This window comes from Aureimonas sp. Leaf454, assembly GCF_001424685.1.
Lineage (GTDB): Bacteria > Pseudomonadota > Alphaproteobacteria > Rhizobiales > Rhizobiaceae > Plantimonas.
Window position 1 is genome coordinate 1 of sequence record NZ_LMQT01000025.1, and the last position, 56310, is coordinate 56310.

Below are 56310 nucleotides of genomic sequence, written 5' to 3' on the forward strand. Positions count from 1 at the left end.
TCTTAGGCTCCAGGTTCGAGTTCGCATGCGAACCCTAACCGAAGATCGGTGATGGCCACCTCCTTAGGGGCCGCTTCCTACACCACGTCCCGGGACACGACCTCACGTGCCGTCGGCTCTGTCGCGCGCATGCACGGCAAGAGGCCGTTCCCCTGTCGCACGCCCTTCTTGCGGCGCAAGCCCGCACCGCCCGTGCATCCAGGAACCACGTCCCCCGGCAACGTGTTGACTTTGCGAGGACGAAGACCGGGAGCAAGCCATGACGTCAGCGATGGGGGATGACGCGCAGACCGTCGTCGATCCCCGCGATGCCGCCGAGTCCGCCGGGCTGGTCTATGTTTCCGACGAGGACAAAGGCATCCGGCGGCGCAAGGCCGGCAAGGGCTTTTCCTATGTCGGACCGGACGGCGACAAGGTGAGCGACAAGGCCACGCTCGCACGCATCCGATCGCTGGCCATTCCACCGGCCTACACGGATGTCTGGATCTCGACCTTGCCGGAAGGGCACATCCAGGCGACCGGCCGCGACGCCAAGGGCCGTAAGCAATACCGCTATCATCCAAAGTTCCGGGAGGTCCGGGACGGGGTGAAGTTCGAGCATGTCATGGCGTTCGCGCACGCCCTTCCGAAGATCCGGGAGACCGTTTCCGGTCACATGTCGCTGAAGGGCCTGCCGCGGGAAAAGGTCCTCGCCACGACCGTCCATCTCCTCGAGACGACCCTCATCCGCGTCGGCAACGACGATTATGCCAAACACAACCAGAGCTATGGTCTGACGACGCTGCGCGACAAGCACGTCAAGGTCGACGGATCGGAGCTGCGCTTCCAGTTCAAGGGCAAGAGCGGGAAGACGTGGCGTCTCGACGTGAAGGACCGGCGGATCGCCCGGATCGTGAAGGCCTGCCAGGACCTGCCGGGACAGGAGCTTCTTCAATATGTCGACGAAGCGGGCCAGACGCGCGACGTGACCTCGGCGGACGTGAACGCCTATCTCCGCGACATCACGGGCCAGGACATCACGGCCAAGGATTTCCGCACCTGGGCCGGAACGGTGCTGGCGGCCCTCGCCTTGCGCGAGTTCGAGGCCTTCGACAGCGACGCCAGGGCCAAGAAGAACGTCCGCGCGGCGATCGAGCACGTCTCAGCCCGGCTCGGCAACACGCCGACCGTGTGCCGGAAGTGCTATGTCCATCCCGAGATCCTCAACACCTATCTCAGCGGCTCGCTGCTGCTCGAGATCAAGGAGGAGGTCGACGAGGAACTGCGCGACGATCTCATGGGACTGAAGCCGGAGGAGGTCGCCGTCCTCAGCCTTCTGCGCGCCCGGCTTTCGCAGGAGATGGCGGACGCCGCGTAGAAACGTCCGGCTCGTCGGGACCGCGCGCCCTTCGCCGGAACGGGACGTTCTGCCTCCTCACGGCCTGCGCCGGGCGACCCACCGATCCTTCAGGCGGCGGAACAGGCCCCGTTTGGAGAACGCCTCGAACATCTCGCCGGGACCTTCCGGGTCGAGCACCTCGTTGTCGGCAAGCCAGGTTTCGATGTCGCCGAGATTGGGCGTCTCGTAGGGTCGAAGGCTCCGTCCCTCGCCGCGCAGCGCCTCGATCGTGGCGATGATCGATCCGGTCTCGGCGATGGAACGGGTGACGATGGCGGTTTCCACGCCGAGATGTTCGGCGATGAGATCGTCGCGGATGGCCGTGATGGTCGCCGCGCTGGCCGCGTTGCCGGGCAGGAGGGCGTCGATCGAGAGATCGCATTCCGTGTCGAGCCGCAGCGAGCGGTTGTTCATGTTGGAGGACCCGACGCGCAGGATGCGGTCGTCCACGATCAGGATCTTGGCATGGACGTAGATCGGATCGCCGCCGTCGGTGAACGGATGGTAGATCCGGAACCGCTTGCCGCGATCCAGACGGCGGAGTGCCTCGAAGAGACGCGCCCGCGCCGTGTCCATCGCGACCGGCTCCAGCCAGCCTTGCGCCGTCAGCGGGTTGATGACGACGATTTCCGGACCATCCTCCTCCTGCAACCGCTCCGCGATCGCCTCCGCGATGCGACGGGAGGCGAAATACTGGCTTTCCGCGTAGATGAGATGCCGGGCGCTCGCGATCTGGTCGAGATAGAGCGCCTCGATCTCCGCGATGCCCGGCTTTCCCGACATGTCGGGTGCCGACCGCGCGATGGCGAGGGCGATGTCGTGGAACTGCGCCCCGAGATCGCGGGGCCAGGTGGAGGGAAGCCCCTCGATCGGTTCGATCCGCCGTCCGCCGGCATCGTGCCAGCGGTCGCGCGAAACCTGGGCCAGCGCGCGGGCCATCGGGCCTTCCACGGCCATGGTCGCATCGTGCCATGGCTTGTAGAGCGAGCCGTTCGGCCGACGGCGGCGCGTGTCCCCGTGGACATGCGCGCGCGTGTCCCAGCGGTCCTCCGTCATGTCGATGCCGCCGCAGAAGGCCATGCTGTCGTCGATGACGACGATCTTCTGATGGTGCGAGCCGGCGAAGGGATGGGCGCCGTCGAGCTTGGTGTGGATCCGCGGATGGCTCATCCATTTGAGGACCGTGAAGAGGGTCGAGCCGCGCGTCAGCGTCTTCAGCGCGCCGAGATCCCAGCGCAGCAGATAGACCTCCAGCTCGGGCCGGTTGCGCACCAGCCAATAGATGAACTCGCCGACCTTTTCCGGAGCCGGGTCCTGGTCTCGGCCGCGGCCGAGCGTGATTCGCCCGTCGAAGTCCCAGCCGATCAGGAGGATGCGGCGACGCGCCTTCAGCATGGCCGCGCGGGCGAAGCGGAAATAATCGTCGGCGTCCACGATCACCGAGGCGCGGGTCGCGGTCTCGATCGCAAGACAGTTGCGGCCGGGTTCGAGCGGTCGCGTCGCGGCATCGGTCCGGACCGCGGCGCCGTCGAGGGAGGGCTCGTCCATCAGACGCATGTCGCCATCCCGTCTCGCCGATGGAAGCCGACCTCAGGTCGGCGCTGCCGCCTGCCGGCGTGGCGGAGGGGGGAAACGGGGAGGGCGAATTGGGAGGGCGCGGGCATCGGGACACTCGGCGGTTCGGCCGTGAGGCACGGGCGGGCGGATGGGCGGGCGGCACGTCCGTACGGGCTTTCTCCTCCTCGCGGAAGATGGAGACGATCAGCGGACCGGATTCCACGCTCCAACGGGACTGCCCGGCGGGCGTTCCCGATCGATCGCTCCGGCGCTCGAAGATCGGCGGGCCGGTCCCGCCCCGGCCGCATTCCGATGTGAGGGTGCCGGGCCACCCACTCTCCCGGCCGGCTCGTCACCGGACCTTCATCTCTTTGTTCGATCAAGGATCATGGAAGCTTTTCTCAGCGAACTCGCAGAGGTGATGCGGGCCCATCAGGCCTGGGCCGGCCCGCTCGTCGCCCTGATCTCCCTCGGGGAATCCCTCGTCTTCGTCGGGCTCCTCATTCCCGCCACGGCGGTCATGCTGATCATCGGCGGCCTCGTCGGCTCCGGGGTCGTCGGCCCCGTTCCGGTTCTCGTGGGCGCGATCGCGGGTGCGGTTCTCGGCGACATCATCTCCTATGCCATCGGCCGCTGGCTGGGCCCGGGCATCGTTCATCGCAAGCCCCTGCGCCGTTATCGTCACGCGGTGGCCAAGACCCGCCTGTTCTTTCGCAGATACGGTTTCGCGGCCGTGGTGATCGGACGCTTTCTCGGGCCGATCCGTTCGACCGTGCCCCTCGTGGCGGGCATGATGTCGATGGAGCATGCGCGCTTCCAGATCGCGAACGTCCTGTCCGCCGTTCTCTGGGCCCCCCTGATGCTGGCGCCGGGATGGATCGGCGCGCGGGGCCTTGCCGAGTTCGAATGGATCGAAGGCGAACACATGCTGGCGGTCCTCGCCCTCGTCCTCGTCGCGACGGGGGTCGGCACGGCCCTTCTCGGCCGGCATTTCGCCAGACGCGCGAAGCCGAGGCGCACCCGGATCGCAGTGCAGCCGACGAACTGAGACGCCGGCGTTCCCGGCGATGCGGTCATCCCGGCGATGCGGCCTTTGCCCGGTTGCAACGCCTGTTTCGCACCGGCCGGCCCACGGGGGCATCGAAAAGGACGCATCCGGTCCGGGAACGATCGCGCTCACTGGTTCATTTGGTGTGCGGACAATCAGGAGCGTTTTCGATGGGTAGCACGAGCGACAAGATCAGCGGCATGGCCAACGAGGCCGTCGGCAACGTCAAGCAGGCCGTCGGCAAGGCGGTGGGCAACGAGCGGCTGCAGGCCGAGGGCGTCGCTCAGGAGCTGAAGGGCGAGGGCCAGCAGGCGCTCGGCGAGGCGAAATCGGCCGTGAAGGACGGCGCCGATACGCTGAGAGATGCCGCGCATCGCAAGCTCTGACGCATCCGGCGGCGGATCCCGGCGTCGGAAAGACGCCGTCCGCCGATCGGCGCTCCGGTCGCGATGGCGGGAGCGGCGCCGGACGGCTTCGGTCACATTCTGTTCAAATCTGCGAAAAGCATCCATGTCCCCGTGCCATCCGTGCGAGGGAACGATTTCGCTGGGCAATGGGTCTGTCAGATGGTCTGGACATCGAGTCGTCGAAATGGGTGAGACCGCATGATCGGCGACCGCGATCGACCGAGCGTCGATGAGGAGATCCAGATCCCGACGGGCCTGAGCCAGGACCCGTTCGCCTCCGCCGTGCGCGCGACGCGCATGCCGATGGTGATCACCGATCCCTGCCAGGACGACAATCCCATCGTCTTCTGCAACGACGCCTTCACGCGGTTGACGGGTTACGGGCGCGAGGAGATCCTCGGTCGGAACTGCCGCTTCCTGCAGGGGCCCGCGACGCGGGAGTCCGACATCGCCGCGATCCGCGCCGCCGTCGCCGGCGAGAGTTCGGTGGAAATCGACATCCTCAACTACCGCAAGGACGGCACGACCTTCTGGAACGCGCTCCTGATCTCCCCGGTCTTCGTGGAGGGGAAGCTGGCCTATTTCTTCGCCTCGCAGATGGACGTGACGGACCGCAAGCGGGCGGAGGAGCACAGCTTCCTCCTCAACCGCGAACTCGATCATCGCGTGAAGAACACGCTGGCGACCGTGCAGACGCTCGTCCTGCAGACGCTGAAGGACGCGTCGGTTCCCACCACGGTCGCCAGCGCGGTCGCCGGCCGGCTGCAGGCGCTGGCGCGAAGCCACGACGTGCTGACGCGGGAAGCCTGGGCGAGCGCTCTCATGGCGGACGTCATCGAGGGCGCCCTGGAGCCGACACGCGCCGAAGCCGGGGACCGCATCCACGTGGACGGACCCGACATTCGGCTGCGGCCGCGCATCGCCACGATGCTCTCCTTGGCGATCCACGAGCTCGGCGACAACGCGATGCGCCATGGCGCCCTGTCCAGCCCGAAGGGGACGGTCGACGTCCGCTGGTCGGTGGCGGACGGCCGTCTGCGTTTCACATGGCGGGAGGCCGGCGGACCGGCCGTTTCGCCGCCGACGCGTCCAGGCTACGGCATCCGGATCGTCGAGCGTGTCCTGGCGGCTGAATTCGGCGGCCGGGCGGAGATCGATTTCGCCGGAGAGGGCGTCGTCTTCCGCCTCGACGCCCCGGCGGAAGGGCTCGCGGTGGAGCGGACTGCCTGGGTCGCGCCCTGAACGAACCTTTTTGCCGGCACGGCGCTCCCGGCCGGTTTCGTGCGTGCCGGTCTCCGCAACCGCCGGTCCCCCGAGCGCCGTCTCATCAAATCTGGGCCCATCAGACCTAGGCCCATCAGATCTGGGCCCTTCGGCACGGGTCTCGAGGCGCGGCTGGCCTTTCAAACCCTTCATCGAAGGCGTCGTCGCACCCCTGCTGGCGGAGGCGATCGATCGACGCCGCGGCCCGCCGGACCCCTTGGGCATCGGCGCGGGCCGTCGCCGGGCCCGCGCCGATCTCGCCGATCCCGCCGTCCTCCAGGGATCGACACGGCGTCGCGCGGCTGGAGGATCAGGACGTCGCCGGCTCGTGGATGGGGCAGCGATTGAATCCGGCGCGAACGTCGGCGGAGTGCCGGTACGTGTCCTTGCGGGCGCGGTTGATGTTGCCGAGCGGGCGGTGCGCGGCCAGTCCGGTCCAGACGCTGAAGCGCATTCCATCATCCACCGCCTGGACGCGAGCGGCGTCCCAGCTGTCCTGCGGATCGACCGTGATCGTCGCGACGGGGAAGAAGGGTGCCTCCTCCGCCGTCCACTCCACCGTCGGGTCCTCGACCGGCTGCTTTTCGAGATCGTGGCAGAGCTGGACCCGCAGTTCCCAGCACCCGCTCGTCTCGCGCATGTTCGCCTGGACGGTCTCCCGGATGGCGTTCTCGCGTTCCGACGCGTCGATCTCGGTGCCGGTGAGAGCGGTGAGGGCCGGCGAGATCGGAGCGAGGCTGAACTTCGCGATATGGTCGCCGTAGCGGAAGGGCGTGACGCTGTAATAGGTCTCGCCGAGCGGATCGACGTTCGGCGCGCCGCCGAGGGACTGGAGTTTCGGGCTCTCGATGCCGACCGCTTCGAGCGCCGTGGTGACCCCGCGAAGGACGCTCGACATCACGGTCTTCGTTCCCTCCAGCCGGTCGGTCGTCTTGGCGAGCAGCTTGAGATTGCCGAGGAACTGGTCGGCCGTCTTGGTCTGGAAGACGGGCCCGTTGACCATCACGAAATCCTGCGTCGTCCCCTCCGCGCCGGGCAGCCGCTCGCCCTCGACGTCGAGCACCTTCAGCGCGAGGCCCCGCGGCAGCGAGATCGCGTCGGGCAGGATGTCGCCGGCATTGGTGGAAAGGCGCATGTAGACCTTGTGCTCGCCGGGCTTTGCGAAAAGCCCCTGCGCGAGCTCGGGCGGCAGGCCGTCGCGAACGGCGAGCCGGCCTTCGAGGATCCCGTGGGCCTTGGCGTGCACGGATCGGACGGCGTGGCCGTAATCCTTCGACGTCGTTTCGAGAATGGTGTCGAACGTCGCGTTCAGCTGCGAGATCGTTTCCGTCTCGTCGTCTGCGATCGTCTCGATATCGGGGCTGTAGCGGACGGGTCGTGCAAGCGTCATGATGGCGTTCCTTGTCAAGCGTCAGGAAAAGCATCACTCGCGAAGGATGTTCCGCGTGCGGTCTTCACGACACCGTAAGCGTGTGGAAGGAGCCGGCGACGTGCCGGATCCCCTGCCAATTTCCCGGAGACCCCCCCGCTGACGGCTTTCGGGAAAAAAATCGCGAAACGGCGGGATGGATCGCCGCGCTCGTCCGTATACGGATCATGAGCGAGGACAAACGCGACATCGACGTCATCGGACAGCTGGGGCCGCTTCGGCGCTATGCGCTTTCGCTGACGCGCGATCCCGCTGATGCCGAGGATCTCGTGCACGACGCGCTTCTCAGCGCTCTGGAGCGGCGCGACCAGTTCCGGGCGAGCGGCAACCTACGCGCCTGGCTGATGTCGATCCTTCACAACGGCTTCGTCGATCGCCTGCGCACCCGGCGCGCCGAGGCGTTGCGCAATGCCGAGATCGGCCTTCGCGTCGATCCCGCGGCCGAGGCCGCGCAGGACAGCGCGACGCGGCTCGCCGACGTGCGCCGCGCCTTCATGACCTTGCCCGACGAGCAGCGCGCCGCGCTTCATCTCGTGACGGTGGAAGGACTGTCCTACGAGGAGGCGGCGGCCGCCTTGTCCATTCCGGTGGGCACGCTCGTCTCGCGCCTGTCCCGCGCCAGGGCTCGCCTACGCGACATGGAGGACGGAACGCGAGCGCCCAATGTCGTCAGCCTCAGAGCCAAGGGAGGGTCCGATGTCCCGAATGCCTGATCCGATCACGGAGGCCGATCTCGCCGCCTATGTCGACGAACAGCTCGGCATCGCCCGCCGCATCGAGGTGGAGGCCCATCTCGCCGAAAACCCCGCCGAAGCGGCGCTCGCCATGGCGGACATGCGGGCGCGCGACGAATTGCGGCTCGCGCTCTCCTCGGCGCCGCTGCCGGTGAGCGTTCGCACCAACGCGCTCGCCGGCCAGCTGGAGCGCAGCCTGAAACGCCGAGGGGCGATGCGGCGCCTGTCGCGCGTGGCGGCCCTCGTCCTCCTTCTCGGTGCGGGCTGGATCGCCCATGCCGAATTCAACGCCCTCAGCGTTCGCCCGAGCGTCGCCTCCGCGCCGCCGCCGGCCTTCGTCGCCGATGCGGTGCGGGCGCATGGCACGAGCCTGCTGCGCGCCGGCATGGAATCGCAGCCCGAGATCGCCGGCTACGATCCCGCCGAGATCCTGTCGGCCACCGCGATCCGCGTGCCGGACCTGCCGAAGGGCTGGGACGTCACCGACGTGCAGCTCTTTCCCTCGACCTTCGGCCCGAGCCTCGAAATGTCGCTCGCGACGGAAAGCTTCGGCAAGGTCTCGCTGTTCGCGGTGCGCCCCGGCTCCTTCGACGTCCTGTCCGCGACGGCCGTCGTCGAGGGCGAGGCGACCGCCGCCTACTGGCAGGTCGGCGAGGTCGCCTATGCGCTGGTCGCGGCCGGCGCAGACCGCGCCGCGCTGGAGCGCGAGGCCGCCCGCATCGAGGCGAGCCTCCACTGACCCTTTCACCGATCGGCGGTCCGGCCTGTCCGGACCGGACCGCCGGACCCTCGCAGACCGCCTCTCGCCCTCGGGCGAGGCCGACGACCAGGACTCTCGCCCCGGAGGCGAGGCCGACAAACAGGAGAAACCACCGATGAACACGCCCTTCCGCGGCTTCGGCGTCAACGCCGCGCCCGCACAATCCCAGGTCCTCTTCGACGAGGGCCTGCGCAAGCACATGCTGCGCGTCTACAATTACATGGGCATCGGCCTCGTCATCACGGGTCTCGTCGCCTTCGCCGTCGCCAGCACGCCGGCGCTTTACGTGCCGATCTTCAACTCGCCGCTGAAATGGGTCGTGATGCTGGCGCCGCTCGCCTTCATCATGTTCCTCTCCTTCCGCATCGAGCGCGTGTCCTTCGCCACCGCCCAGACGCTGTTCTTCGCCTTCTGCGCGGTCATGGGCCTCTCCATGGCCTCGATCTTCCTGGTCTTCACCGGCGCCAGCATCGCGCAGACCTTCTTCATCACGGCGAGCGTCTTCGGCACGATGAGCCTCTACGGCTACACGACCAAGCGCGACCTCTCCGGCATGGGCTCGTTCCTGATGATGGGCCTCATCGGCGTCGTCATCGCGAGCCTCGTGAACCTCTTCCTCCAGTCGAGCGCGCTGCAGTTCGCGGTCTCGGTGGTCGGCGTCCTCGTCTTCACCGGCCTCACCGCCTACGACACGCAGCGCATCAAGGAAGAGTATTCCGAGCACTACGGCGCGGAAGCCGCCGGCAAGATCGCCGTGATGAGCGCGCTCTCGCTCTACCTGAACTTCATCAACCTCTTCCAGCTGCTGCTGAACTTCACGGGCCAGCGCGAGGAGTAAGCTAAGGGGTCCTTCCGCATCGCGGAGACCCCGAGCGCGAGATCCCGGTCCCGCCAGCCAGGGACCGGGACGCCATCGGGAAGCGACGAGCGACATCGTCGATCCCACGACACAACAAGGACAAGCGATCCCATGAACCGCGACGAACAGGGCCTGATCCAGAACCTCTTCGGCAAGCTCTCGGAAGCCGAGCGCACCGCGCCGCCGCGCGACCCCGAGGCCGAAGGCTTCATCCGCGAAAGCGTCGAGCGCCAGCCGGGCGCGCCCTACTACATGGCCCAGACGATCATCATCCAGGAGCAGGCGCTCGAGGCCGCGCAGGCCCGGATCCAGGCGCTCGAAGCCGAGGTGAGCCAGCCGAGGTCCGGCGGCGGGGGCTTCTTCGGCTCCCTCTTCGGCGGCGGCGCTTCCGCCGCGCGCCCGGCGCCCCGGCCAACTCACGCTTCGGCTGCCTATGGCCAGCCGTCTCAGCCCGGGCCCTACGGCCAGCCGGCGCGGGGCGCTGGACCCTGGAACGGCGGCGCGCAGGCGGGGCACGTTCCGCAGGGCGGTCGGATGGGCGGCGGCGGCGGCGGCTTTCTGGCCGGTGCCGCGCAGACCGCCATGGGCGTCGCCGGCGGCATGATGCTCGGCTCGATGCTCTCCAATGCCTTCAGCGATCCGGCGGCAGCCGCCGAGGGCGCGGTCGCCGATGCGGGCGATGCGGCGGAAACGGAACTGGCCAGCGCCACGGAAGACATGGGCGGCGAAGACTTCGGCGGTTTCGACGAAGTGTGATGTCGGAGCGCCGTGCGTCCATTCGGACGCACCAAGGACGCTCTGCCTCTGCGCATCCCTCTTGCTGAAAACGGCGTCCGATGCGCGGGACGATACCGTCGAGCAAACATGGAAAGCGGGCGCACGACGGCGCCCGCTTTCGCCGTTTCGGGCGTGGTCCCGCAAGGGACGAATCGGTCTCTCTGGCGGAGATCCAGGTTCGATCGACGGACAAAGCCGCCGCGACGACCTCCCTGACGGGACGGGCGTCCCGCAGGACCGAAAGGCAGCCGCAGGACGGAGCGACAATTGTCGGACGGACAGGCCCCCGTCGGACAAGCGGCTCGCCTGCTGTCGTCACGGGCAAGAGCCTCGCGGCTGCGCCCCTCGAGGGGCGTTCACCGGATCGGACATTTGGAACCAGGGGCACAAACGACAACGCCCGCCGGGGGAGGACCGGCGGGCGTCGTGTTGTTGCCCAGCGGCTGGGAGGAGGATGCCGCGGACGATCCGCTTCGGCCTTTGGGAGGAGGATGGCCGACGCGAAACTTTTGAAACTCGTGCTCGCCTCTCGGCGACGTCTTCATCAATAGCCGAACGTGACTCCCTTCGCCATTCTCATTGTTGCATAGCAGCATTGCACGAGAGGCAGGAATCAAGGCTCGCCTCGAAGCCCTGTCGCATCGGCCTTTTCTCGTGCTGCATCGCACCAATCCCGCATGCCTGGCTGCGGGTTCGCCCGAGGCGGGTCGATGAGGCGAACCGACTTTCTCCTTTTGTCCACTGAATTAGTATTTTTTGTTTTCCGGCGGAGCACCGGCGTCCCTAATCTCTTGAGCATCGAGCGAAGAAGAGGGAAGATGCCGTGATCGAGACCCTGATCGTCCCCGGCCTGAATGGCTCCCCCGCCGGGCATTGGCAGCATCATTGGGCCGCCGGCGACGCGGGTGCCGAACTCGTGGAGCAGGAGGACTGGACCAAGCCCGACCTCGACCACTGGCTTCATGCGTTGGAAGCCCGGATCGAGGCGAGCGCGCCCGGCGTCATTCTCGTCGCGCATAGTCTGGGCTGCGCCCTCGTCGCCGCCTTGGCCGGCCGGCCCGCCGTTTCGCATGTCGGCGGTGCGCTGCTCGTTGCTCCCGCCGATCTCGGGGCTCTGGCCGATCGCCATCCCGGCGTGCGCGCCTTCTCCCGTGCCGAGTCCTCGCCGCTTCCCTTCGCGTCGATCCTCGTGGCCAGCCGCAACGATCCCTTCATGAGCTTCTCCGCGGCCGAGCGGCAGGCGGCGCGCTGGGGCTCGGCGCTCTACGATCTCGGCGAAGCCGGGCACGTCAACATCGCCAGCGGCCATGGGCCCTGGGACGATGCCCCGGTGCTCGCCGACGGCCTGCGCGGACGGCGCGCCCGCAGTCCCGCCGCGACGCCGCGGCGCCACTGGGGTTCCGGGCCGTCCTGGCCGGCGGGCGCACACGATAGCGGGCTCGGCGTGAACTGAGCGAGCGGCTTTTCCGGCTTACCATCGGCGCGTGGTCCGGTTATTCTATCCCGGAGGCCTGATGAACGGGCCGTTTCGTCGAGCCTTTGTCGAGGCGTCCGATGAAGTCACGGGGAGCCAGAATGAGCCCATCGCCCGCCGCCGCCACGCAGCCCTTCACCCTGGCGGTCTGCGCCGAGACCGTCTTTGCCGGACGCCCGGTCGCCGAGCGCCTGGAACGGTTGACCGAAGCCGGGTTTCTCGTCGAAATCTGGGACTGGACGAAGCACGATGTCGATGCGCTCGCCCGGTCCGGCGCGCGGTTCTCCTCGATGACGGGCTATATCGCGGGAACGCTGGCCGACGAGGCCGGCTCCGACGAGCTCCTGCGCACCGCGCGCCAGTCGATTCCGATCGCGAAGGCCATCGATTGCCCGCGCCTCAACCTTCACGGCACCGGCCTCGACGGGAAGGGGCTGCCGGTGGTTCCTTGCGCGGTTGTGACGGGCGCGATGTGGCTGAAGGCGGTCGACACGCTGCGCCGCATCGCCGATCTCGGCGAGGAGGCCGGCGTCACCTTCGTTCTGGAAAATCTCAACGAGGCGGTCGACCATCCCGGCACGCCCTTCGCCAGGGCCGCCGACACGCTGGCGCTGGTCGCGGCCGTCGATCGACCGTCTCTCCGCCTGAACCTCGATCTCTATCACGCGCAGATCGGCGAGGGGAATCTGATCGAACTGTGCCGTAGGGCGCTGCCCTATATCGGCGAGATCCAGGTCGCCGACGTTCCCGGCCGCCATGAGCCGGGCACGGGCGAGATCGCCTATCCCGCCGTCGCGCGGGCCTTGAACGAGATGGGCTATCGCGGCGTGATCGGTCTCGAAGCCTGGCCGCAGGGCGACGACGACCTCGCGCTCCGGCGGTTTCGCGAGGCGTTCACGCTCTGATGAGGCGTCACTCAGCGCCGCGCAGGACGGCGAGGAACGCCTCGCCGTAGCGATCGAGCTTGGCCTCTCCGATGCCGGGCAGCGCGATCAGCGCGGACAGGCTCGAGGGGCGCTTCGTCGCCATGGCCTTCAGGGTCGCATCCTGGAAGACGACATAGGGCGGCACGCCCTGCTCGCGGGCGATGCGCGTGCGCTCGGCCCTCAGCGCCTGGAACAGCCCGTGCGCCTCTTCGGGCAGATCATCGAGGGCGTTGGAGGACGTGCCGCGTTGGCGCTCGGTCGCCTTGCGGGTGCGGTCCTTGCGCAACGTGATGCGCCGCTCGCCGCGGAAGACCGCGCGCGCGCCCTCGCCGAGCTTCAGGGCGCCATGCGCCTCGTGGTCGACGAGGAGGAGCCCGGCCGCCGTCAGCTGCCGGAGGACGGACTGCCAGACCTTGGCGTCGTGGTCCTGGCCCTGTCCGAACACGGCCTGCGCCTCGTGGCCGAAGCGCAGCACCTTTTCGGTCGGCTTGCCGAGGAGCACGTCGATGACATGGCCTCCGCCGAAACGCTCGCCGGTCCGGTAGACCGCGGCCATGGCCTTGATCGCGGCCTCCGTCCCGTCCCAGCTGGCGACGGGAGACCGGCAGGTGTCGCAGTTGCCGCAAGGCTCGGCCAGGTCTTCGCCGAAATAGGAGAGGATGACGCGCCGCCGGCAGTCGGTCGTCTCGCAGAGGCCGAGCAGCGCGGTCAGCTTGCCGCGTTCCACGCGCTTGATCTCGTCCGGCGCGTTGCCCTCGTCGATCATGCGCCGGCGCTGCACGACATCGCCCATGCCATAGCTCATCCAGGCCTCGGAGGGCTGGCCGTCGCGGCCCGCGCGGCCGGTCTCCTGGTAATAGGCCTCGATCGAGGAGGGGAGGTCGAGATGGGCGACGTAGCGCACGTCCGGCTTGTCGATGCCCATGCCGAAGGCGGTCGTGGCGACGAGGCAGCACCAGTCGTCCTTCAGGAACGCGTCCTGGTTGGCCGAACGCCGGGCCGCGTCCATGCCGGCATGATAGGGCAGCGCGGGCAGGCCCCGGCCGGCGAGCCATTCCGCCGTTTCCTCCACCTTGGCTCGCGACAGGCAATAGACGATGCCGCTCTCGCCCGTGTGCTGGGACAGGAAGGCGAGGAGCTGCTGGCGCGCATTGTCCCGCTCGACGATGGCGTAATGAATGTTCGGCCGATCGAAGCTCGACGTGAAGGCCCGCGCCTCGGTCAGCTCCAGCCGCTCCACGATGTCGGCGCGCGTCGTCGGGTCGGCCGTCGCGGTCAGCGCGATGCGGGGAACGCCGGGAAAGAGCGCGCCGAGGCTGGCGAGCTCGCGATAGTCCGGCCGGAAGTCGTGGCCCCACTGGCTGACGCAATGGGCTTCGTCGATCGCGATCAGCGCGACCTGCGTGTCCTGCATCATGCGGCGGAAGCCGGGCGTCGAGGCGCGTTCGGGCGCGACGTAGAGAAGGTCGAGTTCGCCGGCCGCGATCTGCCGGCGGATGTCGCCCGCCTCCTCGGGCGAGACCGAGGAGTTCAGCGCCGCGGCGGCGACGCCCGCCTGGCGCAGCGCTTCGACCTGGTCGCGCATCAGCGCGATCAGAGGCGAGACGACGATGCCGACGCCGGGCCGGCAGAGCGCCGGCACCTGGTAGCACATGGACTTGCCGGCCCCCGTCGGGAACAGCACCACCGCATCGCCGCCGCCGGTGACATGGCGCACCACGTCCTCCTGCTGCCCGCGGAAGGCGGCATGGCCGAAAACGTCCCGGAGGACCTCGGCGGGGTCGCGCGGCCGGGTGTTCGTCACGTCGCGTCTGGCCGGATGAGGCAGGGGGGATGGTGCATGGGGGAGGGGATAGGGCAGCCGTCCCGCACCCGTCAACGACGAGGCGCCGCAAAGATGCCGCAGCTTCGACGGCGGGGAGGAGAGGAACGAACGCCGCCGGCTTCGTCAGAAATCGCCGAGCGAGAGCTGGGCGGGCTCGCCCTTGGGTGGCGGCGGCCGCCGAAGGCGCGGCGCGGCGGGCTTCGGCGCCGCCTTCGCCTTGGCCATGCGGGCGAGCGCCCGGTCGCGCAGCACCGCCTCGGGCGCCAGCGGATCCTCGGTCAGCCACTTGCCGCGCTTGATCACCTCGTTCACCCGGCCCTGGTTGACGCCGAGCTTGAAGGCGATCTCCTGCTGCGTCATGCGCGTGCCGCCATGCAGTTCCAGAATACGGCGGGCGAGGTCGGAGGTCATCTTCTTGCCCGTCACGCGGCGGGCGGGCGCGGTCCGGCGCTTGGCCTTGTCGCGATCCTTCAAGGTCTGCAGGATCGCGAGCGCGGCTTCGTTGCCGTCTGCGCGGAGGGCTTCCTCGAATTCCTTCAGCGTCGTCATGCCGGACCCTCGTCTGGGGCGTCCCGGTGGAATGGGAACGCGGCTCACGAGAATCTGTGCTTTGCCGGACGTTTGATCAAGTGGCCGGCAGATGAAGGAAGCTTCATACTGCTCGACTTGCAAAAGAACGACTTTGGCGGGATAGGATGCCCGTGCGAAGACGCTCGGATCAAGCCGCCGGCGGCCGGCGGCCGGCGCGCGAGGCCAAATGCAAGGCCAACTGGATGACCTCTCGGATGACCGGCAAGCGGCTTCTCATCTACAGCCACGACTCCTACGGGCTCGGGCATCTCCGGCGCTGCCAGACGATCGCCAACCATCTGTCCTCCGCGCATGACGACCTGTCGGTCCTCATCATCTCCGGCTCGCCGGTCGTCGGCTCCTTCGATCTCCATCCCCGCGTCGATTTCATCCGCGTGCCGGGCATCGTCAAGCTCGACAACAACACCTATGCGCCGACCGCCCTCGGCGTCTCCACCGAGGAGCTGATGGAGATCCGCTCCGTCATCATCCTCGAAACCGCGCGGCGCTATCAGCCGGACGTCTTTCTCGTCGACAAGGAGCCGCTCGGCCTGCGCGGCGAGGTTCGCGACACGCTGATCCACCTCAAGGGCACCGGCACGCGAAACATTCTCGGCCTGCGCGAGATCATGGACGAGCCGGAGCGCCTGCGCGACGAATGGGAGCGCAAGGGCGCGATCGAGGCGGTCGACACGCTCTACGACGAGATCTGGGTCTACGGGCCGAAAAGCGTCTACGATCCGCTGGCCGGCGTCGGCATGTCGGAGAAGACGACCGCGCGCATCCGCTACAGCGGATATCTGCGCCGTGCGCTCGGCGAGTTCGCCGACGAGCCGGCCGGGAACGCCGAGCCCTATATCCTCGCCACCGCCGGCGGCGGCAACGACGGGGCCGTGATGATCGACTGGCTGCTCAGCGCCTACGAGGCCGATCCGACGCTGCTCTGTCCGGTGAAGATCGTGTTCGGCCCCTTCCTCGCCGCCGACGAGCGCTACGGCTTTCGCGACCGTATCGCCCGGCAGCCGCGCATCCAGGCGATCAACTTCCACACGAACATGGAAGCCATGGTCGACGGGGCCGCGGGGCTCGTCACCATGGGTGGCTACAACACGTTCTGCGAGATCCTGTCCTTCGACAAGCCGGCCCTCATCGTGCCGCGCACCCACCCGCGACTGGAGCAGCTGATCCGCGCGACGCGGGCCCAGGAACTCGGCCTCGCCCGCCTGATGCTGCCGACCGGCGAGCCGGACGACGCCGCCCGCATGGCGGCCGCGCTTCACGCGCTGCCGACCCAGCCGCGCCCCTCCGCCGCCGGCGTCGCGGATCTCCTGGGCGGTTTGGAGCGCGTGGAGCGCTTCTTCGACGAGGCGGTCGCCGTGCGCCGCCACCGGCCCGCGCTGAAAAGCGTCGGCTGACCCAAGGCCTCGCCATGCTGCAGAAGCCGAGCCGCAACCGCGTCGCCATCGTTCTCAAGGGCTATCCGCGCCTGTCCGAGACCTTCGTCGCGCAGGAGATCCTCGGCCTGAAGCGCCGCGGCGTCGCCTTCGATCTCGTGTCGCTTCGCCAGCCGACCGACGAGAAGACCCATCCGGTCCACGACGAGATCGCGGCCGAACCGCTCTACCTGCCCGAATATCTCTACACCGATCCGCTTCGCGTCCTGCGGGGATGGCGGATCGCGCGGCGCCTGCCCGGCTACGCGGCGGCGCGGGCGATGTTCTGGAAGGACTGGCGACGCGACCCGACGCCGAACCGGGGACGGCGCTGGGGGCAGGCGCTCGTCCTCGCCGCCGAGCTGCCGGAGGAGACCGGTCTCCTCTACGTCCACTTCCTCCACACGCCGGGCTCGGTCGCGCGCTATGCCGCGACGATGCGGGGCCTGCCCTTCGGCGTCTCGGCCCATGCCAAGGACATCTGGACGATTCCCGACTGGGAGAAGACCGAAAAGCTCGGCGACTGCGCGTTCCTCGTCACCTGCACGGCGGCCAATGCCGCGCATCTGAAGGGGCTGGCGCCCGATCCCGGGCGCGTCGCCCTCGTCTATCACGGTCTCGACTTCTCCCGCTTTCCGCCGCCGGCCGCACGGCGGGCCTCGGCGCGCGACGGGTCCGATCCCGAAGATGGCGTGCGCATCCTCACCGTCGGGCGTCTGGTGGACAAGAAGGGTTATCACGGGCTGATCGAGGCGCTCGGACTTCTGCCGAAGAGCCTCTCCTTCACGCTGGACATCGTCGGCGGCGGGCCCCTGAAAGCCGAGCTGAAGACGCTCGCCGCCCGTCTCGGCCTGTCCGATCGCGTGCGCTTCCTCGGCTCGATGGCGCAGGCCGAGATCCTGAACCTCTACCGCGAGGCCGACCTCTTCGCCCTGAACTGCCGCATTTCCGACGACGGCGACCGCGATGGACTGCCGAACGTCCTGATGGAGGCGCAGAGCCAGGGGCTGCTCTGCCTGTCCACCCGCGTCTCGGCCGTGCCCGAGCTTCTCGTCGACGGGAAGACGGGGCTCATCGTCGAGCCCGACGACCCGGCCGCGCTCGCCGCCGCCCTGGCGCGGGCGATCGGCGATCCCGGGCTCCGGGCACGGCTTGGCGCGGCGGGCCTTGCCCATGTGCGCGCCGCCTTCGGGGCCGAGGCCGGGATCGAGGCGGTGCATCGGCGCATCGACGCCGCCCTGTCCGCGCCTGCCCTGCGGTGAGGATCGCCTTCTACGCGCCGATGAAGGCGCCGGACGATCCCGTGCCCTCCGGCGACCGGCGGATGGCGCGTCTCCTGATGGCGGCGCTCGGACGCGGGGGAGCGCAGGTCCGTCTGGCCAGTCGTTTCCGGTCCTACGATCGCGGCGATCCCGCGCGGCAGGAAAGGCTGCGCTCCCTCGGCGGCCGGATCGCCCGACGTCTTCTCCGACGCTTCGAAGCTTTGCCGGCTGAGCTTCGGCCGGAGATCTGGTTCACCTACCATCTCTACCACAAGGCGCCCGATCATCTCGGACCCGTCATCGCGCGCGCGCTCGCCATTCCCTATGTCGTCGCCGAGGCGTCCTTCGCCCCCAAGCAGGCGCGTGGGACCTTTGCGATCGGCCATGCGAGCGCCGGCGATGCGATCGCGGCGGCGGATCGGATCTACAGCCTCAATCCGGTCGACGCGGTCTGCCTGCGCCCGCTCGTCAAGGACGAGCGCGTCCTCGCCGATCTCGCGCCCTTCATCGACACCAGCGCCTTCGCGATCGATCGGGCGCGGCGACAGGAGGCGCGCGCGCGTCTGGAACGGCGCTTCGCCGTTCCCGCCGGCGTGCCGCTGATCCTGACGGTCGCGATGATGCGCCGAGACCAGAAGCTCGCCTCCTACGCAGCCCTCGCGCAGGCGCTGGGCCGGCTCGGGGATCGTCCCTTCGCCTGGCTCGTCGCCGGAACGGGATCGGCGGAGGCCGAGGTGCGGAGGCTGGCCGCACCCCTGGCCGGGCACGTCGCCTTTGCGGGCCTCGCGGAGGGCGAGGATCTGCGCGACCTCTATGCCGGGTCCGATCTCTTCGCCTGGCCGGCGGTCAAGGAAGCCTTCGGCATGGCCTTCGTCGAGGCGGCGAGCGCCGGTCTCGCCGTCGTCGCCGGACGATCCGGCGGGATCGACGCGATCGTCGAGGACGGCGTCACCGGCCGGATCGTGCCGGCGGGAGATGCGGCGGAAATGGCCGAGGCGCTCGGCGCCTTGCTGGACGATCCCGCCCGCATCGCCCGCATGGGCGCGGCTGGGGCGGAGCGGACGCGACGGGTCAACGACATCGACGCCGCTTCACGGCTCCTCTTTGCCGATCTGCACCGTCTCGTGGCCGAACGCGGGTCGGCAGGCTCCGAATCCGGGAGAAACCCGACGGCGGAGCATGCCAAGCCCGAGCGGCGCTCGAGCCTCTTGCCGGACGCCGTCCGGCGTGACGATCCATGATCGAGATCCTTCTCCTGCGCCATGCGCCGACGCAATGGAACGCGGCGAAGCGCATCCAGGGCCGCACCGACGTTCCGCTGTCCGCCGAGGGTCTCGAACGCGCCGCCGGCTGGCGGCTGCCGGCGGCGGCGGCGGACTGGCCGGTCCTGTCGAGTCCGCTCGGCCGCGCCGTTCGAACCGCCGAGGCGATGGGACTCGGCCCGGCGCCCTTCCAGCCCCTGATCGAGATGGACTGGGGCCGGCTGGAAGGCCTGCGCCTCGACGAGATCCGCGCACGGGGCGGCACGGGTTTCGCCGCGAACGAGGCGCTCGGCCTCGATTTTCGGCCGGAGGGCGGCGAGAGCCCCCGCGAGGTCGGCGCGCGCGCGCTCGCGGGGCTCTCCGCCCTCGATCGCGATACGGTCTGCGTCACGCACAAGGGGGTCCTGCGCGCCCTCTTCGCGCGGGCGCTGGATTGGGATATGCGCGGCAAGGCACCCGTGACGCTTCGCGACGGCTGCTGCCATCGTCTGGTCCTGCGAGAGGGGGGTGTCCTCTCTCTCGAAACGCCCAACATTCCGCTCGACGCCGAAGCAGCAACCCGGGGATGATCGTGAGCTTTCCTTCGACGAACGAAGCCCGGACGGGCCGCGTCCTCTTCTACATCCAGCATCTCTACGGCATCGGGCATCTGAAACGGGCCGCCGCCATCGCCGCCGCCATGGCGCGGATCGGGCTCGACGTGACGGTCGCCCACGGCGGCATGCCCGTCGCGGGAATGGAATGGCCTGGCGTCGATCTCGTCCAGCTGCCCGCCGCCGCGATCCGGGGCGGCGATTTCTCGCAACTGGTCGACGAGGCGGGCCGCGATGTCGACGAGGCCTGGCGCGTGCGCCGCGCCTCGGCCCTCGCCGATCTGGCGGACCGGGTTCGGCCCGACGCCGTCCTCTTCGAGCTCTTTCCCTTCGGCCGGCGGCAGTTCCGCTTCGAGCTCCTCGCCCTGATCGAGCGCCTGCGCGAGCGCTCTCCACGTCCGGCGATCCTGTCCTCGGTGCGCGACATCCTCGTCGCATCGCCGAAACCCGGCCGAGAGCGCGAGGCGGCCGACCTCGTGCTCGCCGCTTTCGACGAGGTGCTCGTGCATGGCGATCCGGCCTTCGTGCCCTTCGAGACGAGCTTCGGCGAGGCCGCGCGCATCGCGGGAAAGCTCCGCTACACCGGCTACGTTTCCTCCGATCTGCGGGCGCTCGATCCTGCCTCCGGGGCGCAAGCCGACGATGACGATCCGACGGCGCCGGGCGCCGGCGAGATCGTGGTTTCGGCCGGCGGGGGCGCGGCGGGCGGCCCGCTCTGGCGCCATCTTCTGGAGGCGCGGCGTCTTGGCCGCGCCCATGCCCTGCCCTGGCGGCTGATCGCGGGGCCGCGCCTTCCCGCGCAGGCCTACGCGGATCTGGAAGCCGCCGCCGCCAAGGCCGCTTCCGTGGCGGGCAGCGGTCCGATCGCGGTCGAGCGTTTCCGGTCCGACTTTCCCGCGGTCCTGCGCCGCGCCGCGCTCTCGATCTCGCAAGGCGGCTACAACACGACGATCGACCTTCTGGCGACGGGCGTTCCCGCCATCGTCGTGCCGATCGGCGAGGCGGAGGAGACCGAGCAGACCGAACGCGCCGCCCGTCTCGCCGAACGCTTCTATATCCGCCTCTTTCCCGAGGAGCGCCTGTCCGATCCCGCCGCCTTCGCGGCCGAGATCGACGCCGCGCTCGCCGATGCCCCGCGCCGCCGGGCCATGCCCGCGGCCGAATTCGCCCTGAAGGGCGCCGAGACGAGCGCCGCGATCCTCGCCGAGCACGTTCGCCGGGTTCGCGGCGGATGAGCGCGGCCGTGCGCGCGGCCTCCGATCCCTGGACGCGGCTCGACCGGGCGCTGGAAGACCACCGCGAGCGCTTGGGCGCGCCGGCCTCGTTCTGGCTGCGCGACGACGACGCGGTTGCGCCGGGCCCCGCGCTCGACCGCCTCCTCGCGATCGCCGATGCGGCCGGCGTGCCCGTCTCGCTCGCCGTCATCCCCTCGCGGGCGGATCCGGCGCTCGTCCGCGCGCTCGAAGGCCGGCCGGATGTCGCCGTTCTCCAGCACGGCTTCGCCCATGCCGACCACGCCTTGCCCGGCAACAAGAGCCGCGAGTTCGGCCCGGACCGCCCGCTGGCCGAGATGATCGCCGAGGTCGCGGAGGGACGACGGCGCCTTGCCGGCTTCGCCGGCTTCGTTCCGATCTTCGTGCCGCCCTGGAACCGCATCGCCCCGGCGCTTGCCGCCGAGCTTCCGCGTCTCGGCTTTCCCGTTCTGTCCGGTTACACCAACCGGCGCGAACCGGCCCCGGTCGCGGGCCTCGACATCCTCGACGCCCATCTCGACCCCGTCGCCTGGCACGCCGGACGCGGCCTCGCCGACACCGCGCAGCTGCTGGACCGGCTCTCGGCGCGTCTCCAGGCGAAGGTCGACGGGCGCATCGCCGCCGACCGGCCGATCGGCCTTCTCACCCATCATCTCGTGCACGACGAGGAAACCTTTGCCTTCGTCGGGGAGCTGTTACACTTCCTTGCCAGAAGGAGCCTCGCGCACTGGCTTTCCGGCGCTATGTTGCTGGAACGATTCGGGTGCGGCGACAGAACGGGGACGACATGACGGATCTCTTGCGCGTCGAGGACCTCAGCGTCGAATTTCGCACGCCGGCTGGAACGACGCGTGCCGTCAGCGGCCTCTCCTTCCGCATCGAGCCGGGCAGGACCGTCGCCGTCGTCGGCGAATCGGGATCCGGCAAGTCCGTCACCGCCCAGGCGATCATGGGTCTCCTCCCGCCGATCGCCGAGCGGCTGTCCGGCCGCATCCTCTTTGCCGACGGCGACGGGGAAGCGGTGGATCTGGCCGGCCTCGACACGCGCTCCAAGACCTTCGCGCGCATTCGCGGCAGTCGCATCGCGATGATCTTCCAGGACCCGACGACCTCCTTCTCCGCCCTCCACACGATCGGCGACCAGATCGGCGAGGCGCTGGCGATCCACGAGGACGTCTCGCCGAAGGAAATGCGCCGGCGTGTCGTGGAGTCGCTGACGGCGGTCGGCTTTCCCAAGCCCGAGCGCGCCTTCGACGCCTATCCGTTCGAGCTGTCCGGCGGGCTCTGCCAGCGCGCGATGATCGCGATGGCGATGATCTGCAAGCCCGCGCTCCTCATCGCGGACGAGCCGACGACCGCGCTCGACGTGACCGTCCAGGCCGAGATCCTGAAGCTCATGCGCGAATTGCAGGACCGCGAGGGCACCGCCATCCTCCTCATCGCCCACGATCTCGGCGTCGTCGCCAACATGGCCGACGAGATGGTCGTGGTGCACCATGGCCGCATCATGGAAAGCGGGACGGCGGCCGAGGTCTTCGCCGAACCGCGCCATCCCTACACGAAGGCGCTGCTGGCCGCCGTGCCGCGCTTCGACATGGAGCCCGGCGAGCGACTGATGCCGATCCGCGAGATCAAGGTCGATCTCGACACCGTGCGCGGCCGGCGCAAGGCCGAGACCCATGTCGCGCAGGGCGGCGAGGTGCTGCTGAAGATCCGCGGCCTCGCCAAGGGCTATCTCAACCGATCGGAAACGAGCTGGTTCAGCCGCAACAAGGCGCCAAGCCATATGGCGGTCGCGGGCGTCGATCTCGACATCCGGCGCGGGGAATGCCTCGGCCTCGTCGGGGAAAGCGGCTGCGGCAAGACCACGCTCTCGAAGATCGTCGTGCGCTCGCAGGAGGCCGACGGCGGCACCGTCGAGATGCTGGACGGGGCGGGCTCGATCGACGTTCTCGGCCTCGAGGGCGAGGCGCTGCGCGACTGGCGTCGGCGCGTGCAATACGTGTTCCAGAACCCGTTCTCGGCGCTGAACCCGCGCATGACGGTGAAGAGCATCCTGTCCGAGCCGCTGGTGATCCACGGCATCGGCGACGAGGCCTCGCAGAAGGCCCGCGTCGCCGAACTCCTGCGGCTCGTCGGGCTCGATGCCTCGCACATGAACCGCTATCCCCATTCCTTCTCCGGCGGACAGCGCCAGCGGATCGGCATCGCGCGGGCGCTGGCGCTGGAGCCCGAACTCATCATCTTCGACGAGCCGGTCTCCGCGCTCGACGTCTCGATCCAGGCCCAGATCCTGAACCTCCTGCGCGACCTCCAGTCCGCGCTCGGCCTGACCTATCTGTTCATCTCGCACAATCTCGCGGTGGTCGACTATCTCGCCGACCGCATCGCGGTGATGGCGGCCGGGCGGATCGTCGAGATCGCGCCGCGCGAGACGCTGTTCAAGGATCCGCGCCATCCCTATACGCGCGCGCTCATCACCGCCGTTCCCCAGCCCGATCCGAACCATCGGCTCGATTTCGACGCGATCAGCCTCAACCGCCGGTCCGATCCGGCCAAGTGGGGTGCGCCCTTCTCGGCGGACGAGCGAGGCGAGCCCCATCTCGTGGAGGTCGGCGACGACCATTGGGTGCGCGCCCACGAGATCCCCCCGCAGGCCGCCGCCATCACCGATCATGCCGGGACCGATCTCGGCGGGCGCACGCTCGCGGAACATGCCGAAATCGAGCGTTCGCTGCGCACCGATCCGAAGGGCGAGCCGAGCGTGACGCTCGATTTCGAGGGAGGGACGCTGGAAGGCTGGTCGACGCGGCGTCTCGCCGGGCCGCATTCGGCGCGCGTCCAGTCCGAGGTGGTTCGCGGGGGCGGTCATTCCTGCCGCTTCGAACTGCGGCCGGGCGATCACGTCAGCCAGGGCCTCAGGGCCGAGCTCCGCGACTGGTACAATCCGCCCTTCGACACCGACGTCTGGTACGCCTTCTCGACCTATCTGCCGAAAGCCGAATTCGCGCCGCCGGAGGGCACCGGCATCGTCCTTGCGCAGTGGCACGACCAGGCGCGGCTCGGCGACCCCTCGGGCAAGCCGCCTTTCGCCCTGCGCTACCGCGACGGCCTGTTCCGCTTCACCGGAGCCTTCGGCGACGTCGCATCGCCCGAGCCGGATCGCCTCCACCTGTTCCACGAGAGGCCGGCGCTCTACGACGCCTGGCTGGACTTCACCTTTCGCCTGCGCTGGTCGCGGCGGGGCGACACGCGCCTGGAGGCCTGGCTGAACGGCGACAAGCTCTTCGCCTATGACGGACCGCTCGGCTACCGGAACGAGGACAAGGCGCCCTATTTCAAGATCGGCGTCTATGCGAGCGGTCCCATCGAGGCGCCGCTCGTCGTCTATCACGACGAATATCGACGCGGCGCGACCTCGCTCGCCGTCGTTCCGGCCCATCCCGCTCCGGCCAAGGCGGAGATGGCGTGACCGGCGGATCCCGGCCGCGCCTCGCACTGTTCGCGGGGGATGGGAGAGGGCCAAGACCAGGTCCCTTCGCCGAGATCGTCGTCTTTCCCGTCCTGCCCGGCAGGGATCGCGACGCGCGTCTTGCGGCCGTGGCCGCGGCCGAAGCGGCGGCACTGGACTGGATGCTGGCGCCGGCGCCCGGCGAAACGCTTCTGCCGGACGCGCTGGAGATCGCAGGCGCAGCGACGACGGCCTATGACGCCGTGTTCGGGGCGCTGGCGGTCGGCGAGGAGGCGGGACCGTGGCGGCCCTCGCGTCTGGCCTTCGACGACCCCTCGCGTCTGCCGCACGCGCTTCTTCACTGGTGGATCGGCGACCGGCCGCTCGTGCGCACCGCGACCGAGCGGCGGGTGCTGGAAGCGCTGCCGTCGGGGCCCGTCGATCGCGCGGCCTATCTCGTCGCGCTCTGGACAGGGGCGCGGGCGATCAAGCTCGCGGCCCCGCTCGTCCGTCGCTTCGATGCGCCGGAACCCTTGTCGATGTCGGAGCGCGACGCCGTGCTGGAGCGCCTGGCGCGCGATCCGCTCTTCCTCCGCGTTCCCTACGGCGATCAGGCCTATTTCCTGCCCTATACCGGCCGGAATGCCGGCATCGAGCGCGAGCAGACGCGCGGGCTCTTCTTCGAGGCGGACGAACTCGAGGTTTTGAAGCAACGGATCGCGCCCGGCGCTATCGTCGCCGATCTCGGGGCGAACACCGGCAATCACACCGTCTTCTTCGCCGGGCCGATGCGGGCCTCGCGCGTCGTGCCGTTCGAACCGCTGCCGGAACTCGCGCAGGTCATCCGCGGAACGGCGGAGCGGAACGGTCTCTCCGGCATCGACACGACCCAACTCGGCATCGGCCTGTCCGATCGGGCCGGTCGCATGGCGGTGCGGCGATCGGAGCGCGGCGGTTTCGGGGCGACGCGCCTCGTGCCGGACGAAAACGGCACCGTTCCCGTGAAGCGACTGGACGACGTCTTGACGGGACGTCTCGATCTCCTGAAGATCGACGTGGAATCGATGGAATTACAGGTTCTTGCGGGCGCGGAGGCGACGATTTCACGCGAGCGGCCTGTCATCTTCATCGAGATCGCCCATGATAACACCATGGCGTTCTTGCAATGGCTCGACGCGCGGTCCTACCGGATCGAGCGCATCTTCCCCGACAAGGGGCACGCCAACTACCTGATCGCACCGGACGGCGAGCGTCGGAACGGCGCGACGTGACGAGAGGGACCGCGACGATGAGGCCTTCCTTCCCCGCTCTGCGAAGCCTCCTCGGGCTCGGCGTCGCCGCCGCCGGCCTCTGGCAGCCTCGTCCGGCTGGAGCCGCGGACTATATCGAGCCGCCGGCGCTCGCCGAGCGAGTCGCATCCGGCGACCTGCCGCCGGTCGCGGACCGGGTGCCGGCCGAGCCTCTCGTCGTGGATCTCCAGGCGCTCGGCAAGACGCAAGGGGATTACGGCGGCACCTTGCGCATCATCGAGGCGCAGGCCAAGGACACCCGCCGCATGGTCGTCTACGGCTATGCGCGCCTCGCCGGCTATACGCCCGATCTCGAGATCCGGCCCGATCTCGCCCGCGCCATCGACGTCGTCGAGGACCGGATCTTCACGATCCACCTGCGCAAGGGCCACAAATGGTCCGACGGCGAGCCCTTCACCGCCGAGGACTTCCGCTATTACTGGGAGGACGTCGTGGGCGACGACGAGCTGTCTCCCCATGGCGCGCCGCGCGAACTCCTCGTCGAGGGCAAGCCGCCGACCGTCACCTTCGTCGACGCGGAAACGATCCGCTACGAATGGGACAAGCCGAACCCGTTCTTTCTGCCGGCGCTGGCCGACGCCCAGCCGCTCGAGATCTGGCGGCCCGCCCATTACCTGAAGAAGTATCACCGCCACTATGTCGAGGCGGACAAGCTGAAGGCGAAGGTCGAGGAGGCCGGCCAGCGCAACTGGGTCGCGCTCCACTTCAAGTACGACCAGTCCTACAAGAACGCCAATCCGAAGATGCCCTCGCTCCAGCCCTGGGTGCTGGCGACCAAGCCGCCTTCGGACCGCTTCATGTTCGTGCGCAATCCCTTCTTCCACCGGGTCGATCCGGCGGGCCACCAGCTGCCCTATATCGACGACGTCGCCATGACGATCGCGAGCTCCCGCCTGATCCCGGCCAAGACCGGAGCCGGCGAGACCGACCTTCAGTCGAACTATCTCTCCTTCGGCAACTACGCCTTTCTGAAGCAGGCCGCCGCCGGCCATGGCTACGAGATGCGTCGCTGGACCAGCGGAAAGGGCTCGAAGATCGCGCTCTTCCCGAACCAGAACGTCGGCGACGAGGCCTGGCGCAAGCTCTTCCAGACGTCCGATTTCCGCCGCGCGCTTTCCGTCGCGATCAACCGCGAGGACATCAACCAGGCGATCTATTACGGTCTCGGCAAGCCGCAGATCGACACCGTGTCGGAGACGTCCCCGCTCTACGATCCCGCGCTGCCGGGGCGCTGGGCCCAGTTCGATCCCGCCCTCGCCAACCGGCTTCTCGACGGGCTCGGCCTCACCGAAACGGACGGAGACGGCATTCGCCTCCTGCCGGACGGCCGTCCGATGATGCTCGTCATCGAAACGGCCGGCGAGGACACCGAGCAGGTCGACGTGCTCGAACTCATCGGCGAGGATCTGCGCAATGTCGGCATCAAGATCCTGGTGAAGCCGAGCGAGCGCGACACGCTGTCCCGACGGCTCGCCGCGGGCTCCACCATGATGTCGGTCTGGACCGGGCTCGAGAATGCCCTGCCGAAGGCGACGACGAGCCCCGACGAGCTCGCGCCGACCAATTCCGAGCAGAACGAGTGGCCGCTCTGGGGCATGAACTACGAGACCAAGGGAACGGCCGGCGAGCCGCCGACGACGCCGGTGGCCAGGACCTTGCTCGATCTCAACAATCGCTGGCGCATGACGACCGACGTCAGGGCCAAGGAGGCGATCTGGAAGGAGATGCTGGCGATCAATGCCGACGAGGCGCTGCGCATCGGCATCGTCTCCGGCATCGACCAGATCGTGGTCGTCTCCGAGCGCCTGCGGAACGTGCCGGAAACGGCGGTCTTCAACTGGAATCCCGGCAGCTTCTACGGGATCTACCGGCCGGAGACCTTCTACTTCGCCGAGCCCGACCAGCAGCAAGCCCAGGCGAAATAAAGATCGATCATGCTCGGATATCTCGCCAACCGCGTCCTCACGATGATCGGCACCCTCGCCGTCATCAGCGTCCTCGTCTTCACCATCATCCAGCTGCCGCCGGGCGACTATCTCACGACGATGGAAGCCGAGCTTCGGGCGGAAGGGGAATCGATCAACAACGAGCGCATCCAGTTCCTGCGCGAGGAATACGGCCTCGACCAACCGCTGCCCGTTCAGTACTGGAACTGGGTGACCGGCCTGATGCACGGGGATCTCGGCTATTCCTTCGAATATTCGCTTCCCGTCGCCGACGTCGTGGGCGACCGGCTGTTCCTGACGCTGGTGCTCAACTTCTTCACGGTGCTCTTCATCTACGCCGTCTCGTTTCCGATCGGCGTCTACATCGCGACGCATCAGTACAGCGTCGCCGACCACAGTCTGTCCTTCCTCGGCTATCTCGGTCTTGCCACGCCGAACTTCCTGCTCGCGCTGATCCTCCTCTACGTGTCGAACACCGCCTTCGGCCTGTCCATCGGCGGTCTGATGGACCCGATCTACGCCGATCAGCCATGGTCGGCGGACAAGGTCGGCTCGCTGCTCGCCCATCTCGTCGTGCCCGTCCTCGTGATCGGCACGGCCGGCACGGCCGGCATGATCCGACGCCTCCGGGCCAATCTCCTGGACGAGCTGCAGAAGCCCTATGTGGTGACGGCGCGCGCCAAGGGGCTGGCGGAGGGGCGAATCCTGCGCAAATACCCGTTGCGCGCGGTTCTCAATCCCTTCGTCTCCGATATCGGGACGCTCCTGCCGCAGGTCGTCTCCGGATCGGTCATCGTCTCCGCGGTGATGTCGCTGCCGACGACCGGGCCGATGCTCCTGTCCTCCCTGCGCAGCCAGGACATGTATCTCGCCGGTTCGTTCCTGATGTTCCTCGCGGTCCTCACCGTCGTCGGCATGCTCGTTTCCGACATCCTCCTCGCGCTGATCGATCCGCGCGTCCGCCTGACCGGGAAGCGCAAGGCATGACGACGCTGCCCCATGTGGTCTCGACCGAACCCTTCGACCCCGAGCGCACGATCGCGGAGGGCTCTTCCTATTCGATGAAGTACCAGAACGCCTCGCAGCGGCAGCTGATCTGGTGGCGTTTCCGGCGGCATCGCATCGCCTTCGTCGCGATGCTCGTGCTCATCCCGGCCTATCTTTCGATCTTCGTCAGCGAGATCGTCGCGCCGTACAATTTCGCGGCGCGCCACACCTCGCACATCTTCATGCCGCCGCAGGGCGTGCATCTCTTTCACGAAGGACGCTTCGTCGGTCCCTTCACCTACGACATGAAGGGCACGCTCGACCTCGACACGCTCCAGCGCAACTACCAGACGGACCGCTCGACCCCCAAGCCCATCCGCTTCTTCTGCCAGGGCGAGAGCTACAAGTTCTGGGGCATGGCGGACATGTCCTTCCATCTCGTCTGTCCGCCGGAAAACGGCACCATGTTCCTGCTCGGCACCGATCGGCTGGGCCGCGACATGCTCTCGCGGCTCGTCCTCGGCGCGCGCATCTCCCTGACGGTGGGCCTCGTCGGGGTCGCGATCTCCTTCGCGCTCGGTCTGTTCTTCGGGGGACTCGCCGGCTATTTCGGCGGTTGGACGGACTATTGGGTCCAGCGCGTCACGGAGACCCTGCGCTCGATCCCGGAACTGCCGCTCTGGCTCGCTCTGTCGGCCTCGCTGCCCGTGACCTGGAGCCCGATCGTCGTTTATTTCGGCATCACGATCATCCTGGCGCTACTCGACTGGCCGGGGCTGGCGCGCGCCGTGCGCTCCAAGCTTCTGTCGCTGCGCGAGGAGGATTTCACGGCGGCCGCCGTCGTGATGGGCGCGCGGCCCGGCCGCATCATCGCCAAGCATCTCCTGCCCAATTTCATGAGCCACCTCATCGCTTCGGCCTCGCTGTCGATTCCCTCGATGATTCTCGCCGAAACCGCCCTGTCCTTCCTCGGCCTCGGCCTGCGCCCGCCCATCACGAGCTGGGGCGTCATGCTGTCGGAGGCGCAGAACATCGAGGCCGTGGCGCTCTATCCCTGGCTGCTCCTGCCGATGGTGCCGGTGATGATGACCGTGCTCGCCTTCTCCTTCCTCGGCGACGGCCTGCGCGACGCAGTGGACCCCCATTCGAGCCACTGAATCGGACAAACCCCCGAGGCGGGAGCGAAACCCGGCCCGAGACGGCCAGCCGAGAACCCAACCCGAGAAAGCCAATCCCCGGGCCGGCCGCGGCCGGGATCCCGGGACAGACGCAGTCCGTCGTCGGGCGGACCCTTCCCTCAGGCGGCGGCCGGTTCGACCGCCGGCGCCTCGGCCTCCTGCGTCCGAAGCGCGAAGAGCGGCATCTCCTCCTGCAGGCCGACCAGAAGATGCGACCCGACGGGTGCCCAGGCCTCGGGATGCCCTTCCGCGACGGCGGCGGTGGCGAGAACCTGCGAGCCCAGCGTCTTCGTCAGCTTCTCGATGCGGGCGACCTCGTTGACGGTCGCCCCGATGACGGAGAAGGACAGGCGGCGCGGCGTGCCGATATTGCCGAAGCGTACGTCCCCGATGTTCATGGCGATGCCGAAGCGGATCGGGCCGAGCCCGTCCGCGACGCGCCGGGCGTTCAAAGCCGCCCCGCCCGCCAGAGCCTCGCGCGCGGCCAGCATCCCGGCCTCCGTCGCCTCGAGGATCGAGGCCGGATCCGGCGCGCCGGATGCCGAGGCCTTGATCGGAAAGATCGCGAGGACGGCGTCGCCGATGAAGGCGAGCACTTCGCCGCCGGCATCGATCGCAGCCGTCGCCACGACGCCGAAATACTGGTTGATCAGTTCCAGGTAGCTGCCTTCATCGAGCATTTCCGAATAGTGCAGCGCATTGCGAAGGTCGGAGAACCAGACGAGCGCATGGGTGAGGCTGCCGCTGCCGAGCTGAATCTGCCCGGCCAGAACCTCGCGCGCGACCGTCGGCCCGAGATAGGTGTTGGTGATGTTCGCGGTCATCTGCGGTTGGATCGCGGTCTTGCAGGCGACCGCGAAGGCGCGCTGGACGCGCTGCAGGGCGTCGATGTCCTCGTCGGTAAAGCCGGCGGGCCGCTCGGTCGTCCAGGTGACGTAGATCCCGAAATTCGATTGTCCGCTCTCGAGCACCGGCGGACCCTCCGCGAGGGCCGTCCGGATCGCGACGAAATCCGTGTAGCCCTCCGCGTGAAGGTCCTCGACGAGGGGAAAGTCGAGAAGCGGATCGCGCCCGGTGAGGCGTCGCCGCATCACGGTCACCTCGTGCTCGACCATCCAGGCGATCGGGCTGTTGGTCCAGGCGTCCGAGCGGTCTTCCTGGTGGTTGAACTGCTGGAACTGGGTCTCCTCGCCATGCCGCCAGAGCACGGTCTCGGCGCGGAAGAGCGGATGCAGGGTCGGCCAGGTCAGTCGGGCGCGCGCGACGGGAACACCGATCGCCTGCAGGCGGACGCAGAGGTGCTGGAACGTGTCGACGATCGGCGGCGAGGCGAGGGCCTGGTCGATGAGCCAGTCGCCGATGCGTTCGAGAAGGGTGCCTTGGCTCATCGAACCGTCCTTGTTCTTGCCAGGGCCAGCGGCGCGGCTTCGGCCCGGCGCACGGGATCGAAAGCACCCGTCGCCTCGCCGGAACCTGCTGCAGCGCCAGTCCGTGTCCAGTCCCATCCTGTGCGCAAGCCGTGCCACGACGACGCTCTCTCGAGGAGAGCGTTCCTTCGGACCCACCGTCCGTCGAACGAACCCGTTCCCTGGATGAATCGGCAAACCGCGGAGATCGGCGACCTCGTCGCGCCGCGCCCGTCCGGGGCACGCCCCCGATCAGGCTTCGACGGGCCGGGCCGAGAGCGTCAGCGACATTCCCGTGCGTCCCGCCAGAGTGCCGGGAAAGACGAGACGCGCTTGGGCCTCAAACCGGGCGATCTCGGCATCGTATCGCATATGGGCATGGTGGAAGAGGACGAGGCGCTGGGCCTCCGCGAGCCGGCACAGCCGCACGCCCTCCTCCCAGGAGGAGTGGCCGTAGCCGCGGAACCGTTCCATCTCCGCTTCCGCATAGGTCGTGTCGTAGAAGACGATGTCCGCGCCGCGGATGAGGTCGAGCACGGCTTCGTCCGTCTGGCCGGGCACGTGCTCGGTATCGGTGACGTAGGCGACCGCCCGTCCGGCATGCTCGACGCGGTACCCGACCGCACCGTTCGGATGGTCGAGCCGCGCGGTTCGCACGGTGATGTCGGGCGAGGGCGCCAAGACGTCGCCCGGCGAGAAGCTGCGGTAGTCGAGGTCGGCGGAGAAGATCTTCGGCGTGATCGGCAGGAAGGGCGCGCGCATGAAGTCCTCGACCGTCTCCTTGCAGCTGCGGCCGTCGAGCATGTGTCCGGCCGAGATCGAGATCGATGCGTTCGGCAGGTAGAGCGGCTTGAAGAAGGGCAGGCCCATGATGTGGTCGTAATGGACATGGCTGAAGAAGAGGTCGGCGTCGAGTTCGCCGAGCGTCGCCATGGATCGGCCGAGCGGAACGATGCCGGTCCCGGCGTCGAAGATGAGACGCCGCCCGCCCGCGCGCATTTCCACGCAGCAGGTCTCCGTCCCGTAGGCGACCTGTCCGTTGCCACAGCCGGGAAGGGTGCCGCGGGCGCCCCAGACGCGGATGTCGAAGGCGGGCAGGTCCTCGTCGATCAAGGTTTCAGCTCCGTCGCGGTGGCGTGGCGAATCGTGGTTGGCACACCTCGACGACCGGGAGGGGAACGACCGGGATGGGGACGACCGTATTGGGAACGGCCGGATTGCAATGGGCCGAACTGCGAACGGCCAGGATGGTCGTGTCGCTCAATGGGGGCCGTTGCGTTCCTCGGAGGCGACGAGTTCGGCCGTGGTGCGGCTGAGGCGAAAGCCGAGCTCGCGCAGCATGGCGATCCCCATGGCCGGAAACGTCGTCAGGAGCTCGGCGAAACAGTCCTTGTCCACGCGCAGCGCCGTGAGGTCGGTCGTCGCCTCCACGCTGGCGGTGCGCGGCACGTCGCACAGGATGGCGATCTCGCCGACGAAGTCGGTCTCGCCGACCTCCGCGAGGTCGATCGGCCCGCTCGGTGTCGTCACGAAGACGCGCGCCTTGCCGCTGAGGATCACGTAGGCGCTGTCGCCGGCCTGTCCCTGTTCGAACACCATCTCCTTGGCCTTGAAGCGCACGACCTGCGAGGTGAAGGCGAGGAGCTTCAGCTTCGAGGAATCGACGCCCGAGAAGAGCGGGACGCGCTTCAGGATGTCGACCTCGTTCTTCAGAAGGCTCATGGCGATGTCGAACTCCGAAACGAGAAAAACGGCCGGGCCTCAGCCTAGTCGGATTGTTCCGCCGGGATCAATCCTTGCGCGACATGAAACGATGATGACGGTTTCAGGGCGACGTGTAAAACATGGGCATCCAACGGGATGCGAACAAGTTGTGGACGTGGGAGAACCTTTCCCTGGTCTTCGCGCGCCTGGGACCGCGGAGGCGTTGCCGCGTCGCTCCTGGCGCCACGATCGCGGTCAGACCGCGAGCTGACCGGCCGGCGCCTCCGCGGCAAGGCTCGGGCCGTCCGGTGTTTCGCGGGCGATCGCGTCGGCCTCCGCCGTTCGCTGTCCGGCGGCCCGCGTCTCCGCCTCGGCCTCCTCGGGCGCCGCTTCCTCGATGTCGGGCACGGGCTTGTCGCCCGGCTTGAAGTCGGCGACGACATGGCCGTTGTCGAACTCCACGATGCGCTCGAAGAGGTCGGCGGTCTGCGGGTTGGAGAGAACCCAGAAGGTGCCGAACGGCTGGGCCTCGTCGGCGCCGCGCTCCAGCGTCTTCTCCACGATGCGGCGCTGCGTGTCGGCGTCGAGCGCGGAAAGGCCGCGATTGACGATGAGATAGTCGGGCGCCTTCAGGAGGCTGCGCGCCAGGGACAGCTTCTGCTGCTGGCCGAGCGACAGGCGTTTGGCGCCCGCGCCGATGTCGTAGGCGAGGCCCGCCTCCTGCACGATCGGCGACAGGCCGAGATCGTCGAGGCTCTTCACGAGCAGCCCTTCCACCGCGTCGGTCGCATTGGCGAGATCGTAGGCGATGCGCCCGAACAGGACGTTGTCCTGGATGCTGGCGGCCGGATTGAAGGTCTCGGCCTCGTGGAACACGATCACGGCGTCGAGCTCTTCGGGGATCTTCTCGCGGAACAGCCGCCGGGTCTCGATGACCTTCGCCATGAAGTCCTCGTCGATGAGACCGAGGCGCTGGCGCGGCTCGACATAGCCGAGCGCGAGCCGGATGAGCGCGACGCGGTCGGCCTGCCCCACCGTGTCGAAGCCCTTTCCGGCCGCGCGCAGGAGAACCTGGCGATAATCCCCGAGCTCCTCCGGCGTCATGATCGACAGGCGCTGGAGCAGGGGATTGCCGGGTTCCAGTTCCCCGAAGAGATCGACCATCGTGGCCGCGATGTCGCGTCCCATTTCGTAGAGGATCGCCGCCAGGCCCGTCGCGCGCAGCGTCGTCTTGGAGTGCTCGTGTCCGTAGAACTGCGCGAGCCCGACGCGGGGATCGCGCGGCGCGCCGAAGACGATGTTCTCCATGATCGTGGCGTTGAGGACGTATCGGTCGGGATCGAAGGCCTCGACATAGGCCTCCATGCCCGCGCCCGCGAGCCGGTCTCGGAAGGTGTGGCGGGCGGCGAGGATCGTCTCGGCCGTGTCCTCCTGCAGATCCGCCGGCACGCGGGCCCGCAGGCCGAAGAGCTGCACGTCGCGTTCCAGGAGCACGATCTGCAGGATATCCCCGATCCGGCCGCTGAGCTCGGAGACGTCCGACAGGCCGATGGCCTCGAGGTCGATCCAGTCGTCCAGCGGGTCGAGCAGCGTGTTGCCGGAGCGGATCGTCTCGTGCCGGGCGAGTTCGCTCTGGCTCTTCCGGTTCGCCCGACGCTTGCGGCTCCCCGACGTCTCCGCGTCCTTCGCGACGGGGTGGCGTTTCAGGCCATAGACCAGCGACTCCCGGAGCGATGTCCGGGGGAAGTAGGTCGCGGCGTCGACATAGCCGATGCGCCGGCCCGTCACCGCCTCGGGAAGCTCGGGCAGGGCCTTGCCCGCGAGCATCACCTGGCCGGTCGTGGGCAGGCGCAGGCGCGCCAGAACCTCCGCCACGTGCTCGCCGCCGCTGCCGACGGGCCCGATGGCGGCGACCCGCTCCCGAAGGGGCAGGTCGAGGGAGACCTGCTCGACGAGCCGCCCGTCGCTTTCGTCGAGAAGGCCGAGATTGCTGACCGCGAAAGCCCCGACGAGCGGCGCGACGCGCTCCGGGGTGGGGGCCTGGAGCGCCTCGTCGGCGACGTCGTCGATGTCGAACTGTTCGACGACCTGATCGTATTTCACCTGCACGTCGAGCCGGATCTGGTCCCAGTCGATGAGATCCTTCAGCGGCGAGGGGAGTTCCTTGTAGGCGGCGATGACGGCGACGAGCTGGCCGATGTCGAGCTGTCCCGTGATCGCAAAATAGCCGCCGAAGAGATAGAAGATGAAGGGCGTGACCTGCGACAGGAAGTTGTTCAGGAACTTCACCAGGAACTTCCACTGGTAGATGTCGAAGCGGATCAGGAAGATCTGCCCGAGCTCGGCGGCGACGCCGGCCCGCTCCCAGTTGGACGTGTCGTTGGTGTGGACGCTGGAGATGCCTTCGACGATCTCGCCGACGCGGCCGGCGAACTGGCGCGCGGTCAGCTGGCGCTGGCGTCCGAGAACCAGCAGGCGTCGGCGCATGCGCGGGATGATGATGACCTGGATGCCCATCACGCCCAGCGCGACGAGACCGAGCGTGATCGACTGGACGAAGATGAAGACGATCGCGGTGAGCACCTGGCTCATCAGATAGACCGGCGTCACGAAGGCATCGCCGATGAAGCCGCCGATCGGCTCCAGCTCGTCCTTGATCATCGAGGCGATCTCGGGCGAGCGCAGTTGGCGGAAGCGCTGGATCGGGAAGCGCAGCACGAGGTCCACGAACTCGTAGCGCATGCGCCGGAGCATGCGCTCGCCGAGCCGGCCCTTGAACGTGTTGATGTAGTACTTGAACGCGCCGTTGATGATGACGAGCGCCAGGAACAGGCCGGACAGCACGAAGAGCGCGTGGAATCGGTCGAAGTCGAACCCGCCGAACAGCGTGATCTCGCCGCTCTGCGAGATGAAGCTCGGGACGGGAATCGACAGATCGAGGAAGGTCTGCGTGGCATCGTTGCCGGATTCGTAGCCCTCGCCCTGGATCGGCCCGTTGACGATGAGCTTGGGCAGGTTCAGCGAGGCGAAGAGCGGCACGATCGAGAGGAGCACGACGAACAGCATCCAGATCTGTTCGCGCCTCGTGTGCTTCCAGGCGTAGCGGTAGAGCGTGACGGCCATGCGTGCGGTGGTGCCTGGAAGGAATCGGACGGCGCGAGCTTAAAGCAGAAACGAGCGCGGCGGTATCGCCCGCCGATGCAGGGAGCGCCGCTCGCGGGCGGTCGCGGGAACGCGGCGTCGGAGGCGTTGCCGCTTCTGTGATTTGCAGGGGAGGGGAGGCGCGCGCATCTCTAGCCTGTCAGCCCGCGCGAAGGCCGCGTCCTCGAAGGATGCGCCGGATCGGCCGGGCGCCTTCACCCGTTCGAGGATCGACGTGATGACCCGCCCCGCCGCCCGCTTTCGCTCCGTCTCCCGCTTCCGGATCGCCGCCCCGCTCGCTCTGGCCGTTCTCCTGATGGGCGGCGGTGGTCTCCTGATGTCGCGCCTGCCGGCCATGGCCGAGGAGGTGGCGGTCGTCATTCCTCCGCCGAGCCTCGACGAAGCCGCGTCCGCGGCCGGACTGAAGACGGCCCGCTTCGCCGGCGGTTGCTTCTGGGGCGTGCAGGGTGTGTTTCAGCATGTGAAGGGCGTGACGAACGCGGTCTCGGGCTATGCCGGTGGCGACAAGGCGGAGGCGACCTACGAGGCGGTGTCGCGCGGCTCGACCGGCCATGCCGAAACGGTGGAGGTGACCTACGATCCCACGGTCGTCACCTATGGCCAGCTGCTGCAGGTCTTCTTCTCCGTCGCGCACAACCCGACCCAGCTGAACCGCCAGGGACCCGATCACGGCCCGCAATACCGCTCGGCCGTCTTTCCGCTCAATGCCGAGCAGAAGGCCGTCGCCGAGGGCTACATCGCCGAGCTCGACAAGACCGGCGCCTTCGGGGACCGGATCGTGACCACGACGGATGCCGCACCCGCCTTCTATCCGGCCGAGACCTATCACCAGGACTTCCTGACGCTGAACCCGACCTATCCCTACATCGTCTACAACGACCTGCCGAAGATCGAGAACCTGAAGACGACCTTCCCCCAGCTGTATCGCGAGGCGCCGGTTCTGGTGTCGAGCGCCAAGAGCTGAAAGGCCCGGTCGGCGGACGATCCGCGGGACGGATCGAGGACGTCGATCGATGAGAGAGCAGCGGAACTGAGGGACGAGCCTCAGCCGCTGCTCGGACTCCGGTTGCGCCCCGTCCTCGCAGGATCGTAAAATCCCGGTATGGGTCCGAGAATCACCATCACCTACTGCACGCAGTGCCAGTGGCTCCTTCGCGCAGCCTGGATGGCGCAGGAACTGCTTTCGACCTTCGGTCCCGATCTCGGCGAGGTCGCGCTGATCCCGGGAACCGGCGGCGTCTTCGAGATCGCCTACGACGGCGAGCCGATCTGGGAGCGCAAGGCCGATGGCGGGTTTCCCGAGGCCAAGGTCCTGAAACAGCGCGTGCGCGACCGTCTCGATCCCGCCCGCGACCTCGGCCACAACGACCGCTGAAAAGCAGGACGCCGCCCCGAGGGACGGCGTCGGCCATGCTCTGCCTCTGCGGGGAGGGGCCGCTCAGCGCGCGATGTAGACCACGCGGCGGTCGACATTCGAGACCACGTAGGGCCGCCCCTCGCTGTAGAAGTAGGAGTAGCCGTCGTAGCCGGCGATCGGCGTCAACCGCGCTTCGACCGGCACGACATAGCCGTTCTCGATCCGGCCTTCCAGCACGAGGTCGTCCGCCCGGTTGTCGCGAACATAGCCGATGAGTTCGTCCGGCAGGTCGCCCGACGGGAGGGCCGCCGTCGTCGTTTCCACCGCGACGACCGACCGGTCCGACGCGCGGACGATGACCGGGCGGTTGTCGGCATCGTAAAAGTAGACGTAGTCGGGATCGCTCGGAACGGGCACGAGTTCGACGGTCTCGGGCACGATCGCGCCCTCCACCAAGCGACCCTCCAGAACGACGGCCGGGCGCGGATTGCCGATGACGTATTCGCGCACAGTCGTCGGCGTCTCGACCGCGACGAGCGGTCCGCCGTTCGGTCCGCCCGCGTCCACGATGACCCCTTGCGCGGCGGCCGGGCCGGACAGAAGCGCGACGGCGGCGGCGGCGAGGATGACGTTTCGCATGGTCTTCACTCCGAAATTCTCTGATCGAACCCTTCGCTCACCAAACCGTCGGTCCGACGAAGGGTTCCCGCCCAGGGTCCGGAGCCCGCGTCCCGCGTCGCCGCTCGCGCGTCAGCCGACCTCGATGCGCAGCCGGTCCGGATAGAAGGCGACATGTCCGGCGATGGCAGCCGCCTCGGCCTTTGGCGTGTCGTAGGCCCAGGCCGCGTTCTCCGAGGCGCGTCCCGCGGCCGAGATCGTCCAGTAGCGTGCCTCGCCCTTGTGCGGGCAGGTCGTGCGATGGTCCGTCGGGATGAAGAACTCGGTCGCCACATGGTCGCGCGGCACGTAGACGACGGGCGGACGCGAGCCCTCCTTCAGCACCAGCGCCTCGTTCGTCGTCGCCACGATGACGTCGCCGAAGAGGACGTTCACCGGGCGCGTCTCGCGTTCGATGGTGATGTAGGGCGTGCCGCCCTGCGATTCGGCTGCGCTCATGGATGGTCTCCTCGGTGGATTCGTGTGGGTAATCGATGGAGGTCGATGCCGGTTCCGGGTTCCCATCGACGCAGCCTTCGCCCCGACGTCGCAAATCGGGCAGCTTCCGGGACCGGCCCCGTGCTTTGGCCTCGGTTCGAGCACGAGATCGAGACGCGGACGAGGACCCCACCATGCGCGCGCAGCCCCAAGCTTCCCACTTCATCGACGGCGCTTGGGTCGAGGATGCCGCCGGCGTCCGGTTCGAGAGTCTCTATCCCGCGACCGGCGAGGCGATCGCCGCGCTTCACGCCGCCACGCCCGCCATCGTCGAGGCCGCCGTCGCCGCCGGGCGGCGCGCGCAGAAGGATTGGGCCGCCCGCACCGGGGCGGAGCGAGGCCGTGTCCTGATGCGCGCGGCCGAGATCCTGCGCGAGCGCAATCGCGAGCTTTCGGAGCTGGAGACGCTCGACACCGGCAAGCCGCTGCAGGAGACGCTGGTGGCCGACGCGGCATCCGGCGCCGACTGCCTCGACTATTTCGGCCGCCTCGCCGGCGACATCCGCGGCGACTACATCGATCTCGGCGGCCCCTTCGCCTACACGCGGCGGGAACCGCTCGGTCTGTGCGTCGGCATCGGCGCCTGGAACTATCCGATCCAGATCGCCTGCTGGAAGGCCGCGCCCGCGCTGGCCTGCGGCAATGCCATGATCTTCAAACCCTCCGAGGTGACGCCCTTGTCGGCGCTGAAGCTCGCCTCGATCCTCGTCGAGGCGGGCCTTCCCGCGGGCGTCTTCAACGTGGTGCAGGGCCGCGGCGACGTCGGCGCCGCGCTCGCCGAACATCCCGGCGTCGCCAAGGTCTCCGTCACCGGTTCGATCGCGACGGGAACCAAGGTCATGCGCTCGGCCGGCGCCGGTCCGAAGCCGGTGACGCTCGAACTCGGCGGCAAGTCGCCGATCCTCGTCTTCGCTGATGCCGATCTCGATGCGGCCGTGGCGGGGGCGATGCTCGGCAACTTCTACTCCGCCGGGCAGATCTGCTCGAACGGCACCCGCGTCTTCGTCGAGCGCTCCGTGCGCGCAGCCTTCGTCGAGAAGCTTCTGGAGAAAACCCGCGCCCTGACGCTCGGCGACCCCCTGGACGAGGCGACCGAGATGGGTCCGCTCGTCTCGCGCCCGCAATACGACCGGGTCCTCTCCTATCTCGAACTCGGCAAAGCGGAGGGCGCGACGCTCGAAATCGGCGGCAACGCCGCGCGGGTGGAGGCCTTTCCGCAGGGGCTCTTCGTCGAGCCGACCGTCTTCACCGACGTCACCGACACGATGACGATCGCCCGCGAGGAGATCTTCGGACCGGTCATGTCCATCCTCGACTTCGATGCCGAGGACGAGGCGGTGGCCCGCGCCAACGCCTCGGAGATGGGTCTGGCCGCCGGCGTCTTCACCCGCGACATCGAGCGCGGACACCGCGTGGCGGCCGCGCTCGAAGCCGGAATGGTCTGGATCAACGCCTACAACCTGACGCCGGTCGAGATGCCGTTCGGGGGTGCCAAGCGCTCCGGCTTCGGCCGCGAGAACGGGCGGGCGGCGCTGGATCATTACAGCCAGGGCAAGTCCGTCTATGTCGAGATGGCGCGCCGCGGATAGTTCGTTCGCTTGACATTCGGCTCGCTCCCCCGCTTGGCTCCCCCGGTGGGCCCCGCTTGGCTCCGCCGGTGGGATGGAGGCAGGGACGAGCTTGGAACGAGGCGATCCGACGGCCGAGGCGAGGCGTCGCCGGGAACTCGTGACGGCGCTCCAGGCGGTAGCCGGCGGCGACCGCGACGCGCTGCGCGAGATCTACGAGCGCACGGGAGCGAAACTATTCGGCGTGTGCCTGCGTATCTTGGGGAGCAGGGAAGAGGCCGAAGACGTGTTGCAGGATGTCTACCTTACGGTTTGGAACAAGGCGCACAGCTTCGATCCCGCACGCGCCAGCCCCATCACCTGGCTCGCCACCATTGCCCGCAACCGCTCGATCGACCGCCGTCGCGCCGTCGCGCCGCGCGTCGCCGATCGCCCGATGGAGGAGGCCTTCGAGGTCGCCGATCTCGGACCCGACGCGCTGGATGCTCTCGAGAGCGGCGACGACGCACGCCGCCTGAAGGACTGTCTCGGCACGCTGGAGCCGAAGGCCCGCGACGCGATCATCTCCGCCTTCTACGGCGGCCAGACCTACGAGGAACTCGCCGCGATCGGGCGCCAGCCGCTCGGCACGGTGAAGAGCACCATCCGCCGGGCCCTGATCCGTCTCAGAGGATGCCTCGAGACATGAGCGGCATCGATGACGGTTCCCCGCGCGAGGAAGCCGACCTCCGGGCGGCCGAAGCCGCGCTCGGCCTACTCTCCGGAGCCGAGCGGCGCGAGGCCGAACGGCGGCTGCGCACGGATGCCGCGTTCGCCACCTCGGTCGGTCGCTGGAACGAGCGCCTGGAGCCTCTTCTCTCCGGCATTGCGCCGGCGGAGCCGCCGCCGCATGTCTGGAGCGGCATCGAGCGCGATCTCGCCCGGATGACGCGGACGTCGCCGCCGAAGCCGGACCATGGCCGGGCCAATGTCGTTCCCGCCTTCTGGCGTTCCTTCGCGCTCGGCGCGTCGGGGCTGCTGGCGGCGAGCCTCGCCGGGCTGGTGGTTCTGTCGATCCCGCAGCCGGTGCCGCAGCCGCTGACCGCCTCGATCGTCGGCGAGGGGGCGGGCGCCATGCCGCTCTACACCGCCGTCGTCTATCCCGGCGCGACTGGCGCGACGCTGATCCCCGTCACCACAGCCGCCGCGCCCGGCCATTCGCACGAGCTCTGGGTGATCGCGCCCGGCGACGCGCCCCGCTCGCTCGGCGTCCTGCGCCCCGGAACCCTGCGCATCGAGATCGCGCCGGAGCTTCTGGCGGAGGGCGGCGTTCTCGCGATTTCGCTGGAGCCGCTCGGCGGCTCGCCGACAGGCCAGCCGACGGGGCCGGTCGTCGCCAAGGGCGAGCTTCACCGGATCTGACGGCGCCAAGGCTTCGGCAGCGGCGAAAACGACGCCTCGCCGGCTGTCCGACCCTCACGACAACGTGATGGAGGCGAGCTCGTTCGGCCGCATCCGGCGGTCTTCCGGCCCTCGTAGCTGCCGCACCTTTCCCCTCAGGGACAGGTTTTCGGGAGAACGATCGATGTCGCTCAAAGTCACGAACCTTGCCGTCCTCGTCGCCGGCTCGCTTCTCTTCGCCGCGCCCGTCGGCGCACAGGTCATGGTCGGCGGCGCGCCGATGTACGCGACCAAGACGATTGCCGAGAACGCCCCGGAGGCGCCGAACCTCACCACGCTCGTCGCCGCGGTGAAGGCCGCCGGCCTCGTTGAGACGCTCGGCAGTCCCGGCCCCTTCACGGTCTTCGCGCCGACCAACCGGGCCTTCGAGAAGCTGCCCGCCGGCACGGTGGATACGCTGGTCAAGCCCGAGAACAAGGCGATGCTGACGGAGATCCTGACCTACCACGTCGTGCCCGGCACCTATTCGGCCGAGAAGCTGATGGCCGGCGCCCGCAAGAAGGGTGGCCTGACGCTCACCACCGTCGCGGGCAAGCCGATCACGCTGAAGATGTCGAAGGGCAAGCTCGTCGTCATCGACCAGAAGGGCGGCGGCGCCGTCGTCCAGACGGCCGACGTCAACCAGTCCAACGGCGTCGTCCATGTGATCGGCAGCGTGCTCCTGCCGAAGTGACAGCCCGCGTCCGGACCTCGCCTGGTCCGGACGCGTCCCGCGATGGCGCGGCGGCCCGACCTCGGCTAGAACGGGGCGCCGATGACCAAGCTCTTCTCCACCCTCTTCATCCTGCTGATGCTGATCCAGGTCATCTGGCCGCTCAACCTGCCGGGCCTGCGCAAGCGCGGCGACGCCTGGAAGCTCGCCATGGCCGCCCTCGTGGTCTTCGGCATCACGACGCTGATCCGGCCGTGATGGGGTGGGATTGCTTGCGAGCGATGGTTCGGGTTGCCGCTCGCTGTGGCGGGTGAGAAGGTCCGCTGCAGGCGACTTTCAGCCAGTCAGCTGATGTAGCTGCTTATTGTTGCTGAGCCGCGAGCCTCGTCAGCGCGAAAGCGTTGTCCGACTCTGGCGCTTTATCGCGGCTCGATCGATGGACGTCGGGTTTCCCTGAGGATCGAACGACGCTTTGAAGTTGAACGCGACGGAGGTGGGGCCGTGGTCGTCGAGGTGCTCCAGCCGCTCTACACCTTCCCGCCAACTCGGAACGTGGCCTTCACGAACCCACCAGAGGACGTAAGGTGGCCATGTGTGCCGATCGAACCATTGCCGAGCATTCTGCATCGCTTCGATGTGAATGCCAGCGTAGGTGAACGCGAATAGCGAAGACAGATCACGCCACAAGGAAAGTGATGATGGAGCCCAACCGTCTCCGTTCTCGATATAGAAGCGCGGAAACACCTGAGGCCCCCAACTGCTCGGGCCTTCTTCCTCCCCGTGACCTGATCGGGCGACGAACCCTTCGCTGATCTCGGCCGCGCGAAAATTCAAATCGTTCCTGTCGTGGAATCCTTTGTTGATCGGGTCGTCCGAGGGAACGCGGAAGTTGTTGAAATTGTAGATGGCAAGGTGATGCATGCTTTCCGCGTTCTTTGCCGGTGGTGCGACCGTGTTCAGGATATTGAAGCCGTGCTGCGGCTGCTAGGGCTCGAAGCCCCCACTCCCGCCCATCCCCCCCCACACACTCTCCACCCCGATTTGAATGTCCGCCCTCTCTGGTGTAGAGCGGGCGATCACGGATCCCGCCGTGCCCGGGTGCTTGACGGCGCCCGTGCGGCGCGGCGGATCCGACCGGGATGACCGGGTGCCTTTCCGCCAAAACGTGCCATGTCGATGCGCGTCGCGTCGGACGGCGCCCCAGGCGCAAGGCAGGACCCATGGATCGCATTCGCATCAGAGGCGGAAACACGCTGAACGGGACGATCCCGATCTCCGGCGCCAAGAACGCCGCCCTTCCCCTGATGATCGCCTCGCTCCTGACGGACGACACGCTGACGCTGGAGAACGTGCCCCATCTGGCGGACGTGGAGCAGCTGATCCGCATTCTCGGCAATCACGGCGTCGACTACACCGTGTCCGGCAAGCGCCTGTCCTCGACGCCGGCGAGCGGGCGCACGATCCACTTCACCGCCCGCACCATCATCGACACGACCGCCCCTTACGAGCTCGTCTCGAAGATGCGCGCGAGTTTCTGGGTGATCGGCCCGCTGCTCGCCCGCATGCACAAGGCGAAGGTCTCGCTGCCCGGCGGCTGCGCGATCGGCACGCGCCCGGTCGATCTCTTCATCGACGGTCTGCGAGCCCTCGGCGCGACGATGGACATCGAGGGCGGCTACATCGTCGCGGAGGCCAAGGGCGGCCTCGTCGGCAACCGCTACGTCTTCCCCAAGGTCTCAGTCGGCGCGACCCATGTCATGATGATGGCGGCTTCCCTCGCCAAGGGCGAGACCGTCATCGAGAACGCCGCGCGCGAGCCGGAGGTCGTCGACCTCGCGACGTGCCTCAACGCGATGGGGGCGAAGATCACCGGCGCGGGCACGCCGACGATCACGATCGAGGGCGTCACGGCCCTTTCCGGCGCGCGCCACCGCGTCCTGCCCGACCGGATCGAGACCGGCACCTATGCGATGGCGGTGGCGATGACCGGCGGCGACGTGACGCTGGAGCAGACGAGCGCCGATCTCCTGTCCTCCGCCTTCAACGTGCTGCGCGAGGCCGGCGCCGAGGTCACGTCCGTGCCGAACGGCGTGCGGATCGTGCGCAACGGCGGCGGCATTCATCCCGTCGATGTCGTGACCGACCCCTTTCCGGGCTTCCCGACCGATCTCCAGGCGCAGTTCATGGCGCTGATGACCCGCGCCTCCGGCGTCTCCCACATCACCGAGACGATCTTCGAGAACCGCTTCATGCACGTGCAGGAGCTTGCGCGGCTCGGTGCGAAGATCCATCTCTCCGGCCAGATGGCCCGCATCGAGGGCGTGCCACGGCTGGCAGGCGCCCAGGTGATGGCGACGGATCTTCGCGCCTCCGTTTCGCTCGTCATCGCCGGCCTCGTCGCCGAAGGCGAGACGACCGTGAACCGCGTCTACCATCTCGATCGCGGCTTCGAGCGGCTGGAGGAGAAGCTCGTCGCCTGCGGCGCCGAGGTCGAGCGCATTTCGAGCTGACGCGGACCTGCGGCCTGTCCCGATGCTGCGAGCGTCGGGATGCACCGTTGGCCGTGCAGCGACGCGTGCCTTGCTTTTTCGGCGGATACGTCGGATGGAGAGGCGAATCTTTGATGACATGAGGGCCGCGACTTCCCGCGGCGTCGACGCCGTGCCCGCTCGATCCGAGGCTGGAGCGCGCCGTCAGAAGGACCGACGACACGCATGGCGAAAGAAGAAGTTCTCGAATTCCCGGGCCTCGTGACCGAACTGCTGCCCAATGCGACCTTCCGCATCAAGCTCGAGAACGACCACGAGATCATCGCGCACACGGCCGGACGCATGCGCAAGAACCGCATCCGCGTCCTGACGGGCGACAAGGTGCTGGTCGAGATGACCCCCTACGACCTGTCCAAGGGTCGCATCACCTACCGCTTCAAGTAGGCGTTCGACCGGGACCCCGAGCCTCATGCCGAAGACGCGCCATCTCGTGCTCGCGTCCGGGTCGCCCCGGCGGCTGGAGCTCCTTCAGCAGGCCGGCATCGAGCCGGAGCGCCTGCTTCCGGCCGATGTCGACGAGACGCCGGAGCGCTCCGAGCATCCCCGCTCGCTCGCCAAGCGCCTGTCGAAGCTGAAGGCCGAAACGGCCGCCACCGTTCTCGCCGAACGCGGGGAGTCGGAAGGCCGCCTGGTGCTCGGCGCCGACACCGTCGTGTCCGTCGGACGCCAGATCCTGCCGAAGGCCGAACTGATCGACGACGCCGTCGCGAACCTGCGCATTCTCTCCGGCCGCACGCACCGCGTCCATACGGGGCTTTGCCTGATCTCGCCCGAGGGCCGGCTCCGACAGCGCCTCGTGGAAACCCGCGTCCGCTTCAAGCGCCTCTCGCGCGAGGACATCGACAGCTACGTCGCCTCCGGCGAATGGCGGGGCAAGGCGGGCGGCTATGCCATCCAGGGTCTGGCCGGAAGCTTCGTCGTCCGGCTCGTCGGGTCCTACACCAATGTCGTCGGCCTGCCCCTCTACGAGGCGGTCGCGCTCATCGGCGGCGAGGGCTACGACATCCATCGTCCGTGGCGCGACGCCGCGCCGCGCACGTCGGAGAGCTGAAAAACCCTTTCGGATCGCGGTGGTACCCGCGTCCGGCGAACGGCATCGGCCCGAAGATCGAAGGGATCTTGGCGGGGCTCGATGCGTCTGATGATCATGACGGAGCGCGCACAGCGCGTCCGGACCGACGAAAGGGGCTCTGGCCCCGTTCGAGGAGACCGCTCTGATGCCGGGAAGCGTGACGCCTCTTCGCCCCAAGCGCCGATGTCCGGAATGCGGACGACCCTCCGACCGCGCGACCTTTCCCTTCTGCTCGCCGCGATGCAAGTCGGTCGACCTCCACCGCTGGCTGACGGGATCCTACGTCATCCCCGGCGCCCCGGACGAGGCGGGAAGCGAAGACGATCCGCAAGCGTGATCGGCGCTGAGAACGGCGGACGGACAGACCGCTTCCGATGGCAGCGACGTTACTTCAGTCCGAAGATCTCGTCGTCCGGTTGAAGGGCGGGAGCCTTGCCGGAGCCGCGATGCAGCGGCAGGATCGCGGGCTGGGGGCTGCGAAGATCCTCGACGGCGGAGCGAAGGTCCGTCTGCGCGCGAACGTCTCCGGTGCAGGCGATGCCCAGCGCCTTCAAAGCCATTTCGACTTCGAGGGCCAGCAGGCGATCGTCTGAGATCGAAAGGTGCTTCACCGGTGGGATCGCCCTGTTCGCGCCGCGATTTCAGGAGGATGCCGTATTTTCACGTTGGTTTCTATATCGAAGGTTAAAATATCTTTTCGTTTTGCGAAGGCGGCGACTGTTCAGTCGGTTCTGTCGACGGACGCCGTCTATGGTCTCGACTCGCGCGAATCCGGATTTAATCCGCCTACAATACAATCATACTACTTTTGTTTCCCGGTGACGTTCCTCTTGCCTCTGCCATCGCAAGCGAATGCGGCGGCCCGACCGCAGGGTCGAAACCTGTCGTGGCGACGGCTCGACGGCATCACTTCCTGACGGAGCCGACGACGAGATCGGCGCCATCCTCGATCGACACCCAGCGCCGCGGATTGTCGGAGCTCTGTCGCTTCACGAAGGTGTAGGGCGTCTCCCGCCAGCGTCGGACGGCAAGGCTGAGATTGTCGAGAACGTAGTCGCCCTTCGTCGTGCGCAACGTGAGGACCGCGTGCCCTTCGCCATTGCGCTTGCGGACCACGGTCATCAGGAGGTTCGCCCCTTTGATGCCGATGGCCAGGAGATCGCGCCGCTTCAGGAGCGCATAATCCTCGCAATCGCCCTTGGCTGCGTCGGGATAGGTCCAACGTTCCTCGACGCCGTAGAGATCCCGGTCGGACTTGGCGGCGATCGACGCGTTCACCGCGACGTTGATGGCGGAGACCCGGCGCAGAAGCGCCTCGTCCAAGGGGAGCGGGCCGCCCATCTGGGCCGGATCGATCCGGCAATCCGAGGGGCGCTCGCCACAGAAAAGATGATGTCCGATCGGCGACGTCGTTGCTGGACCAACAACCATGAAGTCATCGCGTGCATTTGCCACTGCCGATGACCATACGATACTCAATGCGCACAGAATACCAGCACAAGCTGCGTGGTAAATTCGCATGTCCGACCCCCGCCCACTTGGCTCTGATCTTCTCGTGGGGTCGATGTTGGTTGCAATGCGAAAAACTGTCAACGGCTCCAGGGCGTCGCTGCTTCACGGTTGCAGGCTTGACGTAAGCTCCTGGCTTGTGAGAAGGCCACAGGAGCCTCGTCGATGGCGGAAAGTCTGCCGCATGCCGGAAAAAATTCCAGCGAAAAGAGTGGCTTGAGCAAGCCATCCGCCTCGCGTGACAAAATGATCACAAGACGGCGACATTTCGATGTCGCGTCTCGCGGGATGGAACCTTCTCGATGCGAGCCGTCAGGAGGCGACGAGGCCCCGCAGGGCGGTTTCCATGCGCTTCAGGTCGTCCGGGCGGGACAGGCGATGGTCTCCGTCCCGCACCAGGGTCAGCACGACGCCGTCGGCGGGAAGGGCGGCCACCAGGTCGAGCGCATGGCGATACGGCACGTCCTCGTCCATCATGCCCTGGATGATGTGGACGGGGCAGCCGGTTTCGATGAGGTCGTCCATCACGAGATTGCGCCGTCCGTCCTCGATGAGGGCGCGCGTGTAGATCGTGGGTTCGGGACCATAGGGCGAGGGCTCGGTGCAGTATCCCGTCTCATCGAGGTCGCGGCGCTGATCCGCGGTGAGGCCGGGTTCGACGAGGCGCTGCGTGAAGTCCGGCGCCGGGGCAAGAAGGAGAAGCCCGCCCAGCCGCCGTCCGCGACCGCTGCTGCGCAGGCGCTGGACGAGGCGAAGCGCGATCCAGGCACCCATGGAGGATCCCGCGAGGATCAGGCGCGAGCCGGGCACGCGATCGGCGATCGCCTCGGCCTCGTCGGTCCATCGCGTGATGGTTCCCTCCGCGAAGGCGCCGGACGATTCGCCATGGCCGGAATAGTCGAAGCGACAGAAGGTGAGGTCGCTCGCCGCGGCCAGCGCGTCGAGGCATTCGGCCTTGGATCCCCGCATGTCCGAGCCGTAACCGCCGAGCCAGAGGACGGCCGTCTCGCCGCGATGGTCGAGGAGGTGGGCGATCGTGCGACGCTCGCCGCCGTCGCCGATCTCGATCGGGAGGGCGGGTCGGCGGGCCGCGGCGTCAGAATTTCCCGTCGGTGGGGGCGCGGCGGCGGCGGCCGGGTCGATTCTTGTCGTCATGGCGTGAAAATCCGATCCTGCTGTGCTATATTGACAATCACCGCGTTTCGAGATTGCGGTTTCGATGCGTTCGGCTCCCGGGCAAGGGAGCCGGCGTGACGGGACGCCTTCCTGAGCCGAGCGCCCGAAAGGGAACCGCCGCGGCCTGATATTTGAGCCACTGTCGTCAACGTTGAGGAGACAACGACCATTCGCAGACCATTTCGTGCGCCGCCGGTCCAGAAGGAAGGGCCGCGTTCCAATAAGGATATCCGTGTCCCGTTCATCCAGCTGATCGACGCGGAAGGGCAGAATCGCGGCCCGACCCCGACGGCCGAGGCGCTCGCGCTCGCCGAAGAGGCGGGCCTCGACCTCGTCGAGATCGTTCCGACGGCCAATCCGCCGGTCTGCAAGATTCTCGACCTCGGCAAGCTGAAATACGAGGGTCAGAAGAAGGCCGCCGAGGCGCGTCGTCGCCAGAAGACCATCGAGGTCAAAGAGATCAAGATGCGTCCCAACATCGACGATCACGACTACGAGACCAAGATGAAGGCGGTCCGCCGCTTCTTCGAGGACGGCGACAAGGTCAAGGTCACGCTGCGCTTCCGGGGACGCGAAATGGCGCACCAGGATCTCGGCATGGTGCTTCTGAACCGCGTCCGCGAGGAGACGACCGAGATCGCCAAGGTCGAGGCCGAGCCCAAGCTCGAGGGTCGTCAGATGATGATGGTTCTCGCCCCCCGCGGCTGAACCGCGGCTGCCGTTCTCCGCTCTCCGCGCGGCCGAGCCGACGCTTGCGATGGCGCGGATCGGGACAGGAAAATCGGCGTCGCGGCCCCGGGCGGGAGCGCGGCGCCGCTGCGGTGTGGGACGGCCGCGGCGCGTTCGATCGCCGGCATGGCGGCTCTTGCCACCGGCCCCCGCTTTCCGCTATAGCCCCTCTCGTTTCAACGAGCCGGCCGGCAGGGCATGCCGTGTCGGTTCATAATGCTGGTCGCAATCCGTCGCCTTGCGCGATGAACGGGCCGCTCTTTCGGGAGCGCTGCCGGAAGCGACCTCCCCAAGGAGAGCAAAATGCCCAAGATGAAGACCAAGGCAGCCGCCAAGAAACGCTTCCGCTTCACCGCCAACGGCCACGTCAAGGCCGGTGCGGCCGGCAAGCGCCACGGCATGATCAAGCGCTCCAACGACTTTCTGCGCAACGCCCGGGGGACGATGATCCTGTCCGAGCCCGATGCGAGGATCGTCAAGGTTTACATGCCGTACAACCGCTGAGCGGTTCGGCGTTTTAAAGATCAAGGAGCAAGATCATGGCCCGTGTCAAAAGAGGCGTGACCTCGCACGCCAAGCACAAGAAGGTTCTCGAGCAGGCTAAGGGTTTCCGCGGCCGCCGGAAGAACACGATCCGCACCGCGAAGGCGGCGGTGGACCGTTCCAAGCAGTACGCGACCCGCGACCGTCGCGTGAAGAAGCGCAACTTCCGCGCCCTCTGGATCCAGCGCATCAACGCTGCCGTCCGCGAGCACGGCCTGACCTATGCGCGCTTCATCGACGGCCTGACGAAGACCGGCATCGAAGTCGACCGCAAGGTCCTCTCCGACATCGCGATCCACGAGCCGGAAGCCTTCAAGGCGCTCTGCGACTCCGCGCGCACGGCCCTCGACTACCTGAAGGATCAGAACCCGAACTCGTACGAGCGGGCCGTCGGCGCCGAGCGCGCCGCCGCTTGATCCGGGCGAAGGCCGTGGCGGCGCAGGTCCGCCGCCCCTGAATTGCAAAGCCCGCCGGCCGAGACGCCGCGCGGGCTTTTCGTTCGGGCTTCTCCGGGAGCGTGCGCGCCCTGGCGCCGCCACTGCCCGGCCGGGACATCTCGTCGCGAAAGGGGCGGTCCGGCTTGCCGCTTGCGCCGGGACTGCCGATCTCCCCCGCGAGGAAGAGCGGCCCGTCGCCAAACGAGAGGAAGGGCACCATGCAAGGCCTCAAAGCGGACCTCCTGCGCGGCTGCTGGTATGTCGCCGTTCCCGCCGCCGAGGTGAAGCGCGGCAAGATGGTGGCCAAGACCCTCCTCGGCGAGCCCGTGCTGATCGCGCGCGGGGACGATGGCCGAGCCTTCGCCCTCCGCGACATCTGCCCCCATCGCGGCATTCCCCTTCATTACGGCAAGGTCGAGGGCACGTCGGTGCGTTGCGGCTATCACGGCTGGCGCTTCGACACGTCCGGCACCTGCGCCGAGATCCCGAGCCTTCGCGAGGGCCAGGAGGTCGATCTCTCCAGGATCCGCTGCGGCGCCTATCCGACGGTCGAGAAGCACGGCCTCATCTGGATCTACGTCTCGCTGAGCGGTGAGCCGCCGTCCGAAGGTCCGATGGCCGAGGTCGACGTCCTGCCCGACGTGCCCGCCGACGAGGCGCCGGCCGCGCTCGTAATGCTGCCCTTCGACTGTTCGATCGATCACGCCGCCTTCGGCCTGATGGATCCGACCCATGCCGCCTATGTCCATACGTCCTGGTGGTTCAAGAAGGATCCCACCCGGCTCCGGCCCAAGGAGAAGAGCTTCGAGCCCGACGCGTTCGGCTGGCGCATGGTCCGCCACGAGATCCCGCCGCAGAATCTCGTCTACAAGCTGTTCGGCACCGGCGTGACGACCGAGATCGCCTATCGCCTGCCGGGCTACCGCATCGAACGGGTGACCGGCTCGAGGGCGAACGTCGTCGGCCTCACCGCGATGACGCCCGTCGACGAGGAGCACACCGAGGTCTACCAGATCTTCTGGACCTCGCTCGGCTGGCTGACATGGGCGCGGCCGATCGTGCGCCGCCTCATGCGCACCTTCCTCGACCAGGATCGCCGCGTCGTCGTGCAGCAGCGCGAGGGCCTCGTGCACGGCCCGCGCCTGATGATGATCAACGACGCCGACACGCAGGCCCGCTGGTGGGCCCGCGTGAAGTCCGAGTTCCAGGAGGCGCAGCGCGCCGGTCGCCCCTTCGTCAACCCGCTGAAGCCCCAAACTCGGCGCTGGCGCTCCTGATGACCGGGCGGGCGCCGGGCGCTACGCGATGTCGAGAATGGGAAGAGCCCGAGGGATCGAGCCTGCGGTCGACCTCTCCGGCGTCGAAAACGGCCTGCATCCGCGTCCAAAATTCGGTGTCATGGCCGAACGGCTTGCCGATCTTGGCCGCGATGATCGGCGAGACCGGCTCGAGGAGCGCCTTGCTTCCCATTGCCGGATCTCCACGCTAGAAAGCGCCGCAGACGACCCGAACTCGCCGAACCGTATCGAGGACACCGACGTGACCGATCTCGAAACCCTCGAAGCCAAACTCATCGCCGCCGTCGAGGCCGCGTCCGACGAGGCGGCGTTGGAGGCGGTGCGTGTCGGCGCGCTCGGCAAGAAGGGCGAGGTCTCCGAACGCCTCAAGGGTCTCGGCCGGATGGATCCCGAGGAGCGCCGCGAGACGGGGCCGAAGCTGAACGGGTTGCGCGACCGCGTGGCGGAGGCCATCGCGGCGCGGCGGGAAACGCTGGGACAGGCCGCCATCGCCGCTCGCCTCGCCTCGGAGACGGTGGACGTCACGCTGCCCGTGCGCGCTTCGCCGATGTCGCGCGGACGGCTCCATCCAATCAGTCAGGTGATCGACGAGATCACCGCGATCTTCGCGGACATGGGCTTCTCGATCGCCGAAGGGCCGGAGATCGAGACCGACCATTACAACTTCACGGCGCTGAACTTCCCCGAGGGCCATCCCGCCCGCGAGATGCACGACACGTTCTTCCTCCAGCCGGACGAGACCGGCGTCTCCAAGCTCCTGCGCACGCACACGTCCCCGGTGCAGATCCGCACGATGGAAGCGCAGAAGCCGCCGATCCGCATCGTCATTCCCGGCAAGACCTACCGCCAGGATTTCGACGCGACGCACACGCCGATGTTCCACCAGGTCGAGGGCCTCGTCGTCGATACGACCGCCAACATCGCCAACATGAAGTGGGTGCTGACCGAATTCTGCAAGACCTTCTTCGAAGTGCCCTCCCTGAACATGCGCTTCCGGCCGAGCTTCTTCCCCTTCACCGAGCCCTCGATGGAGGTCGACATCCAGTGCGACCGGTCGGGCCAGGAGATTCGATTCGGCGAGGGCTCGGACTGGCTGGAGATCCTGGGCTGCGGCATGGTTCATCCGAACGTCCTCAGAGGCGTCGGGCTCGATCCCGACATCTATCAGGGCTTTGCCTGGGGCATGGGCATCGATCGCATCGCCATGCTGAAATACGGCATGCCGGACCTTCGCGATCTCTTCGACGCGGATGTCCGCTGGATCGAGCATTACGGTTTCCGCCCGCTCGACATGCCGACCCTGTTCGGCGGCCTGTCCAGTTGATGGGCGCCGAACGGCGCATCGTGGCGCGGTGACGCGCGGTCCGACCTACCCGGTCCGCGATCCCGCCGACTGGCGCGACTTCGGCCGGATGGGCGTCGTGCAGAGCTGGGCCACGGCGCTGCGCAGCCTGCGCTACCGGCGCCGCGCACGGGACGTGCCGGGCATGACGCTGACGCCGACGGCGGGCGACGTGCGACCGCTCGGGCCCCGCGAGATCGTGCTCGTCTGCGTCCTTCGCAACGCCATGGCGTCCGTTGCGGCCTTTCTCGACCATCATCGTGCGCTCGGCATCGCGCGCTTCGCCATGGTCGACGACCGCTCCGACGACGGCACCGACACCTTCTTGGCGGCACAGCCCGACGTCGATCTCTTCACCTCGTCGCATCGCTATCGTTCGGCGGGCGGCGGTCAGATCTGGCGTGACCGCCTGATCGACGTCTATGGCCGCGATCGCTGGTACGTCTTCGTGGATGCCGACGAATATCTCGTCTATCCCGGCTTCGAGACGCGGCCGATCGGCGCCTTCGTCGGGGACCTCGAACGGGCGGGCCTGCGCCGGGCGCTGGCGCCGATGCTCGATCTCTATCCCGAAGGACGCCTCGCGGATGCCGATTTCGACGCCGGTCGGCACGGCAGTCCCCTCGACGTCTCCCCGCTGATCGACGGCAACGGTTACACTGTCTTTGCCGACAAGTTCTCCACCTCCATCCGGGGCGGCCCGCGCAGCCGCCTCTTCGATCATCCGAACCGGCTGCAGAAGTTTCCCGTTCTCTTCGCCGATGCGCAGACGCAGTTTTCGGGCGCCAGCATCCACGGACCCCTTCCGCTCGGCCGAAACTTCGCGCCGGCGGATGCCGTCCTCCTGCACTTCAAGTTTTCGGCCGGATCGCTTTCGGAGTTCCGCGCCTTCGCCGAGGCCGGCGGGCATTTCGGCGGCTCCATGTTCTACAAGGAGATCACCCGGTCCGAGCGCTTCAACGGCGACCTCTCACTCGCCTACGAGGGTTCGCTGCGGTTCGCGGGCTCGGCCGATCTCGTCGATCGCGGCTTCCTGCGCGATGTGAGAGCCGATTTTTCCGGACGAGCCGGCGGGCTCTGAGCGTCCCGCGTCTTTTCTTTGCCCGCTCCGGGCGATAGAGGCAGGGCTTCGCCCTGCCGGGACGGCTCCCCTCCGTGCCCGAGCGTTCGCCGCCTGGAGATGGAAGGCCCTCGCCCCCATGAAGTTCACGCTGTCCTGGCTGAAGGACCATCTCGACACGACGGCCTCGCTCCCCGAGATCGCCGAGCGGCTGACCTCCCTCGGGCTCGAGGTCGAGGGCATCGACGACAAGGCGGCGATGCGTCCCTTCACCATCGCGCGCGTCCTCTCCGCGACGCGCCATCCCGATGCCGACAAGCTGCAGGTCCTGTCGGTCGATGCCGGTCCCGGCGTCAACGAGGGCAAGCCGCTGCAGATCGTCTGCGGCGCGCCGAACGCGCGGGCCGGCCTCGTCGGCGTTCTCGGCCTGCCCGGCACCTACGTGCCCGGCATCGACACGACGCTCGGCATCGGCAAGATCCGCGGCGTCGAGAGCTTCGGCATGATGTGCTCGGAGCGGGAGCTCGAACTCTCCGATGAGCACAACGGCATCATCGACCTGCCCGCCGACGCCCCGGTCGGCACGTCCTATGCCGACTATATCGGCCTCGCCGATCCCGTCATCGAAATCGGCCTGACGCCGAACCGGCCGGATGCGACCTCCGTGCGCGGGGTCGCGCGCGACCTCGCGGCTTCGGGTCTCGGAACGCTGAAGAACGCGACTCCGGAGCCGATCGCCGGGGAGGGCGCGTGCCCCGTCGACGTCCGGCTGGACTTCGCGGGGGGGCCCTCGCTCTGCCGCGGCTTCGCGCTGCGGCTCGTGCGCGGCGTCAGGAACGGTCCATCGCCGGCGTGGATGCAGGCGCGGCTGCGGGCCATCGGCCTCCGCCCGATCAACGCCCTTGTCGACATCACGAACTACCTGACCTTCGATCGCGGCCGCCCGCTCCACGTCTTCGACGCGGCCAAGGTCGCGGGCGATCTCGTGGTGCGCGCGGCGAGGGACGGCGAGACGATCGAGGCGCTGGACGGGCGCACCTACACGCTCAATGCCAGCATGTGCGTCATCGCGGACGACAAGGGCGTGGAATCGCTCGCCGGCATCATGGGCGGCGAGGCGTCGGGCTGCGACGAGGCAACGACCGACGTCCTCATCGAATCCGCGCTCTGGGAGCCCCTGAACATCGCGCGGACGGGCCGTTCGCTCGGCATCATCACCGATGCGCGCTACCGGTTCGAGCGCGGCGTCGATCCCGAATTCGCCGTTCCCGGCCTCGATCTCGCAACCCGCCTCGTCCTCGATCTCTGCGGCGGCACGCCCAGCGAGGCGCGCGTCGTCGGGATGACGGAAAGACCCGCGCCGACGATCCGCCTTCCCTTCGCCGAGACGCTGCGGCTGACCGGCCTCGACGTCTCGCGCGAGCGCCAGATCGAGTTCCTGGAGCGGCTCGGCTTCCGCGTGTCGGCGGGCGAGACCGAAGCCGAGGTCGTGGCGCCGTCCTGGCGGCCGGACATCGAGGGCAAGGCCGATCTCGTGGAGGAGATCATGCGCCTGTCCGGCGTCGACGAGATCGTGCCGCTTGCGTTGCCGGCCCTGTCCGGCGTCGGCGCGAAGATCCTGACGACGGCGCAGGTGCGCGAGCGCGCCGCGCGCCGGGCGCTGGCGGCGCGCGGCATGGTCGAGGCGGTCACCTATTCCTTCGTCTCGGGATCCCAGGCCAAGGCCTTCGGAGGCGGCTCGGACGCGCTGCGCCTCGCCAACCCGATCGCGGCCGATCTCTCCGACATGCGCCCCTCGCTGCTGCCGGGCCTGATCGCGGCGGCCAACCGGAACGCCGCCAAGGGCTTTCCCGACATCGCGCTCTTCGAGGTCGCGCACATCTATCTGACGGACCAGCCGGAAGGGCAGAAGCGCGTCGCCGGCGGCATCCGCCGCGGGACGGCGGGCCTTGCGGGCAGCGGTCGCTTCTGGAGCGGCGCGGCCGAGCCCGTCGGCGTCTTCGATGCCAAGGCCGACGCCATCGCGGCCCTGGAGGCGGCGGGCGCGCCCGTCGCCAATCTCCAGGTCGAGGCCGGCGCTAGCCCTTGGTATCATCCCGGCCGCTCGGGGCGCATCAAGCTCGGACCGAAGACGGTGCTGGCCGAGTTCGGCGAGTTTCACCCGGGCGCCTTGAAGACGATGGACGCCACCGGGTCCTTCGCGGGCTTCGAGGTGTTCCTCGGCGAGATTCCGGAGGCGAAGAGGAAGCCGACGCGCGCCAAGCCGCGGCTGATCCTCTCGCCCTACCAACCCGTGCGGCGCGACTTCGCCTTCGTCGTGGACGCCGGCGTCGAGGCGCAGAAGATCCTGAGGGCGGCCGAGGGCGCGGACCGCAAGCTTGTCGGCGAGGTCAAGGCCTTCGACATCTTCACGGGTGCCTCGATCGGCGAGGGCGCCAAGTCGGTCGCCATCGAGGTGACGCTGCGCCC

General features: G+C 68.2%; 53 protein-coding genes and 1 pseudogene (1 of these 54 only partly in view). 41 read left to right on the forward strand and 13 right to left on the reverse strand.

Annotated elements, in window-relative coordinates:
- Positions 1 to 259: 259 nt before the first annotated feature.
- On the forward strand, positions 260 to 1357 hold the full coding sequence (locus tag ASG43_RS21195; protein WP_056509302.1) for a DNA topoisomerase IB: 1098 nt from the start codon (positions 260 to 262) through the stop codon (positions 1355 to 1357).
- A gap of 57 nt (positions 1358 to 1414) precedes the next feature.
- Here ASG43_RS21195 and ASG43_RS21200 read toward each other — a convergent pair whose 3' ends face one another.
- Positions 1415 to 2935: a phospholipase D-like domain-containing protein gene (locus ASG43_RS21200; protein WP_244488191.1), complete on the reverse strand. Its 1521-nt coding sequence runs from the start codon at positions 2933 to 2935 to the stop codon at positions 1415 to 1417.
- A gap of 388 nt (positions 2936 to 3323) precedes the next feature.
- Between ASG43_RS21200 and ASG43_RS21205 the strand changes: the two genes are divergently transcribed.
- The 3 genes from ASG43_RS21205 to ASG43_RS21215 all read left to right on the forward strand — a co-directional run bounded on the left by ASG43_RS21205 (position 3324) and on the right by ASG43_RS21215 (position 5632).
- Entirely contained in the window at positions 3324 to 3983 is a 660-nt protein-coding gene (locus ASG43_RS21205; protein ID WP_056509305.1) for a DedA family protein, read from the forward strand.
- 170 nt (positions 3984 to 4153) lie between these two features.
- Positions 4154 to 4369, forward strand: coding sequence for a CsbD family protein (locus tag ASG43_RS21210; RefSeq protein ID WP_056509308.1), 216 nt, complete (start codon positions 4154 to 4156; stop codon positions 4367 to 4369).
- Between the two features lie 219 nt (positions 4370 to 4588).
- Positions 4589 to 5632, forward strand: a complete 1044-nt coding sequence (locus tag ASG43_RS21215) for an HWE histidine kinase domain-containing protein (RefSeq protein ID WP_056509310.1) — start codon at positions 4589 to 4591, stop codon at positions 5630 to 5632.
- A 331-nt stretch (positions 5633 to 5963) separates the two neighbouring features.
- On the opposite strand, the gene ASG43_RS21220 is transcribed toward ASG43_RS21215, so the two are convergent.
- Complete coding sequence (locus ASG43_RS21220; protein ID WP_056509311.1) at positions 5964 to 7043, reverse strand: catalase family protein; 1080 nt, start codon at positions 7041 to 7043, stop codon at positions 5964 to 5966.
- A gap of 206 nt (positions 7044 to 7249) precedes the next feature.
- On the opposite strand from ASG43_RS21220, the gene ASG43_RS21225 reads away from it, so the two are divergent.
- The 6 genes from ASG43_RS21225 (at position 7250) to ASG43_RS21250 (ending at position 12591) form a co-directional block, all read left to right on the forward strand.
- Positions 7250 to 7795 (forward strand): sigma-70 family RNA polymerase sigma factor, encoded by a 546-nt coding sequence (locus ASG43_RS21225; protein ID WP_056509314.1) that lies wholly within the window; start codon positions 7250 to 7252, stop codon positions 7793 to 7795.
- Positions 7779 to 8555: a hypothetical protein gene (locus tag ASG43_RS21230; protein ID WP_056509316.1), complete on the forward strand. Its 777-nt coding sequence runs from the start codon at positions 7779 to 7781 to the stop codon at positions 8553 to 8555. The genes ASG43_RS21225 and ASG43_RS21230 overlap by 17 nt, the downstream gene beginning before the upstream one ends.
- A gap of 136 nt (positions 8556 to 8691) precedes the next feature.
- Positions 8692 to 9414 carry a Bax inhibitor-1/YccA family protein gene (locus ASG43_RS21235; protein ID WP_056509319.1) on the forward strand — a complete coding sequence of 241 codons (723 nt, stop codon included), beginning with the start codon at positions 8692 to 8694 and terminating at the stop codon, positions 9412 to 9414.
- 132 nt (positions 9415 to 9546) lie between these two features.
- The gene (locus ASG43_RS21240; RefSeq protein ID WP_056509322.1) at positions 9547 to 10191 is read left to right on the forward strand and encodes a DUF2076 domain-containing protein; all 645 of its coding nucleotides are present in this window, start codon (positions 9547 to 9549) and stop codon (positions 10189 to 10191) included.
- A gap of 844 nt (positions 10192 to 11035) precedes the next feature.
- A complete protein-coding gene (locus tag ASG43_RS21245; protein WP_244488192.1) occupies positions 11036 to 11665 on the forward strand; it encodes an alpha/beta hydrolase in 630 nt (209 codons plus the stop codon).
- A 122-nt stretch (positions 11666 to 11787) separates the two neighbouring features.
- On the forward strand, positions 11788 to 12591 hold the full coding sequence (locus tag ASG43_RS21250; RefSeq protein WP_056509324.1) for a TIM barrel protein: 804 nt from the start codon (positions 11788 to 11790) through the stop codon (positions 12589 to 12591).
- A gap of 7 nt (positions 12592 to 12598) precedes the next feature.
- Here the strand turns inward: ASG43_RS21250 and recQ are convergent, their stop codons facing one another.
- On the reverse strand, positions 12599 to 14416 hold the full coding sequence (gene recQ / locus ASG43_RS21255; RefSeq protein ID WP_244488193.1) for a DNA helicase RecQ: 1818 nt from the start codon (positions 14414 to 14416) through the stop codon (positions 12599 to 12601).
- A gap of 144 nt (positions 14417 to 14560) precedes the next feature.
- Positions 14561 to 14986 carry a hypothetical protein gene (locus ASG43_RS21260; protein ID WP_056509325.1) on the reverse strand — a complete coding sequence of 142 codons (426 nt, stop codon included), beginning with the start codon at positions 14984 to 14986 and terminating at the stop codon, positions 14561 to 14563.
- A 224-nt stretch (positions 14987 to 15210) separates the two neighbouring features.
- On the opposite strand from ASG43_RS21260, the gene ASG43_RS21265 reads away from it, so the two are divergent.
- The 12 genes and pseudogenes from ASG43_RS21265 to ASG43_RS21315 all read left to right on the forward strand — a co-directional run bounded on the left by ASG43_RS21265 (position 15211) and on the right by ASG43_RS21315 (position 29661).
- Positions 15211 to 16422, forward strand: a complete 1212-nt coding sequence (locus tag ASG43_RS21265; RefSeq protein WP_056509645.1) for a hypothetical protein — start codon at positions 15211 to 15213, stop codon at positions 16420 to 16422.
- 14 nt (positions 16423 to 16436) lie between these two features.
- Positions 16437 to 17702 carry a glycosyltransferase family 4 protein gene (locus ASG43_RS21270; RefSeq protein WP_056509327.1) on the forward strand — a complete coding sequence of 422 codons (1266 nt, stop codon included), beginning with the start codon at positions 16437 to 16439 and terminating at the stop codon, positions 17700 to 17702.
- A complete protein-coding gene (locus tag ASG43_RS21275; RefSeq protein ID WP_056509330.1) occupies positions 17699 to 18943 on the forward strand; it encodes a glycosyltransferase family 4 protein in 1245 nt (414 codons plus the stop codon). The genes ASG43_RS21270 and ASG43_RS21275 overlap by 4 nt, the downstream gene beginning before the upstream one ends.
- Positions 18940 to 19533 carry a histidine phosphatase family protein gene (locus ASG43_RS21280; protein WP_056509333.1) on the forward strand — a complete coding sequence of 198 codons (594 nt, stop codon included), beginning with the start codon at positions 18940 to 18942 and terminating at the stop codon, positions 19531 to 19533. The genes ASG43_RS21275 and ASG43_RS21280 overlap by 4 nt, the downstream gene beginning before the upstream one ends.
- A 2-nt stretch (positions 19534 to 19535) precedes the next feature.
- A complete protein-coding gene (locus tag ASG43_RS21285; RefSeq protein ID WP_244488194.1) occupies positions 19536 to 20792 on the forward strand; it encodes a glycosyltransferase in 1257 nt (418 codons plus the stop codon).
- Positions 20789 to 21601, forward strand: a complete 813-nt coding sequence (locus ASG43_RS21290; protein ID WP_056509339.1) for a polysaccharide deacetylase family protein — start codon at positions 20789 to 20791, stop codon at positions 21599 to 21601. The genes ASG43_RS21285 and ASG43_RS21290 overlap by 4 nt, the downstream gene beginning before the upstream one ends.
- Positions 21598 to 23388 (forward strand): annotated as a pseudogene (locus tag ASG43_RS21295) (ABC transporter ATP-binding protein); the annotation flags it as partial. The gene ASG43_RS21290 and the pseudogene ASG43_RS21295, both read left to right, overlap by 4 nt.
- Positions 23389 to 23574: 186 nt before the next feature.
- Positions 23575 to 24282: a polysaccharide lyase gene (locus ASG43_RS23675; RefSeq protein WP_244488203.1), complete on the forward strand. Its 708-nt coding sequence runs from the start codon at positions 23575 to 23577 to the stop codon at positions 24280 to 24282.
- Entirely contained in the window at positions 24279 to 25532 is a 1254-nt protein-coding gene (locus ASG43_RS21300; protein ID WP_056509342.1) for an FkbM family methyltransferase, read from the forward strand. Before ASG43_RS23675 ends, ASG43_RS21300 begins: the two co-directional genes overlap by 4 nt.
- A 17-nt stretch (positions 25533 to 25549) precedes the next feature.
- A complete protein-coding gene (locus ASG43_RS21305; RefSeq protein ID WP_056509345.1) occupies positions 25550 to 27496 on the forward strand; it encodes an ABC transporter substrate-binding protein in 1947 nt (648 codons plus the stop codon).
- A gap of 9 nt (positions 27497 to 27505) precedes the next feature.
- Complete coding sequence (locus tag ASG43_RS21310) at positions 27506 to 28504, forward strand: ABC transporter permease (RefSeq protein WP_056509347.1); 999 nt, start codon at positions 27506 to 27508, stop codon at positions 28502 to 28504.
- Positions 28501 to 29661 (forward strand): ABC transporter permease, encoded by a 1161-nt coding sequence (locus ASG43_RS21315; protein ID WP_056509349.1) that lies wholly within the window; start codon positions 28501 to 28503, stop codon positions 29659 to 29661. Before ASG43_RS21310 ends, ASG43_RS21315 begins: the two co-directional genes overlap by 4 nt.
- 140 nt (positions 29662 to 29801) lie before the next feature.
- Here the strand turns inward: ASG43_RS21315 and ASG43_RS21320 are convergent, their stop codons facing one another.
- The 4 genes from ASG43_RS21320 to ASG43_RS21335 form a co-directional block, all read right to left on the reverse strand.
- Positions 29802 to 31070: an adenylate/guanylate cyclase domain-containing protein gene (locus ASG43_RS21320; protein ID WP_056509352.1), complete on the reverse strand. Its 1269-nt coding sequence runs from the start codon at positions 31068 to 31070 to the stop codon at positions 29802 to 29804.
- Between the two features lie 270 nt (positions 31071 to 31340).
- Positions 31341 to 32201 (reverse strand): MBL fold metallo-hydrolase, encoded by an 861-nt coding sequence (locus tag ASG43_RS21325; RefSeq protein WP_056509354.1) that lies wholly within the window; start codon positions 32199 to 32201, stop codon positions 31341 to 31343.
- Between the two features lie 147 nt (positions 32202 to 32348).
- On the reverse strand, positions 32349 to 32810 hold the full coding sequence (locus ASG43_RS21330) for a Crp/Fnr family transcriptional regulator (RefSeq protein WP_056509356.1): 462 nt from the start codon (positions 32808 to 32810) through the stop codon (positions 32349 to 32351).
- A gap of 237 nt (positions 32811 to 33047) precedes the next feature.
- Positions 33048 to 35915 carry an ABC transporter transmembrane domain-containing protein gene (locus tag ASG43_RS21335; protein WP_056509359.1) on the reverse strand — a complete coding sequence of 956 codons (2868 nt, stop codon included), beginning with the start codon at positions 35913 to 35915 and terminating at the stop codon, positions 33048 to 33050.
- Positions 35916 to 36249: 334 nt separating this feature from the next.
- On the opposite strand from ASG43_RS21335, the gene msrA reads away from it, so the two are divergent.
- Together msrA and ASG43_RS21345 are read left to right on the forward strand one after the other, a co-directional pair.
- Positions 36250 to 36918 (forward strand): peptide-methionine (S)-S-oxide reductase MsrA, encoded by a 669-nt coding sequence (gene msrA, locus ASG43_RS21340; RefSeq protein ID WP_244488204.1) that lies wholly within the window; start codon positions 36250 to 36252, stop codon positions 36916 to 36918.
- A 138-nt stretch (positions 36919 to 37056) separates the two neighbouring features.
- Positions 37057 to 37329, forward strand: coding sequence for a SelT/SelW/SelH family protein (locus ASG43_RS21345; protein WP_056509365.1), 273 nt, complete (start codon positions 37057 to 37059; stop codon positions 37327 to 37329).
- Between the two features lie 63 nt (positions 37330 to 37392).
- Here the strand turns inward: ASG43_RS21345 and ASG43_RS21350 are convergent, their stop codons facing one another.
- Positions 37393 to 37950 carry a DUF1236 domain-containing protein gene (locus ASG43_RS21350; RefSeq protein WP_244488205.1) on the reverse strand — a complete coding sequence of 186 codons (558 nt, stop codon included), beginning with the start codon at positions 37948 to 37950 and terminating at the stop codon, positions 37393 to 37395.
- Positions 37951 to 38061: 111 nt separating this feature from the next.
- Positions 38062 to 38427, reverse strand: a complete 366-nt coding sequence (locus ASG43_RS21355) for a DUF427 domain-containing protein (protein WP_056509370.1) — start codon at positions 38425 to 38427, stop codon at positions 38062 to 38064.
- Positions 38428 to 38600: 173 nt separating this feature from the next.
- On the opposite strand from ASG43_RS21355, the gene betB reads away from it, so the two are divergent.
- The 5 genes from betB (at position 38601) to ASG43_RS23350 (ending at position 42384) form a co-directional block, all read left to right on the forward strand.
- Positions 38601 to 40055, forward strand: a complete 1455-nt coding sequence (gene betB / locus ASG43_RS21360) for a betaine-aldehyde dehydrogenase (protein WP_056509373.1) — start codon at positions 38601 to 38603, stop codon at positions 40053 to 40055.
- A 91-nt stretch (positions 40056 to 40146) separates the two neighbouring features.
- Positions 40147 to 40722, forward strand: coding sequence for a sigma-70 family RNA polymerase sigma factor (locus ASG43_RS21365; protein ID WP_244488195.1), 576 nt, complete (start codon positions 40147 to 40149; stop codon positions 40720 to 40722).
- Positions 40719 to 41435, forward strand: a complete 717-nt coding sequence (locus tag ASG43_RS21370; RefSeq protein ID WP_056509378.1) for an anti-sigma factor — start codon at positions 40719 to 40721, stop codon at positions 41433 to 41435. Before ASG43_RS21365 ends, ASG43_RS21370 begins: the two co-directional genes overlap by 4 nt.
- 163 nt (positions 41436 to 41598) lie before the next feature.
- The gene (locus ASG43_RS21375) at positions 41599 to 42147 is read left to right on the forward strand and encodes a fasciclin domain-containing protein (RefSeq protein WP_056509380.1); all 549 of its coding nucleotides are present in this window, start codon (positions 41599 to 41601) and stop codon (positions 42145 to 42147) included.
- 81 nt (positions 42148 to 42228) lie between these two features.
- Positions 42229 to 42384, forward strand: coding sequence for a hypothetical protein (locus ASG43_RS23350; RefSeq protein WP_200939545.1), 156 nt, complete (start codon positions 42229 to 42231; stop codon positions 42382 to 42384).
- Positions 42385 to 42513: 129 nt separating this feature from the next.
- Here the strand turns inward: ASG43_RS23350 and ASG43_RS22390 are convergent, their stop codons facing one another.
- Positions 42514 to 43047 carry a DUF3291 domain-containing protein gene (locus ASG43_RS22390; RefSeq protein ID WP_082491109.1) on the reverse strand — a complete coding sequence of 178 codons (534 nt, stop codon included), beginning with the start codon at positions 43045 to 43047 and terminating at the stop codon, positions 42514 to 42516.
- Between the two features lie 299 nt (positions 43048 to 43346).
- On the opposite strand from ASG43_RS22390, the gene murA reads away from it, so the two are divergent.
- The 5 genes from murA (at position 43347) to ASG43_RS23015 (ending at position 46340) form a co-directional block, all read left to right on the forward strand.
- Positions 43347 to 44636, forward strand: coding sequence for a UDP-N-acetylglucosamine 1-carboxyvinyltransferase (murA, locus tag ASG43_RS21380; protein WP_056509383.1), 1290 nt, complete (start codon positions 43347 to 43349; stop codon positions 44634 to 44636).
- A 204-nt stretch (positions 44637 to 44840) separates the two neighbouring features.
- Entirely contained in the window at positions 44841 to 45059 is a 219-nt protein-coding gene (infA, locus tag ASG43_RS21385; RefSeq protein WP_056509387.1) for a translation initiation factor IF-1, read from the forward strand.
- Between the two features lie 25 nt (positions 45060 to 45084).
- The gene (locus ASG43_RS21390) at positions 45085 to 45726 is read left to right on the forward strand and encodes a Maf-like protein (protein ID WP_056509390.1); all 642 of its coding nucleotides are present in this window, start codon (positions 45085 to 45087) and stop codon (positions 45724 to 45726) included.
- Between the two features lie 166 nt (positions 45727 to 45892).
- Positions 45893 to 46084, forward strand: a complete 192-nt coding sequence (gene yacG / locus ASG43_RS21395; RefSeq protein ID WP_082491110.1) for a DNA gyrase inhibitor YacG — start codon at positions 45893 to 45895, stop codon at positions 46082 to 46084.
- Between the two features lie 37 nt (positions 46085 to 46121).
- Positions 46122 to 46340 carry a hypothetical protein gene (locus ASG43_RS23015; protein WP_156386832.1) on the forward strand — a complete coding sequence of 73 codons (219 nt, stop codon included), beginning with the start codon at positions 46122 to 46124 and terminating at the stop codon, positions 46338 to 46340.
- A gap of 313 nt (positions 46341 to 46653) precedes the next feature.
- On the opposite strand, the gene ASG43_RS21405 is transcribed toward ASG43_RS23015, so the two are convergent.
- Both ASG43_RS21405 and ASG43_RS21410 read right to left on the reverse strand, forming a co-directional pair.
- Positions 46654 to 47268 (reverse strand): transglutaminase-like cysteine peptidase, encoded by a 615-nt coding sequence (locus ASG43_RS21405; protein ID WP_082491111.1) that lies wholly within the window; start codon positions 47266 to 47268, stop codon positions 46654 to 46656.
- Between the two features lie 300 nt (positions 47269 to 47568).
- Complete coding sequence (locus tag ASG43_RS21410) at positions 47569 to 48411, reverse strand: alpha/beta hydrolase (protein ID WP_082491128.1); 843 nt, start codon at positions 48409 to 48411, stop codon at positions 47569 to 47571.
- Positions 48412 to 48600: 189 nt separating this feature from the next.
- Between ASG43_RS21410 and infC the strand changes: the two genes are divergently transcribed.
- From infC to pheT, 7 genes are all read left to right on the forward strand, one after another.
- A complete protein-coding gene (gene infC / locus ASG43_RS21415) occupies positions 48601 to 49140 on the forward strand; it encodes a translation initiation factor IF-3 (protein WP_082491112.1) in 540 nt (179 codons plus the stop codon).
- A gap of 324 nt (positions 49141 to 49464) precedes the next feature.
- The gene (rpmI, locus tag ASG43_RS21420; RefSeq protein ID WP_056509402.1) at positions 49465 to 49665 is read left to right on the forward strand and encodes a 50S ribosomal protein L35; all 201 of its coding nucleotides are present in this window, start codon (positions 49465 to 49467) and stop codon (positions 49663 to 49665) included.
- A 35-nt stretch (positions 49666 to 49700) separates the two neighbouring features.
- Positions 49701 to 50120, forward strand: coding sequence for a 50S ribosomal protein L20 (gene rplT, locus ASG43_RS21425; RefSeq protein WP_056509404.1), 420 nt, complete (start codon positions 49701 to 49703; stop codon positions 50118 to 50120).
- A 239-nt stretch (positions 50121 to 50359) separates the two neighbouring features.
- Complete coding sequence (locus tag ASG43_RS21430) at positions 50360 to 51418, forward strand: aromatic ring-hydroxylating dioxygenase subunit alpha (protein WP_056509407.1); 1059 nt, start codon at positions 50360 to 50362, stop codon at positions 51416 to 51418.
- A 262-nt stretch (positions 51419 to 51680) separates the two neighbouring features.
- Positions 51681 to 52763 (forward strand): phenylalanine--tRNA ligase subunit alpha, encoded by a 1083-nt coding sequence (gene pheS, locus ASG43_RS21435; protein WP_056509650.1) that lies wholly within the window; start codon positions 51681 to 51683, stop codon positions 52761 to 52763.
- Between the two features lie 28 nt (positions 52764 to 52791).
- Positions 52792 to 53862, forward strand: coding sequence for a glycosyltransferase family 2 protein (locus tag ASG43_RS21440; RefSeq protein ID WP_056509409.1), 1071 nt, complete (start codon positions 52792 to 52794; stop codon positions 53860 to 53862).
- 118 nt (positions 53863 to 53980) lie between these two features.
- Positions 53981 to 56310 carry the 5' portion of a phenylalanine--tRNA ligase subunit beta gene (gene pheT / locus ASG43_RS21445; protein WP_056509412.1) on the forward strand. The gene runs 97 nt beyond the window's last position, so 2330 of the gene's 2427 nt are visible here — the first part of the coding sequence; its start codon is at positions 53981 to 53983; its stop codon lies beyond the right edge, outside the window.

Bases quoted from the DNA above. Each gene is read 5' to 3' on its own strand.
- ASG43_RS21195 (WP_056509302.1), top strand. From the start codon at position 260: ATGACGTCAGCGATGGGGGATGACGCGCAGACCGTCGTCGATCCCCGC.
- ASG43_RS21200 (WP_244488191.1), bottom strand. From the start codon at position 2,935: ATGCGTCTGATGGACGAGCCCTCCCTCGACGGCGCCGCGGTCCGGACC.
- ASG43_RS21205 (WP_056509305.1), top strand. From the start codon at position 3,324: ATGGAAGCTTTTCTCAGCGAACTCGCAGAGGTGATGCGGGCCCATCAG.
- ASG43_RS21210 (WP_056509308.1), top strand. From the start codon at position 4,154: ATGGGTAGCACGAGCGACAAGATCAGCGGCATGGCCAACGAGGCCGTC.
- ASG43_RS21215 (WP_056509310.1), top strand. From the start codon at position 4,589: ATGATCGGCGACCGCGATCGACCGAGCGTCGATGAGGAGATCCAGATC.
- ASG43_RS21220 (WP_056509311.1), bottom strand. From the start codon at position 7,043: ATGACGCTTGCACGACCCGTCCGCTACAGCCCCGATATCGAGACGATC.
- ASG43_RS21225 (WP_056509314.1), top strand. From the start codon at position 7,250: ATGAGCGAGGACAAACGCGACATCGACGTCATCGGACAGCTGGGGCCG.
- ASG43_RS21230 (WP_056509316.1), top strand. From the start codon at position 7,779: ATGTCCCGAATGCCTGATCCGATCACGGAGGCCGATCTCGCCGCCTAT.
- ASG43_RS21235 (WP_056509319.1), top strand. From the start codon at position 8,692: ATGAACACGCCCTTCCGCGGCTTCGGCGTCAACGCCGCGCCCGCACAA.
- ASG43_RS21240 (WP_056509322.1), top strand. From the start codon at position 9,547: ATGAACCGCGACGAACAGGGCCTGATCCAGAACCTCTTCGGCAAGCTC.
- ASG43_RS21250 (WP_056509324.1), top strand. From the start codon at position 11,788: ATGAGCCCATCGCCCGCCGCCGCCACGCAGCCCTTCACCCTGGCGGTC.
- ASG43_RS21260 (WP_056509325.1), bottom strand. From the start codon at position 14,986: ATGACGACGCTGAAGGAATTCGAGGAAGCCCTCCGCGCAGACGGCAAC.
- ASG43_RS21265 (WP_056509645.1), top strand. From the start codon at position 15,211: ATGACCTCTCGGATGACCGGCAAGCGGCTTCTCATCTACAGCCACGAC.
- ASG43_RS21270 (WP_056509327.1), top strand. From the start codon at position 16,437: ATGCTGCAGAAGCCGAGCCGCAACCGCGTCGCCATCGTTCTCAAGGGC.
- ASG43_RS21280 (WP_056509333.1), top strand. From the start codon at position 18,940: ATGATCGAGATCCTTCTCCTGCGCCATGCGCCGACGCAATGGAACGCG.
- ASG43_RS21290 (WP_056509339.1), top strand. From the start codon at position 20,789: ATGAGCGCGGCCGTGCGCGCGGCCTCCGATCCCTGGACGCGGCTCGAC.
- ASG43_RS21305 (WP_056509345.1), top strand. From the start codon at position 25,550: ATGAGGCCTTCCTTCCCCGCTCTGCGAAGCCTCCTCGGGCTCGGCGTC.
- ASG43_RS21310 (WP_056509347.1), top strand. From the start codon at position 27,506: ATGCTCGGATATCTCGCCAACCGCGTCCTCACGATGATCGGCACCCTC.
- ASG43_RS21315 (WP_056509349.1), top strand. From the start codon at position 28,501: ATGACGACGCTGCCCCATGTGGTCTCGACCGAACCCTTCGACCCCGAG.
- ASG43_RS21320 (WP_056509352.1), bottom strand. From the start codon at position 31,070: ATGAGCCAAGGCACCCTTCTCGAACGCATCGGCGACTGGCTCATCGAC.
- ASG43_RS21330 (WP_056509356.1), bottom strand. From the start codon at position 32,810: ATGAGCCTTCTGAAGAACGAGGTCGACATCCTGAAGCGCGTCCCGCTC.
- ASG43_RS21335 (WP_056509359.1), bottom strand. From the start codon at position 35,915: ATGGCCGTCACGCTCTACCGCTACGCCTGGAAGCACACGAGGCGCGAA.
- msrA (WP_244488204.1), top strand. From the start codon at position 36,250: ATGGGCGGCGGTGGTCTCCTGATGTCGCGCCTGCCGGCCATGGCCGAG.
- ASG43_RS21345 (WP_056509365.1), top strand. From the start codon at position 37,057: ATGGGTCCGAGAATCACCATCACCTACTGCACGCAGTGCCAGTGGCTC.
- ASG43_RS21350 (WP_244488205.1), bottom strand. From the start codon at position 37,950: ATGCGAAACGTCATCCTCGCCGCCGCCGCCGTCGCGCTTCTGTCCGGC.
- ASG43_RS21355 (WP_056509370.1), bottom strand. From the start codon at position 38,427: ATGAGCGCAGCCGAATCGCAGGGCGGCACGCCCTACATCACCATCGAA.
- betB (WP_056509373.1), top strand. From the start codon at position 38,601: ATGCGCGCGCAGCCCCAAGCTTCCCACTTCATCGACGGCGCTTGGGTC.
- ASG43_RS21370 (WP_056509378.1), top strand. From the start codon at position 40,719: ATGAGCGGCATCGATGACGGTTCCCCGCGCGAGGAAGCCGACCTCCGG.
- ASG43_RS21375 (WP_056509380.1), top strand. From the start codon at position 41,599: ATGTCGCTCAAAGTCACGAACCTTGCCGTCCTCGTCGCCGGCTCGCTT.
- ASG43_RS23350 (WP_200939545.1), top strand. From the start codon at position 42,229: ATGACCAAGCTCTTCTCCACCCTCTTCATCCTGCTGATGCTGATCCAG.
- ASG43_RS22390 (WP_082491109.1), bottom strand. From the start codon at position 43,047: ATGCATCACCTTGCCATCTACAATTTCAACAACTTCCGCGTTCCCTCG.
- murA (WP_056509383.1), top strand. From the start codon at position 43,347: ATGGATCGCATTCGCATCAGAGGCGGAAACACGCTGAACGGGACGATC.
- infA (WP_056509387.1), top strand. From the start codon at position 44,841: ATGGCGAAAGAAGAAGTTCTCGAATTCCCGGGCCTCGTGACCGAACTG.
- ASG43_RS21390 (WP_056509390.1), top strand. From the start codon at position 45,085: ATGCCGAAGACGCGCCATCTCGTGCTCGCGTCCGGGTCGCCCCGGCGG.
- yacG (WP_082491110.1), top strand. From the start codon at position 45,893: ATGCCGGGAAGCGTGACGCCTCTTCGCCCCAAGCGCCGATGTCCGGAA.
- ASG43_RS23015 (WP_156386832.1), top strand. From the start codon at position 46,122: ATGGCAGCGACGTTACTTCAGTCCGAAGATCTCGTCGTCCGGTTGAAG.
- ASG43_RS21405 (WP_082491111.1), bottom strand. From the start codon at position 47,268: ATGCGAATTTACCACGCAGCTTGTGCTGGTATTCTGTGCGCATTGAGT.
- ASG43_RS21410 (WP_082491128.1), bottom strand. From the start codon at position 48,411: ATGACGACAAGAATCGACCCGGCCGCCGCCGCCGCGCCCCCACCGACG.
- rpmI (WP_056509402.1), top strand. From the start codon at position 49,465: ATGCCCAAGATGAAGACCAAGGCAGCCGCCAAGAAACGCTTCCGCTTC.
- rplT (WP_056509404.1), top strand. From the start codon at position 49,701: ATGGCCCGTGTCAAAAGAGGCGTGACCTCGCACGCCAAGCACAAGAAG.
- ASG43_RS21430 (WP_056509407.1), top strand. From the start codon at position 50,360: ATGCAAGGCCTCAAAGCGGACCTCCTGCGCGGCTGCTGGTATGTCGCC.